This window comes from Streptomyces sp. NPDC031274 (assembly GCF_055570235.1).
Genome location: NZ_JBVIHP010000027.1, coordinates 1 through 56629, shown reverse-complemented (window position 1 = coordinate 56629; position 56629 = coordinate 1). Strand labels below are relative to the sequence as shown.

General features: G+C 68.8%; 56 protein-coding genes and 1 pseudogene (1 of these 57 cut by a window edge). 41 read left to right on the top strand and 16 right to left on the bottom strand.

All coding sequences use genetic code 11. The features are described 5' to 3' along the window. The 3 genes in view from ACZ5CR_RS34225 to ACZ5CR_RS34215 are tightly spaced (at most 8 nt apart) and all read right to left on the bottom strand, a layout consistent with a single transcriptional unit that may run on beyond the window. Positions 1-784: the 5' portion of a hypothetical protein gene (locus ACZ5CR_RS34225; protein WP_468864792.1), read on the bottom strand. 467 nt of this gene lie to the left of the window's left edge; the window shows 784 of its 1251 coding nt (coding positions 1-784); the start codon lies at positions 782-784; its stop codon lies off the left edge, out of view. Between the two features lie 8 nt (positions 785-792). Continuing rightward, a complete protein-coding gene (locus tag ACZ5CR_RS34220; protein WP_383276195.1) occupies positions 793-1047 on the bottom strand; it encodes a MoaD/ThiS family protein in 255 nt (84 codons plus the stop codon). After that, on the bottom strand, positions 1041-1958 hold the full coding sequence (locus ACZ5CR_RS34215; RefSeq protein WP_468864790.1) for an alpha/beta hydrolase: 918 nt from the start codon (positions 1956-1958) through the stop codon (positions 1041-1043). The genes ACZ5CR_RS34220 and ACZ5CR_RS34215 overlap by 7 nt, the downstream gene beginning before the upstream one ends. A gap of 242 nt (positions 1959-2200) precedes the next feature. On the opposite strand from ACZ5CR_RS34215, the gene ACZ5CR_RS34210 reads away from it, so the two are divergent. The 6 genes from ACZ5CR_RS34210 (at position 2201) to ACZ5CR_RS34185 (ending at position 7760) form a co-directional block, all read left to right on the top strand. Beyond that, positions 2201-3037 carry a response regulator transcription factor gene (locus tag ACZ5CR_RS34210; protein WP_468864788.1) on the top strand — a complete coding sequence of 279 codons (837 nt, stop codon included), beginning with the start codon at positions 2201-2203 and terminating at the stop codon, positions 3035-3037. Between the two features lie 23 nt (positions 3038-3060). Continuing rightward, positions 3061-4083, top strand: coding sequence for a LacI family DNA-binding transcriptional regulator (locus ACZ5CR_RS34205; RefSeq protein WP_468864786.1), 1023 nt, complete (start codon positions 3061-3063; stop codon positions 4081-4083). A 140-nt stretch (positions 4084-4223) separates the two neighbouring features. Next, on the top strand, positions 4224-5276 hold the full coding sequence (locus tag ACZ5CR_RS34200; RefSeq protein ID WP_468864784.1) for a S1C family serine protease: 1053 nt from the start codon (positions 4224-4226) through the stop codon (positions 5274-5276). A 25-nt stretch (positions 5277-5301) separates the two neighbouring features. Then, complete coding sequence (locus tag ACZ5CR_RS34195; protein WP_468864781.1) at positions 5302-5547, top strand: hypothetical protein; 246 nt, start codon at positions 5302-5304, stop codon at positions 5545-5547. Positions 5548-5619: 72 nt separating this feature from the next. After that, complete coding sequence (locus tag ACZ5CR_RS34190) at positions 5620-6357, top strand: response regulator transcription factor (RefSeq protein ID WP_468864779.1); 738 nt, start codon at positions 5620-5622, stop codon at positions 6355-6357. After that, complete coding sequence (locus ACZ5CR_RS34185) at positions 6354-7760, top strand: sensor histidine kinase (protein ID WP_468864777.1); 1407 nt, start codon at positions 6354-6356, stop codon at positions 7758-7760. The genes ACZ5CR_RS34190 and ACZ5CR_RS34185 overlap by 4 nt, the downstream gene beginning before the upstream one ends. Positions 7761-7796: 36 nt before the next feature. On the opposite strand, the gene ACZ5CR_RS34180 is transcribed toward ACZ5CR_RS34185, so the two are convergent. Together ACZ5CR_RS34180 and ACZ5CR_RS34175 are read right to left on the bottom strand one after the other, a co-directional pair. Further along, positions 7797-9125 (bottom strand): LmeA family phospholipid-binding protein, encoded by a 1329-nt coding sequence (locus ACZ5CR_RS34180; RefSeq protein WP_468864775.1) that lies wholly within the window; start codon positions 9123-9125, stop codon positions 7797-7799. Positions 9126-9222: 97 nt separating this feature from the next. Beyond that, the gene (locus tag ACZ5CR_RS34175; protein WP_468864773.1) at positions 9223-11052 is read right to left on the bottom strand and encodes a bifunctional metallophosphatase/5'-nucleotidase; all 1830 of its coding nucleotides are present in this window, start codon (positions 11050-11052) and stop codon (positions 9223-9225) included. 392 nt (positions 11053-11444) lie between these two features. Between ACZ5CR_RS34175 and mshD the strand changes: the two genes are divergently transcribed. Continuing rightward, positions 11445-12368 carry a mycothiol synthase gene (gene mshD / locus ACZ5CR_RS34170; protein WP_468864771.1) on the top strand — a complete coding sequence of 308 codons (924 nt, stop codon included), beginning with the start codon at positions 11445-11447 and terminating at the stop codon, positions 12366-12368. A 142-nt stretch (positions 12369-12510) separates the two neighbouring features. On the opposite strand, the gene ACZ5CR_RS34165 is transcribed toward mshD, so the two are convergent. Beyond that, complete coding sequence (locus tag ACZ5CR_RS34165) at positions 12511-13083, bottom strand: LppU/SCO3897 family protein (protein ID WP_468864769.1); 573 nt, start codon at positions 13081-13083, stop codon at positions 12511-12513. 144 nt (positions 13084-13227) lie between these two features. Here ACZ5CR_RS34165 and ACZ5CR_RS34160 point away from each other — a divergent pair, with 144 nt between their 5' ends. From ACZ5CR_RS34160 to pstB, 10 genes are all read left to right on the top strand, one after another. Next, positions 13228-13653: a GntR family transcriptional regulator gene (locus tag ACZ5CR_RS34160; RefSeq protein WP_468864767.1), complete on the top strand. Its 426-nt coding sequence runs from the start codon at positions 13228-13230 to the stop codon at positions 13651-13653. Continuing rightward, entirely contained in the window at positions 13650-14549 is a 900-nt protein-coding gene (locus ACZ5CR_RS34155; RefSeq protein WP_468864765.1) for an ABC transporter ATP-binding protein, read from the top strand. Before ACZ5CR_RS34160 ends, ACZ5CR_RS34155 begins: the two co-directional genes overlap by 4 nt. Then, on the top strand, positions 14546-15565 hold the full coding sequence (locus ACZ5CR_RS34150) for a hypothetical protein (RefSeq protein WP_468864763.1): 1020 nt from the start codon (positions 14546-14548) through the stop codon (positions 15563-15565). The genes ACZ5CR_RS34155 and ACZ5CR_RS34150 overlap by 4 nt, the downstream gene beginning before the upstream one ends. A 108-nt stretch (positions 15566-15673) precedes the next feature. Next, positions 15674-18079: an RNA degradosome polyphosphate kinase gene (locus tag ACZ5CR_RS34145; RefSeq protein ID WP_468864761.1), complete on the top strand. Its 2406-nt coding sequence runs from the start codon at positions 15674-15676 to the stop codon at positions 18077-18079. After that, entirely contained in the window at positions 18060-19145 is a 1086-nt protein-coding gene (locus ACZ5CR_RS34140) for a CHAD domain-containing protein (RefSeq protein WP_468864759.1), read from the top strand. Before ACZ5CR_RS34145 ends, ACZ5CR_RS34140 begins: the two co-directional genes overlap by 20 nt. Further along, positions 19142-19570 carry an NUDIX hydrolase gene (locus ACZ5CR_RS34135; RefSeq protein WP_468864757.1) on the top strand — a complete coding sequence of 143 codons (429 nt, stop codon included), beginning with the start codon at positions 19142-19144 and terminating at the stop codon, positions 19568-19570. Before ACZ5CR_RS34140 ends, ACZ5CR_RS34135 begins: the two co-directional genes overlap by 4 nt. Before the next feature lie 237 nt (positions 19571-19807). After that, entirely contained in the window at positions 19808-20938 is a 1131-nt protein-coding gene (pstS, locus tag ACZ5CR_RS34130; RefSeq protein WP_468864755.1) for a phosphate ABC transporter substrate-binding protein PstS, read from the top strand. Positions 20939-21055: 117 nt separating this feature from the next. Continuing rightward, positions 21056-22084 carry a phosphate ABC transporter permease subunit PstC gene (pstC, locus tag ACZ5CR_RS34125; protein ID WP_468864753.1) on the top strand — a complete coding sequence of 343 codons (1029 nt, stop codon included), beginning with the start codon at positions 21056-21058 and terminating at the stop codon, positions 22082-22084. After that, positions 22081-23130 carry a phosphate ABC transporter permease PstA gene (gene pstA / locus ACZ5CR_RS34120; RefSeq protein WP_468864751.1) on the top strand — a complete coding sequence of 350 codons (1050 nt, stop codon included), beginning with the start codon at positions 22081-22083 and terminating at the stop codon, positions 23128-23130. Before pstC ends, pstA begins: the two co-directional genes overlap by 4 nt. Before the next feature lie 49 nt (positions 23131-23179). Then, positions 23180-23956, top strand: coding sequence for a phosphate ABC transporter ATP-binding protein PstB (gene pstB / locus ACZ5CR_RS34115; protein ID WP_389915774.1), 777 nt, complete (start codon positions 23180-23182; stop codon positions 23954-23956). 153 nt (positions 23957-24109) lie between these two features. On the opposite strand, the gene ACZ5CR_RS34110 is transcribed toward pstB, so the two are convergent. Together ACZ5CR_RS34110 and ACZ5CR_RS34105 are read right to left on the bottom strand one after the other, a co-directional pair. Further along, the gene (locus ACZ5CR_RS34110; RefSeq protein ID WP_468864748.1) at positions 24110-25108 is read right to left on the bottom strand and encodes an inorganic phosphate transporter; all 999 of its coding nucleotides are present in this window, start codon (positions 25106-25108) and stop codon (positions 24110-24112) included. Between the two features lie 9 nt (positions 25109-25117). Further along, positions 25118-25738: a DUF47 domain-containing protein gene (locus ACZ5CR_RS34105; RefSeq protein WP_389915768.1), complete on the bottom strand. Its 621-nt coding sequence runs from the start codon at positions 25736-25738 to the stop codon at positions 25118-25120. A gap of 232 nt (positions 25739-25970) precedes the next feature. On the opposite strand from ACZ5CR_RS34105, the gene ACZ5CR_RS34100 reads away from it, so the two are divergent. Further along, entirely contained in the window at positions 25971-26342 is a 372-nt protein-coding gene (locus ACZ5CR_RS34100; protein WP_468864746.1) for a metal-sensitive transcriptional regulator, read from the top strand. Between the two features lie 158 nt (positions 26343-26500). Here ACZ5CR_RS34100 and ACZ5CR_RS34095 read toward each other — a convergent pair whose 3' ends face one another. Continuing rightward, positions 26501-26686 (bottom strand): hypothetical protein, encoded by a 186-nt coding sequence (locus ACZ5CR_RS34095; protein WP_468864743.1) that lies wholly within the window; start codon positions 26684-26686, stop codon positions 26501-26503. 152 nt (positions 26687-26838) lie between these two features. Then, positions 26839-27657, bottom strand: coding sequence for an SCO4651 family lipoprotein (locus tag ACZ5CR_RS34090; RefSeq protein ID WP_468864741.1), 819 nt, complete (start codon positions 27655-27657; stop codon positions 26839-26841). A gap of 120 nt (positions 27658-27777) precedes the next feature. On the opposite strand from ACZ5CR_RS34090, the gene ACZ5CR_RS34085 reads away from it, so the two are divergent. Then, positions 27778-27933 carry a hypothetical protein gene (locus ACZ5CR_RS34085; protein ID WP_468864738.1) on the top strand — a complete coding sequence of 52 codons (156 nt, stop codon included), beginning with the start codon at positions 27778-27780 and terminating at the stop codon, positions 27931-27933. A 122-nt stretch (positions 27934-28055) separates the two neighbouring features. Next, positions 28056-29642, top strand: coding sequence for an FAD-binding oxidoreductase (locus ACZ5CR_RS34080; RefSeq protein WP_468864736.1), 1587 nt, complete (start codon positions 28056-28058; stop codon positions 29640-29642). Between the two features lie 477 nt (positions 29643-30119). Here the strand turns inward: ACZ5CR_RS34080 and ACZ5CR_RS34075 are convergent, their stop codons facing one another. The 3 genes from ACZ5CR_RS34075 to ACZ5CR_RS34065 all read right to left on the bottom strand — a co-directional run bounded on the left by ACZ5CR_RS34075 (position 30120) and on the right by ACZ5CR_RS34065 (position 32694). Further along, the gene (locus ACZ5CR_RS34075) at positions 30120-30824 is read right to left on the bottom strand and encodes a phosphatase PAP2 family protein (protein ID WP_468864734.1); all 705 of its coding nucleotides are present in this window, start codon (positions 30822-30824) and stop codon (positions 30120-30122) included. Positions 30825-31183: 359 nt separating this feature from the next. Continuing rightward, positions 31184-32194 (bottom strand): bifunctional lytic transglycosylase/C40 family peptidase, encoded by a 1011-nt coding sequence (locus ACZ5CR_RS34070; RefSeq protein ID WP_468864731.1) that lies wholly within the window; start codon positions 32192-32194, stop codon positions 31184-31186. Positions 32195-32232: 38 nt separating this feature from the next. After that, positions 32233-32694 (bottom strand): ATP-binding protein, encoded by a 462-nt coding sequence (locus tag ACZ5CR_RS34065; protein ID WP_468864729.1) that lies wholly within the window; start codon positions 32692-32694, stop codon positions 32233-32235. A gap of 210 nt (positions 32695-32904) precedes the next feature. Between ACZ5CR_RS34065 and ACZ5CR_RS34060 the strand changes: the two genes are divergently transcribed. The 4 genes from ACZ5CR_RS34060 (at position 32905) to ACZ5CR_RS34045 (ending at position 34628) form a co-directional block, all read left to right on the top strand. Then, positions 32905-33756 (top strand): helix-turn-helix domain-containing protein, encoded by an 852-nt coding sequence (locus ACZ5CR_RS34060; RefSeq protein WP_468864727.1) that lies wholly within the window; start codon positions 32905-32907, stop codon positions 33754-33756. Between the two features lie 11 nt (positions 33757-33767). After that, positions 33768-33959 (top strand): DUF397 domain-containing protein, encoded by a 192-nt coding sequence (locus tag ACZ5CR_RS34055; RefSeq protein WP_468864724.1) that lies wholly within the window; start codon positions 33768-33770, stop codon positions 33957-33959. Then, the gene (locus ACZ5CR_RS34050; protein WP_468864722.1) at positions 33952-34149 is read left to right on the top strand and encodes a DUF397 domain-containing protein; all 198 of its coding nucleotides are present in this window, start codon (positions 33952-33954) and stop codon (positions 34147-34149) included. Before ACZ5CR_RS34055 ends, ACZ5CR_RS34050 begins: the two co-directional genes overlap by 8 nt. A 227-nt stretch (positions 34150-34376) precedes the next feature. Further along, positions 34377-34628, top strand: coding sequence for a DUF397 domain-containing protein (locus tag ACZ5CR_RS34045; RefSeq protein WP_468864719.1), 252 nt, complete (start codon positions 34377-34379; stop codon positions 34626-34628). Between the two features lie 18 nt (positions 34629-34646). Here ACZ5CR_RS34045 and ACZ5CR_RS34040 read toward each other — a convergent pair whose 3' ends face one another. Then, positions 34647-35933 (bottom strand): MFS transporter, encoded by a 1287-nt coding sequence (locus tag ACZ5CR_RS34040; RefSeq protein ID WP_468864717.1) that lies wholly within the window; start codon positions 35931-35933, stop codon positions 34647-34649. Between the two features lie 612 nt (positions 35934-36545). On the opposite strand from ACZ5CR_RS34040, the gene ACZ5CR_RS34035 reads away from it, so the two are divergent. Continuing rightward, positions 36546-37817 (top strand): glucarate dehydratase family protein, encoded by a 1272-nt coding sequence (locus ACZ5CR_RS34035; RefSeq protein WP_468864714.1) that lies wholly within the window; start codon positions 36546-36548, stop codon positions 37815-37817. 124 nt (positions 37818-37941) lie between these two features. Here ACZ5CR_RS34035 and ACZ5CR_RS34030 read toward each other — a convergent pair. Beyond that, positions 37942-38582: pseudogene (locus ACZ5CR_RS34030) on the bottom strand (NADPH-dependent F420 reductase). 327 nt (positions 38583-38909) lie between these two features. On the opposite strand from ACZ5CR_RS34030, the gene ACZ5CR_RS34025 reads away from it, so the two are divergent. The 4 genes from ACZ5CR_RS34025 to ACZ5CR_RS34010 all read left to right on the top strand — a co-directional run bounded on the left by ACZ5CR_RS34025 (position 38910) and on the right by ACZ5CR_RS34010 (position 41903). Then, complete coding sequence (locus tag ACZ5CR_RS34025) at positions 38910-39236, top strand: hypothetical protein (protein WP_468864712.1); 327 nt, start codon at positions 38910-38912, stop codon at positions 39234-39236. Continuing rightward, positions 39233-40462 carry a PspA/IM30 family protein gene (locus ACZ5CR_RS34020; RefSeq protein WP_468864710.1) on the top strand — a complete coding sequence of 410 codons (1230 nt, stop codon included), beginning with the start codon at positions 39233-39235 and terminating at the stop codon, positions 40460-40462. The genes ACZ5CR_RS34025 and ACZ5CR_RS34020 overlap by 4 nt, the downstream gene beginning before the upstream one ends. A 95-nt stretch (positions 40463-40557) precedes the next feature. After that, entirely contained in the window at positions 40558-41178 is a 621-nt protein-coding gene (locus tag ACZ5CR_RS34015; protein ID WP_468864707.1) for a hypothetical protein, read from the top strand. After that, positions 41175-41903 (top strand): hypothetical protein, encoded by a 729-nt coding sequence (locus tag ACZ5CR_RS34010; RefSeq protein WP_468864705.1) that lies wholly within the window; start codon positions 41175-41177, stop codon positions 41901-41903. Before ACZ5CR_RS34015 ends, ACZ5CR_RS34010 begins: the two co-directional genes overlap by 4 nt. Here ACZ5CR_RS34010 and ACZ5CR_RS34005 read toward each other — a convergent pair. Continuing rightward, on the bottom strand, positions 41875-42642 hold the full coding sequence (locus ACZ5CR_RS34005) for a TetR/AcrR family transcriptional regulator (RefSeq protein WP_468864703.1): 768 nt from the start codon (positions 42640-42642) through the stop codon (positions 41875-41877). The two genes, ACZ5CR_RS34010 and ACZ5CR_RS34005, sit on opposite strands and share 29 nt — an antisense overlap. A gap of 105 nt (positions 42643-42747) precedes the next feature. On the opposite strand from ACZ5CR_RS34005, the gene ACZ5CR_RS34000 reads away from it, so the two are divergent. The 12 genes from ACZ5CR_RS34000 (at position 42748) to ACZ5CR_RS33945 (ending at position 56441) form a co-directional block, all read left to right on the top strand. Beyond that, entirely contained in the window at positions 42748-42969 is a 222-nt protein-coding gene (locus ACZ5CR_RS34000; RefSeq protein WP_468864700.1) for a hypothetical protein, read from the top strand. 571 nt (positions 42970-43540) lie between these two features. Next, on the top strand, positions 43541-44860 hold the full coding sequence (locus ACZ5CR_RS33995; protein WP_468864698.1) for a tetratricopeptide repeat protein: 1320 nt from the start codon (positions 43541-43543) through the stop codon (positions 44858-44860). Between the two features lie 323 nt (positions 44861-45183). After that, on the top strand, positions 45184-45492 hold the full coding sequence (locus ACZ5CR_RS33990; RefSeq protein ID WP_190083671.1) for a hypothetical protein: 309 nt from the start codon (positions 45184-45186) through the stop codon (positions 45490-45492). 170 nt (positions 45493-45662) lie between these two features. After that, positions 45663-46505, top strand: a complete 843-nt coding sequence (locus ACZ5CR_RS33985) for a DUF8175 domain-containg protein (protein ID WP_468864696.1) — start codon at positions 45663-45665, stop codon at positions 46503-46505. Further along, the gene (locus tag ACZ5CR_RS33980; RefSeq protein WP_468864693.1) at positions 46495-47853 is read left to right on the top strand and encodes a hypothetical protein; all 1359 of its coding nucleotides are present in this window, start codon (positions 46495-46497) and stop codon (positions 47851-47853) included. Before ACZ5CR_RS33985 ends, ACZ5CR_RS33980 begins: the two co-directional genes overlap by 11 nt. Then, entirely contained in the window at positions 47850-49409 is a 1560-nt protein-coding gene (locus tag ACZ5CR_RS33975; protein WP_468864690.1) for an SCO6880 family protein, read from the top strand. The genes ACZ5CR_RS33980 and ACZ5CR_RS33975 overlap by 4 nt, the downstream gene beginning before the upstream one ends. Positions 49410-49426: 17 nt before the next feature. Then, a complete protein-coding gene (locus ACZ5CR_RS33970) occupies positions 49427-50866 on the top strand; it encodes an ATP-binding protein (protein WP_468864688.1) in 1440 nt (479 codons plus the stop codon). A gap of 3 nt (positions 50867-50869) precedes the next feature. Continuing rightward, the gene (locus ACZ5CR_RS33965) at positions 50870-52447 is read left to right on the top strand and encodes a type IV secretory system conjugative DNA transfer family protein (RefSeq protein WP_468864686.1); all 1578 of its coding nucleotides are present in this window, start codon (positions 50870-50872) and stop codon (positions 52445-52447) included. A 120-nt stretch (positions 52448-52567) separates the two neighbouring features. Then, entirely contained in the window at positions 52568-53539 is a 972-nt protein-coding gene (locus tag ACZ5CR_RS33960) for an ATP-binding cassette domain-containing protein (RefSeq protein ID WP_468864684.1), read from the top strand. Further along, on the top strand, positions 53536-54327 hold the full coding sequence (locus ACZ5CR_RS33955; protein WP_468864681.1) for an ABC transporter permease: 792 nt from the start codon (positions 53536-53538) through the stop codon (positions 54325-54327). Before ACZ5CR_RS33960 ends, ACZ5CR_RS33955 begins: the two co-directional genes overlap by 4 nt. 178 nt (positions 54328-54505) lie before the next feature. Beyond that, a complete protein-coding gene (locus ACZ5CR_RS33950; RefSeq protein ID WP_468864971.1) occupies positions 54506-55744 on the top strand; it encodes a sensor histidine kinase in 1239 nt (412 codons plus the stop codon). Positions 55745-55769: 25 nt separating this feature from the next. Continuing rightward, positions 55770-56441, top strand: coding sequence for a response regulator (locus ACZ5CR_RS33945; protein WP_468864679.1), 672 nt, complete (start codon positions 55770-55772; stop codon positions 56439-56441). Positions 56442-56629: the final 188 nt, after the last annotated feature.

Sequence of the window (56629 nt, the reverse complement as noted above, 5' to 3'; positions counted from 1 at the left end):
CGGCGGGCGCGTTCTCCTTGCCGGTGACGAGCAGCGCGATGTCGGCGACGACACCGCCCATGAAGGCGAGCGCGATGCCCTGGCGGGCGGGCCACATCCCGTTGAGCCGGAACCATCCGGCGGCGGTGACGGCTTGCAGCAGGATGAGCGGTACGAGGAGTGCGTACTGCCCGATGGCGGCCGTACCGGCGAGCAGCAGCCCGAGGACGGCGGTCAGCGCGGCGGGCTGGATCCCCGGCTCTATGATCGGCGACCGCCCCTCGGCACGGGCGCGCTGGGCGTCGGTGACACGGGGGTTGCCGGTGGTGGTGGCGGGGCCGTAGGTGTCGGGGCCATCCGCCTCCGCCGTGCTCGGACGAGGTGGAGAGCCCGGGGAAGGGCGGGCATGGCCACCTGCGGCGCCGGGTTCCGCATGAGCGGCGGAGGACGCGCCGTACGCCGGGGCGGCGGAGGACGCGCCGTACGCCGAAGCCGGGTCCGAAGGCATCGGCTGCGCGAACCCCTGCGGGGGCAGATAAGCCGTCTCCGTCACGTCCACCACGGGTGAGGGCTGGACCTGCGTGTCCCAGGTCTGCCCCTCCCACTGCTGGGTGTAGGCGTCCTGGGCGTAAGGCTGCTGCTGCGGGTACGCCTGCTGGGCGTACGGCTGCTGCTGCTGCTCAGGGGCGTACGGCTGCTGGTGCTCAGGGGCGTACGGCTGCTGGGGGTACTGCTCCGGGGGATATTCCTGGCGGTAGGGGTCATAGTCCCCGTACCCCGAGCCCTCGTACCGTGGATCGCTCATAGCGCTGCTCACCCTCCTGCGAACGGCGGGAGCACCTCGACCGTGCCGCCCTCGGCCAGCCGTACCGTCTCATGCCCGCGGGTACCCACGGGGTCGCCGTCGATGAGGAACGAGCATCGCCGCAGTACACGGACCAGCTCACCGGGGTGTCGCTCGCGTGCCGCGTCCAGCGCCTCGGCGAGCGTCGCCGCAGCGTACGGCTCCTCCGCGACGCCTGCGGCCGCTTTGGCCGCGGCCCAGTAACGAATGGTGCCGTTCACCACGGCAGCTCCTCTCCTTCGGCGGTTGCCGACGTTCCATCGGCGGTCGCCGACACGCCATCGGCGATGGCCGACGTCCATGATGCCGTGGCCCACTCGGCGATCCGACCGAGCAGCGCGTCGTCCGCCGCGTTCTCCGCGTGGCCCATCCCCGCCTCCATCCACAGCTCCGCCCCGCCCTCCGCGGCGGCGGCCAGCATCCGGGGGTGGTCCACCGGGAAGTACGGGTCCTGGTCCCCGTGCACGATGAGGAGCGGTGTCGGCGCGATCAGCGGGACCGATTCCACCGGGGACAGCGGGACGGGGTCCCACTCGTGCGGGTGGATCCGCGTGCGCAGGCCGACGCGGCCCACGACACGCCCCATGGGCCGCGTCACCAGCCAGTGCAGCCGCCGCATCGGCGCCGTTCCCCGGTAGAACCAACGGGCCGGGGCGCTCACCGCGACCACCGCGTCAACCCGCGCTTCGGTGCGCCCCCCATGCGCGGCACCGGCGAGCGCTGCGTGCCGGAGCACCACGGAACCGCCCATCGAGAAACCCACGGTCACCACCCGCGTATGGCCGAAGGACCGGGCCCACTCCACCGCGGCCGTCAGATCGAGCACCTCGCGGTCGCCGACCGTGGAGAGACCGCCGGACGCCCCGTGCCCCCGGAAGGAGAACGTGATCACGGCCGCACGCTGGGCGAGAACGCCCGCCGCGCGGCGCACGTGCGGCCGGTCGACGCCGCCCGTGAAGCCGTGCGCGAGCACGATCGCGAGCTCCCCCGCCGGGTCGGGTCCGGGCTCGTGGACGGCCTCGATGGCGACTCCGTCCTGTGTACGGAGCGTTGCGCGCCGTTGAACGCGGGGCGCAGTGCGAGTGATCGGAGGCACAGAAGATCCCGCCGCTTGGCCTGCCGAACCGGAAGTCATGTGGGTTATTCTCCTTGGCAGAGGATCCGGGCAGCGAAGCCCCCGGGTCCTTTCGTGCTTTCTGAGGGTTCGTATACGAAACCGAAGGATCCGCACGTGGAGAGCCCGGGGCGCGGGCCCTCCGCCGCAGTGAGCAGTACGAAGCAGTGCCGTAAACGTCCTCGCAGGGACCGAGGAGGAACCGACGTTATGGGCGAGCGAACCGTGCACAACCGTAGGACGACCCAGGCGGGTGAGCAGCGATGAGTTCTCTGCTGCTCCTTACCAATGCCCTTCAGCCGTCGACGGAGGTGCTTCCCGCTCTCGGCCTGCTGCTGCACAACGTGCGGGTGGCCCCCGCCGAAGGCCCGGCCCTCGTCGACACCCCAGGTGCCGACGTCATTCTGATCGACGGCCGCCGTGACCTCCCGCAGGTCCGCAGCCTCTGCCAGCTGCTCCGCTCCACGGGACCCGGCTGTCCGCTGGTCCTCGTCGTCACGGAGGGCGGCCTCGCGGCCGTCACCGCCGACTGGGGCATCGACGACGTACTCCTCGACACGGCAGGGCCTGCCGAGGTCGAGGCGCGTCTGCGGCTCGCGATGGGCCGCCAGCAGATCACCTCCGACGACTCCCCCATGGAGATCCGCAACGGCGATCTCTCCGTGGACGAGGCGACGTACAGCGCGAAGCTGAAGGGCCGGGTCCTCGACCTGACGTTCAAGGAGTTCGAGCTGATCAAGTACCTGGCGCAGCACCCCGGGCGCGTGTTCACGCGGGCCCAGCTGCTCCAGGAGGTCTGGGGCTACGACTACTTCGGCGGCACGCGGACGGTCGACGTCCACGTACGGCGCCTGCGCGCGAAGCTCGGCGTCGAGCACGAGTCGCTCATCGGCACCGTCCGGAATGTCGGCTACCGCTTCGTGACGCCGGAAAAGGTCGAACGTGCGGCCGACGGCGCCAAGGCGAAGGCGGCGACTCCGCGGCCCGAGGGCGAGCGCGACGGCGACCCCGCCGGCTCCCCCGTCGCGCCTCCCGTCGAGAAGGCGGACCCCGCCGAAACAGCGCCGAAGGAAGCTGCCGTACGCCCTGCCCAGCGGTAGTTCCATCCGCGTAGACTCCGCGCGTGGCCAAGGTGACTCGGGATGACGTTGCGCGACTTGCGGGTACTTCCACCGCCGTCGTCAGCTACGTCATCAACAACGGACCTAGGCCGGTTGCCCCGGCCACGCGCGAGCGTGTACTCGCCGCGATCAAAGAGCTGGGGTACCGGCCCGACCGGGTCGCCCAGGCCATGGCGTCGCGGCGGACCGACCTCATAGGCATGATCGTGCCCGACGCGCGCCAGCCGTTCTTCGCGGAGATGACGCACGCGGTGGAGCAGGCTGCCTCCGAGCGCGGAAAAATGGTGCTCGTCGGCAACACGGACTACGTGGACGAGCGCGAGGCCCACTATCTGCGGGCCTTCCTCGGCATGCGGGTCTCCGGGCTCATCCTCGTCAGCCACGGCCTGACGGATTCGGCAGCCGCCGAGATCGACGCGTGGGACGCGCGGGTCGTGCTCCTGCACGAGCGGCCCGAGGCGATCGACGACGTCGCCGTGGTCACGGACGACGTCGGCGGCGCGCAGCTGGCCACCCGGCACCTCCTCGAACACGGCCATGAGTACGTGGCCTGCGTCGGCGGCACCGCCGAGACCCCGACCGTCGGCGACCCCGTCTCCGACCACGTCGAGGGCTGGCGGCGGGCCATGCAGGAGGCCGGGCGCCCGGTCGAGGGGCGGCTCTTCGAGGCGCCGTACAACCGCTATGACGCGTATCAGATGGCGCTTGAGCTCCTTGCCCGGCCGGATCGGCCGACGGCGGTCTTCTGCTCCACCGACGACCAGGCGATCGGCATCCTCCGTGCCGCGCGGGAGCTCCGGATCGACGTGCCGGAGCAGCTGGCCGTCGCCGGGTTCGACGACGTCAAGGAAGCGGGTCTGACGGACCCGCCGCTGACGACGGTGGCATCGGACAGGCCGGCCATGGCGCGGGCCGCGGTCGATCTCGTCCTGGACGACGGCCTTCGGGTCGCCGGGTCGCGCCGGGAGCGGCTGAAGGTGTTCCCGTCACGTCTGGTCGTCCGGCAGTCGTGCGGGTGCGCCTGAAGCTCAGGGGTTCGGCGCCGATGCCTTGCTGAGCCGATGTCTTGATGAGCCGACGCCTTTATAAGGGGCATACGCACTTCTATGGGCGTTCTCAGGGCGTACTCAGCCGCCTCTCATGAAGGCGGACCAGCCTAGAACCCATGACCGACAACTTCCGCCAGAGCGGCGAGTACCCCCAGCAGCACCAGTCGTCAGCGCCTGTGCACCATGGCGGTACGGAGGGCGCCTACCCGCCCCCGCCCGCTTTCGCACCGGAAGCGCCGACACAGCAGCACGGGCAGGCACCGGAAGCGCCCCCGAAGCCCCCGCGCAAGCGGGCCCGGGGCCCCCTGGCCCTCCTCGCCGCCGTCGCCATCGCGGCAGCGGCGGTAGGCGGCGGCACCGCCTACGCCTTCCAGGAGCTGACCGGCAACGACACCGCGTCGAGCAGCGCCACCAACACGAACGTCGTGCCCACGAGCCAGAAGGGCACCGTCTCCGGCGTCGCCGAAGCGGTCAGCCCCAGCATCGTGGAGATCAGCGCGAAGTCGAACGCGGGTGAGGCCACCGGATCCGGCGTGATCGTCACGGCCGGCGGCGAGATCATCACCAACAACCACGTGATCTCCGGTGCCTCGTCGGTCAAGGTGAAGACGGACGACGGCAAGTCGTACGACGCCAAGGTCGTCGGCACCGACAGCAAGAAGGACCTGGCGCTGATCAAGGTCGAGGGCGCGTCCGACCTGAAGCCCGCGAGCCTCGGCGACTCCGACAACGTGAAGATCGGCGACAACGTCGTGGCGATCGGCTCCCCCGAGGGCCTGACCGGCACCGTCACCAGCGGAATCGTCTCCGCCCTCGACCGGGACGTCACCGTCTCGACGGACGAGGACCAGGGACAGCAGCAGCAACAGCAGGGCGGCGGCAACTGGCCGTTCGAGTACGGCGGTGAGCAGTTCAACGGCGACACCGGGTCGTCGAAGACCACGTACAAAGCCCTGCAGACCGACGCCTCGCTCAACCCGGGCAACTCCGGCGGCGCCCTCATAGACATGAACGGCAACATCATCGGGATCAACTCCGCGATGTACTCGCCCAGTTCGTCGCAGAGCGGCACCGAGTCGAGCTCGGGCAGCGTCGGCCTCGGCTTCGCCATCCCGATCAACACGGTCAAGGCCGACCTCGACACCCTGCGGGCCGGCTCCACCGACTGACCCCGAACGCTCCCTGGAGGCCGCCATGCCCGCCATGCCCGGAACCACCCTGATCACCGTCAACCGCGCCCGGCACGCGCTCGCCACCACCATCGGCTGGGGACAGCCCGACACCGACCCGGCGGGGCTCGGCCTCCCCCTCGCCGTGGCCGGGGAACTGCACGGCTCCGCCGCGGCCCGCGCCCCGGAAGTGGCCACGGCAGCCAAGGCGGTCACGGCGCAGTCCCGGCCCGCCGCACGCCGCAAGCCCCGCGCACGCGTGCGAGGCTGATACCGGCCCCGTCCGACCCGCACTCCGACGCGCACACGGACCCGTACCCGTACCCGAGGAAGTCACCAGCCGATGAGCCCCGCCGAAGGCGAGCAGCAGCAGCGCATCCTGATCGTCGACGACGAGCCCGCCGTACGGGAGGCGCTACAGCGCAGCCTCGCCTTCGAGGGGTACGGCACGGAGGTCGCCGTCGACGGCGCCGACGCCCTGGAGAAGGCGGCGGCCTACCGCCCCGACCTCGTCGTGCTCGACATCCAGATGCCCCGCATGGACGGCCTCACCGCCGCGCGCCGACTCCGCTCGACCGGCTCCCTGACGCCCATCCTGATGCTCACCGCGCGGGACACGGTCGGCGACCGCGTCACGGGGCTCGACGCGGGCGCCGACGACTACCTGGTCAAGCCGTTCGAACTCGACGAGCTCTTCGCCCGGATCCGGGCACTCCTTCGGCGCAGTTCGTACGCCGCCGGGGCGGGGCAGGTCGAGGAGGGCGACACGCTCGCCTTCGGTGACCTGCGGATGGACCTCGCGACCCGTGAGGTCACGCGCGGAGCGCGCACGGTGGAGCTGACCCGCACGGAGTTCACCCTCCTTGAGATGTTCCTCGCGCATCCGCGTCAGGTGCTCACGCGGGAGCAGATCCTGAAGGCGGTCTGGGGCTTCGACTTCGAGCCGTCCTCCAACTCCCTGGACGTGTACGTCATGTACCTGCGCCGCAAGACGGAGGCGGGGGGCGAGCCCCGGCTTGTTCATACGGTGCGGGGTGTGGGGTATGTGCTGCGGCCGGGGTCCGGCGGGGGCGGCGAGTGAGCGGGTTCTTCCACCGGTACCGCACGATGCCATTGCGCTCGCGGCTCGCGTTGCTGGTGGCGTGTGTGGTGGCACTGGCGGTGGCCGCCGTCGCGGTGTCGTGCTGGCTCCTCACCCGCTCGCAACTGCGGGACCAGATGGACGACTCGCTGCGCAGCCTCAATGTCGGCACCCCCTACCTCGCGGACACGGTCGCCCCCTGTCGCGACACGCACAGCTCCCCCAACGACGAGACGGCGCCCGGCACCACGACGGTCTTCGTGCAGGTCGTCCAGCCGGACGGCACGCGCTGCGTGGGACGCGGCTCCACACCCGTCGTGGTGGAGGGGGACGATCTGCAGGTGGCCCAGGGCATTCGGGAGCAGACCCTGCACGACGGCAAAACCGACGACGGCGAGTCGGTGCGCGTCCTGACGCAGGTACAGGGCAACCTCACGGTGTCCCTGTCCCGCCCGCTCTCCGAGATCGACACCCCCCTGAACAAGCTCGCCCTGCTGCTCACCGCGGCAGCAGGCATCGGCGTACTCGGCGCAGGCGCCGCAGGCCTCTGGGTAGCCCGCACCGGCCTCCGCCCCGTCGACGAGCTCACCGCGGCCGTGGAGCATGTGGCCCGTACCGAGGATCTGAACCTGCGGATCCCCGCCGAGGGCGACGACGAGATCGCGCGCCTCTCGCGCTCCTTCAACTCCATGACCGCCTCCCTCGCCTCCTCACGCGACCTGCAACAGCAGCTCATCGCCGACGCGGGTCACGAGCTCCGCACCCCCCTCACCTCGCTCCGTACGAACATCGAGCTGCTCGCCCGCAGCGAGGACACCGGGCGTGCCATCCCGCCCGACGACCGCAAGGCCCTGCTCGCCTCGGTCACGGCGCAGATGACGGAACTGGCGGCGCTGATCGGCGACTTGCAGGAGCTGTCGCGTACGGACAGCGGACAGGGTGGCAAGGTGCAGGTCATCGCCCTGCACGAGGTCGTGGAGGCCGCCCTGGAGCGGGCGCGTCTGCGCGGGCCCGAGCTGACGTTCGCCGCGGACCTCGCCCCCTGGTACGTACGCGCGGAGTCGGCGGCCCTGGAGCGGGCCATCGTGAACATCCTGGACAACGCGGTGAAGTTCGGGCCCCCGGGGTCCACCGTGGAGGTGGCTCTCAAGGGCGGCTCGCTGACCGTCCGCGATCACGGCCCCGGCATCCCCGCCGACGAACTCCCGCACGTCTTCGACCGGTTCTGGCGTTCCCCGTCGGCCCGCAGCCTCCCCGGCTCCGGCCTCGGCCTGTCCATCGTGGCCCGCACCGTGCACCAGTCGGGCGGCGAGGTGGCGCTGCGGCCCGCCGCTGACGAGGGCGGCGGGACGGTGGCGACGGTCCGCCTGCCGGGCGCGCCCACCCCGCCCCCGACCGGCTAGGCCCGGTCCCCTACTTGCCGATGCTCAGCCCGGCCCCTACTTGCCGATGCTCAGCCCGGTCCCCGTGAGCCGCACCCTGATTCCGTCCTTCTCCACGTTCACGTCCTTCAGCCACACGTGGCCGTCCCCGGGCAGCTTCGGCAGCTGGAAGGCGAGCGTCAGGCGGTCGGCGAGCGCGGGCCGGGTGAGCTGGGCGAGGCCCTTCAGGAGCGCCGGGTCCAGGCCCAGCTTCTTCAGGAGCTCGGGGTGGCCCATCGCGACGTCGATGAGGTTGAGGCCCATCACGTCGTTGATGAAGCGCGGTGAGCCGACGAGGTCGTGCAGCTTGGTGTCGCTCTTGAGGGCGCCGCTGACCACCGAATCCGATACGCCGAGCCGCTGGACGATCGACGGCACGGAGAGCAGCGCCTTCGCCTTGGCGGTCTCATCGGCGAGGCGGTCCGCGGACTTCTTGCTGAGGTGCAGGCCCTCGGAGTCGCGGGTGCCGGGCCGGTAGGTCGCCAGGTCGCCGAGCTGCAGGCTCATCCTGCCGATGTCGGTGGAGATGCCGCGGTCGCCGTTGCGCTCGATGCGGGCGTCGGCGCGCAGCTTCAGGTCGTGGCCCGCGACGGGCAGCGTGCCGCGCGCGAGCACCTGGTCGCGGCCGTGGCCGCTGAAGGTGACCTGCGACGCGCCCAGTTCGCGGTTCAGGTCGTCGAAGGAGAGCATCACCTCGCCGTTCATCTCCTGGATGAGGGCGCCCTTGATGTCGGTGGGGCCGTCGCCGGTGATCTTCACGTTCGTCCCGGTGGCGGAGACCTGGGCGAGCGAGATCCGGTCGGCCGCGACGTCAGGGACGGTGACCTTGACCTTGTCCACGCGCTTGTCGAGCACCTGGGTCAGGAAGGGGAAGCCCTCGATCTCGACCTCGGGCGCCGCGCTCAGGTGCATCGAGTCCTTGAGCTTGTCCGCGGCCTCGTGCTCGGCGTAGAGCAGGGCCCAGCGGTCGCCGAGCGCGAGGAAGGCGGCGAGCACGACGAGGGCGACGACGGCCTTCGCCGCGAGCGGGAGCCCGGCGAACCGGGTGCGGCGGCGGCCGCGACCGCGGCCCCGACCCCGGCCGCCTCGGCGGTGGTTCGGAGGCTGCCACGGGGCGTCCGACTTGCCGGCCTCGTCCTCGTCGTCCGCCTCGTGGAGGAATCGCTCCAGCGGGTTCGGGTTCGGGGTCGCGAGGGCGCCGAGCTCGTCGTACGGATTGAGCGGAGCGGTGGTCTCTACCGCCTCGGGGGCTGCTTCGGGGCGAACCGATTCGGCATGCCAACCATCAGGCGGATAAGCCTGGTCGTGATCGGGCGGAAGCGTGGCTATGCGGTGGGGGGAACGCATCAGCTGAGTTCACCATACGTTCACACCCCACCCCAAGCCTCACGCCCAGTAACGACCGATTTCGGCCACTTACTGAGTGCGACTGTTAACGCCTCATTCACTTCACGACGGTGATCCTGTCCGCCTCGGGCGGGGCGATCGGCTTGTCCGCCGAGGAGTTGGCGGTCAGGTAGTCGTTGAACGCCTTCAGGTCATCGCTGCCGACCAGCGGCTTCACGCCCTTGCCCAGCTCGGCGAAGCCGTCGCCGCCGCCCGCGAGGAACGAGTTCATCGCCACACGGTAGGTGGTGGCCGGATCTATCGCCTTGCCGCCCAGCTTGATCGAGTCCGTCACGACGCGGTCGGCGCCGGACTTCGTCATGTCCAGCGTGTACGTCAGACCGTCCGAGACCTGAAGGATCTTCGGGGATGCCTCGTTCGACCCGCTCACCTGCTGCTTGAGGCCGGTGATCAGCTGCGCGCCGGTCAGGTCGACGAGATTGACCGTGTTGCTGAACGGCTGCACGGTGAAGCCCTCGCCGTACGTCACGACGCCGTCGCCCTCACTCCCGCTCGCCTTGTGGACGAGGTCGGAGCGGATGCCGCCCGGATTCATGAGCGCCAGATCCGTCTCCGGGTCGAGCGACTTGCCGTGCGCGAGCTGCGCGTCCGCGATCAGGTCGCCGAGCGGTGCCTCCTTCGTGGTGGCGCCGCGGCCCGGGATGTCGCCGGAGATGAAGCCGACGGACTGGTTGGCCACCGGGGCCGCCAGCTTGTCCCAGCGGGAGATCAGCGAGGTCATGTCGGGGGCCTTCGCCTGCTCCCGACTGACGACGTGGTTCGCGGACTTCACGCTCGTACGGACGATGTCCTTCGTCCTGCGGTCGTACGTGAGCGTCGTGTCCGTGTAGAGCTTCCCGAAGGAGGAGGCGGACGTGACCATGCGGGGCTTGCCCGACGGGTCGGGGATCGTGCAGACGTACGCGTTGTGCGTGTGCCCGGTGACCAGGGCGTCGACCTTGGGTGTGATGCCCTTGGCGATGGTGGTGATGGGGCCCGAGATGCCGTCGCCCGCGCCCGGGGAGTCACAGTTGTAGTTGTAGGTCTGCGACGCGGGGACGCCGCCCTCGTGGAGGAGCGTGACGATCGACTTCACGCCCTGCTTGTCGAGGATCTTGGCGTACTTGTTGACCGTCTCGATCTCGTCGTGGAACTTGAGCCCCTTGACGCCGTCGGCGGAGACGATGTCCGGCGTGCCCTCCAGCGTCACGCCGATGAAGCCGACCTTGACGCCCTTGTGCTTCCAGACCCAGTACGGCTTGAGGATGGGCTTGCCGGACTTCTCGTCGGTCACGTTGGCCGCGAGGTAGGGGTAGTCGGCCCCCTTGAACTTCTTGCCCTTCTCGAAGCAGCCGTCCTTGGGGTGACAGCCGCCCTTCTGCATGCGGGCCAGCTCCTTGGCCCCCTCGTCGAACTCGTGGTTGCCGACGCTGGTGACGTCGAGGTCGAGCTTGTTCATCGCCTCGACGGTCGGCTCGTCGTGGAAGAGACCCGACAGGAGCGGGCTCGCGCCGATGAGGTCGCCCGCCGCCGCCGTGACGCTGTAGGGGTTGCCCTTGCGGGCCGTACGAAGAGACGTGGCGAGGTACTCGGCACCGCCCGCGTCGATCTTCTTCTCGGTCCCGTCCGCCTGCTTCTCCGTCACCTGGCCCGACGACCCCGCGGGCGGCTGGAGATTGCCGTGGAAGTCGTTGAAGGACAGCAGCTGCACGTCGACGGTGCGCTTCTTGCCCGCCGCTTCCGCCCCGCCCGACGCTCCCGCGTGGTCCTGTCCGGCGCTCGCGGGCAGTGCGGCGGCCAGCGCGCCGAGCGTGGCGAGACTGGCCGCGGCGGCGAGCACGCGGGCGGCTCGGCGTCTGGGCCGACGTGGCTGAGGAGTGGCTGGCACGTGTCCCCCTGGAGGGTATAGAGCGGCTGAGGGTGTGAAACTCCCGCGCAGCCTAAAGTCAACGCGCGTAGCGCGACAGGGGGTTACGGGTTACGAGGTGGTTGCCGTCGCGGGCACTTCGGATATTTGGGGCGCTCGGGAGGCTCGGGACGCTCGGGATGGTGCGCAGGACAGGAGTGACGGCGTACGGGGGGGGAGAGGGCGGCCGGGGGCGGGGGCGGCCGAGGGCGACCGGGGGCGAGGACGGCCGGGGTGGGGGCGGCCGAGGACAACCGGGAGCGAGGGCGGCCGGGGCGGTGACAGACGCGCGTACGCCGTCGTGCACTCCCCCGCAAGCCGTGAGTACGTCCGTGATCTGCTCCCCGACCGGCCGCCGCCGTACCCTCGACTCCATGACTGACGAGCAGCAGCCTCCCGCCACCCTGCGGCAGATCGACACGGTCGCCGCCCTCACCTCCGACCAGGCCGACGCCGTGCTCGGCCTCATCGCGGAAGCGGCCCGCACGGACGGCCAGCAGGCCGTGTCCGAGCAGGGGCGGCTGCAGCTGCGGGGAGGCGCGCGGGCGGGGGTGCGGCACCTGCTGCTCGGCGTCGGCGACGACCTCGTCGGGTACGCGCAGCTGGAGGACACCGACCCCATCGAGGCCCCCGCCGCCGAGCTCGTCGTGCACCCCTCGTACCGCGGGCGCGGGCACGGCCGGGCCCTAGGCACCGCTCTGCTCGCCGAGTCCGGCCGGCGGCTGCGGATCTGGGCGCACGGCGGCCACTCGGCGGCGCGGCACCTCGCGCAGGTGCTCGGGCTCACCCTCTTCCGCGAACTGCGGCAGATGCGGCGGCCGTTGGCGGGCCTCGACCTGCCCGAGCCGGTGCTTCCCGCAGGCGTCTCCGTACGCGCCTTCGTGCCCGGCCAGGACGACGCGGCCTGGCTCGCGGTGAACGCCGACGCCTTCGCCCACCACCCCGAGCAGGGCTCTCTCACCCAGCGCGACCTGGACGACCGCAAGGCCGAGCCGTGGTTCGACCCGGCGGGCTTCTTCCTGGCCGAGAAGGACGGCGAACTCGTCGGCTTCCACTGGACCAAGGTGCACGCGGACGAGGGCCTCGGCGAGGTGTACGTCCTCGGGGTGCGGTCCGGCGCGCAGGGCGGCGGCCTCGGCAAGGCGCTGACGACCATCGGCCTGAACCACCTGGCGGGGGCGGGGCTGCCGACGGCGATGCTGTACGTGGACGCGGACAACAAGGCGGCGGTGAGCGTCTACGAACGGCTCGGGTTCGTCACGCACGAGACGGATCTGATGTACCGGACCGAGTCCTGAGCGATGCGGGAGTAGCAGGCAGCAGGAAGGGGGGGGGGGGGGGGGGGGGGGGCGCCCCCCCCCCCCCCCCCCCGCCGCCCCCCCCCCCCCCCCCCCCCCCCCCCCCCCCCCCCTTCCTGCGTCTTCGGCCTCTCGCCCACTTCTACTTCGGCTCGACCGGCTTCAGGCACATGCTGTACTGCACCCGGCCGCGCCGGGTCTGCTCATAGCGGGACTCCCCCGGCTCGCACTCGGTCTCGTGCTTGCTCGTCACCTTGTACTCGGCCGTCGTGCCGGAGCAGTCGACGACCTCCATGTCCGGGCTGCCGCCTGATCCCTTGTTCTGTACGCAGTCGCCGACCTCCGCGGCCGTGGGCGCCTTGGCGGCCTCGCTGCCGGGACCCGTGGTGTTGCCGCGGCTCGAATACCACCAGACGCCCGCGATGACTCCGGCGATGAGCAGGACCACCACCTTCATCAGGGGTGACTGCCGGTTGAAGGAGCTGCCGCCACCGCCGCGCGGGCGCTGGGGCTGCTGGGGTGGGTGGGGTTGTTGGGGCTGCTGCGGTGCGAACTGCTGCTGGCCATACTGGGGCGGCGGCCCCTGGTACGGCGGCTGCCCCTGGTACTGCGGCGGCTGGCCCTGATACGGCTGCTGCCCCTGATACGGCTGCTGAGGCTGCTGGCCGTACGGCTGCTGAGGCTGCTGATAGCCGCCCTGAGGCGGCGGTGGCATGGACAAGATAAGTCCCCCGACTTTCCATACATGTTCACGTCAATGCTGAGCGGCAGACAGTACAAGGCCGCCTCCCCCTTGACGGAACGCACCCCCTTGCACCACCCTTTCACTACTCAATTAGTGAAAGGGTGGTGCAAGGGCATGGTCGAGTTCCGTATCGACCGGCGCAGCGGCGTCGCCACCTACCTCCAGATCGTCCAGCAGACCCGACAGGCCCTGCGCCTGGGCCTGCTGGAGCCGGGCGACAAGCTGCCCACGGCCCGTGAGGTCGTCGAGGCGACGGCCATCAACCCGAACACGGTCCTGAAGGCCTACCGCGAGCTGGAACGCGAAGGCCTGGTCGAGGCCCGCCGGGGGCTCGGCACCTTCGTGCGGAAGTCGCTGGGCTCCACGCCCACCGACTCCCCCCTGCGCGGCGAGCTGAGCCAGTGGGCCGCCCGCGCCCGCGCCTCCGGTCTGGAGAGGGACGACGTCGCGGCGCTGTTCAGCGCCGTACTAGAAGAGCAGTTCACGCAGTCAGAGCAGACGCAGCCAGCGCAGCACGTGACCAAGGGGGACCACGCATGACCGACACCGCCATCGAGGCGGCCGCGCTTGCCAAGAGTTACGGGCGGCGGGGCCATGCCCTGCGCGACTGTTCCTTCCGGCTGCCCGCCGGAAGGATCTGCGCGGTCGTCGGACCCAACGGCGCGGGCAAGTCGACGCTCCTCGCCCTAGCGGCCGGACTGATGCGGCCCACCGGGGGCGCGCTCACCGTGCTCGGCACCGACCCGGCCACCGCGCGTCCGCGCCTCGCGTACGTCGCCCAGGACAAGCCGCTCTACCCGCAGCTCAGCATCGACGGCACCCTGCGGCTCGGCGCCGAGCTGAACCCCGGGCGCTGGGATGCCGCCATCGCCGAACGGGTCGTACAGGAAGGGGAGTTGGACCCGAAGTCCCGCATCCGCAGCCTCTCCGGCGGTCAGCGCACCCGCGTCGCGCTCGCCCTCGCTCTCGGCAAGCGGGCCGAACTCCTTCTCCTGGACGAACCGATGGCCGATCTCGACCCGCTCGCCCGGCATCAGCTGATGGGGACGCTGATGGCCGAGGCCGCCGAGCACGGCACCACCGTGGTGATGTCCTCGCACATCGTCAGCGAACTGGCCGACGCCTGCGACCACTTGCTCCTTGTCTCCGGTGGCCGAGTCCGGCTCGGCGGCGGCATCGACGACCTCGTCGGCGCGCACGCCTTGGTCACCGGGCGCCGCCCCGTGGAGGACCTCGCCCTGCACACCGTCGTCGAATCCCGCGCCACGGGGCGCGGGCTGACCGCTCTGATCCGCCCGGAGGGCCCGGTCGGCGAAGGCTGGGACGTCGAAGAGCCGTCCCTGGAGGAACTGTTGCTGGCCCACCTGCGCTCCCCCGAAGCACCCGCGATGCTGACGCCGAGCACGACCGTGACCGAGCCGGCGGTGACCACGTGACCGCGACTACGACCGCACCCACCCGGGCCCAGGGCCGCCGGACCGCCCTCACCCTGCCCGGCCCGTACCGCGCCATGCTGCGTCAGCACCGCAACGCCCTGTGGATCACGCTCGGGCTGCTCGTGCTCGGCATCGCGGCGCTGATCGTCGCCCGTCTGGTGGCCGGGCAGGCGGCAGACACCTTCACGGCGACCGGCTGCACCATCGCGAACACCACACCCGACTGCTACGACACGGTCCGCGAGTACGTCGACACCGAGATGCAGTTCCACCGCAACATCGACTACGCGGGCATCGCCGTACTCGCGCTGCCCTGCCTGATCGGCCTGTTCGTGGCGGGCCCGCTGATCGCACGGGACATGGAGACCGGCACCTACAAGCTGGCCTGGACGCAGTCCGTCTCGCCCGTGCGCTGGCTCGCCGTACGGCTCTCCTCGTACGCCGCCCTGGTGGTCGTCGGCGTGACGCTGCTCGCCGTCGTCCAGCGCTGGGCCTGGAGCACCGGGCCGAAGATCAATTACTCCCAGGCCGGCTGGTACGAGCGGGCGATCTACGGATCCGTGGGCCCGGTCGCTCTCGCGTACGCCCTGCTCGGCCTCGCCGTGGGCGCGCTCGCGGGGGTGGTGCTGCGGCGCACGCTGCTCGCGATGGGCGCCACGCTGGCCGTCACACTGGGCGCGGTCCTCGCGCTGCCGCTGCTCCGGTCCCACCTGTGGGCAACGGAGACGGTCACCTTGCCGGGCATGTACGGGGCGGGTCCGGCCACATCCAGCTATCTGGTGGAGCAGGGCATGCTCACCGCCGACGGGAGCAGAGTCGACACGTCCGTGTGCTTGAACGGGGTGGGTGACTTCAAGCAGTGCCTCGAAAGGCACCACATCACCGCCTGGTACAACGACTTCCACCCCTCGTCCCACTTCTGGCCTCTCCAGCTCGTGGAGACGGGCATCGTCCTCGCCCTCACCGCAGCAGCCGCCTACGCCGCGTTCCGCGTGCTCAAGCGCCACGCCGCCTGACATCACGCACGGCCCCCGGACATGTAGACGTCCGGGGGCCTCCCGCACATGTCCCGCACGTCATGTCGCCGTAACCAGCGATTCAGACTGGCTTGCGACCCTCACTCAATGCAGCCCGCCGTGCCCGACCCTCCGCCCATGAACGGGAAGCTCTTCCTCACCCCGGCGCTTTCCGACGCGCCTATCGGAGTCCCCGCGCGGAAGAATGGGGCCATGAGCCAGCCCAGCACGCAAGGTCAGTCCCACCCGTCGCCCACCACCGGCCATGACGGAGACCCTTCGAGCCACGGCACCATCACACACGCCCAGCCCTCCGTGGGCTCCATCGCCGCTCACCGCCCGCACACGCTGTCGGCCGCCGTGTCCGACCTCGACCCCGACATCGACGCGGATCTCGACGCGTACGACGAGGACGGCCAGATAGGACACGACGGCCAGGAGCTTCCGCAGGGCCGGTTCCTGGACCGGGAGCGCAGTTGGCTGGCCTTCAACGAGCGCGTTCTGGAGCTCGCCGAGGACCCGAACACCCCGCTACTCGAACGGGCTAATTTCCTGGCGATCTTCGCCTCGAACCTGGACGAGTTCTTCATGGTCCGGGTGGCAGGCCTCAAGCGGCGCATCGCGACCGGCGTCGCCACCCGTTCGGCCTCGGGCCTGCAGCCCCGTGAGGTCCTCGATCTGATCTGGAACCGCTCCCGCGAGCTCATGGCCCGGCACGCCGCCTGCTACCAGGAAGACGTCGCCCCCGGCCTCGCCGACGAGGGCATCCACCTGGTCCGCTGGAACGAGCTGACCGAGAGGGAGCAGTCCCGCCTCTTCACGCTCTTCCGGCAGCAGATCTTCCCCGTCCTGACCCCTCTCGCGGTCGACCCCGCGCACCCCTTCCCGTACATCTCGGGCCTCTCGCTCAACCTCGCCGTGGTCGTGCGCAACCCGGTGTCAGGACACACCCACTTCGCCCGCGTGAAGGTCCCGCCCCTCCTCTCCCGCTTCCTTGAGGCCTCCCCCCAGCGGTACGTCCCCATCGAGGACGTCATAGCGGCTCCCGCGCACCTCGCGGAGCTGTTCCCTGGCATGGAGATCCAGGAGCACCACATGTTCCGGCTCACCCGGAACGAGGACCTAGAGGTCGAGGAGGACGACGCCGAGAACCTCCTCAAGGCCCTGGAGAAGGAGCTCATGCGGCGCCGCTTCGGGCCTCCGGTGCGCCTTGAGGTCGAGGAGTCCATCGACCGGAACGTCCTCGACCTGCTCGTGCGCGAGCTGAAGATCAGCGAGGCCGAGATCTATCCGCTGCCGGGCCCGCTCGACCTGACCGGGCTCTTCGGCATCGCGGCCCTCGACCGGCCCGAGCTGAAGTACCCGAAGTTCATCGCGGGCACGCACCGCGACCTCGCCGAGGTGGAGTCGGCTTCCGCGCCCGACATCTTCGCCGCCCTGCGCGAGCGCGACGTACTCCTGCATCACCCGTACGACTCGTTCTCCACGTCCGTGCAGGCCTTCCTGGAGCAGGCGGCGGCCGACCCGAACGTCCTGGCGATCAAGCAGACGCTGTACCGGACGTCGGGCGACTCCCCGATAGTGGACGCGCTGATCGACGCCGCCGAGTCGGGCAAGCAGGTGCTCGTCCTTGTCGAGATCAAGGCGCGCTTCGACGAGCAGGCGAACATCAAGTGGGCGCGCAAGCTGGAGGAGGCGGGCTGCCATGTCGTCTACGGCCTCGTCGGCCTGAAGACGCACTGCAAGCTGTCGCTCGTCGTCCGCCAGGAGGGCGACACCCTGGTCCGCTACTCGCACGTGGGTACGGGCAACTACCACCCCAAGACGGCCAGGCTCTACGAGGACCTGGGGCTGCTCACCGCCAAGCAGGAGGTGGGCGCCGACCTGTCCGACCTCTTCAACCGGCTCTCCGGCTACTCGCGCCGCGAGACCTACCGCCGTCTCCTGGTCGCCCCCAAGTCCCTTCGTGACGGGCTCATTTCACGCATCGACAAGGAAATCCAGCACCACCGCGCGGGCCGCCCCTCCTACGTGCGCATCAAGTGCAACTCGATGGTCGACGAGGCCGTCGTGGACGCGCTCTACCGCGCCTCGCAGGCGGGTGTGCCGGTGGACGTGTGGGTGCGCGGGATCTGCGCGGTGCGGCCGGGTGTCGCGGGGCTCTCGGAGACGATCCGGGTCCGTTCCGTGCTCGGCCGCTTCCTGGAGCACTCCCGCGTCTTCGCCTTCGGCAACGCGGGCGAGCCCGAGGTGTGGATCGGCAGCGCCGACATGATGCACCGCAACCTCGACCGACGTATCGAAGCACTGGTGAGGGTCACCGACCCGGCACACCGGTCGACGCTGAACCGGCTCCTGGAGACCGGCATGTCGGACACCACCGCCTCCTGGCACCTGGGCGCGGACGGCAACTGGACCCGGCACGCGCTGGATCCGGAGGGCCAGCCCCTGCGGAACGTACAGGAGACGCTCATTGACGCCCGGAGGCGCCGGCGTGGCACAGCTAAACCGTGAGACGACGACAGGCGACGTCCTGTCGGCCTATCTGCAGGGCCAGGCCACGGAGTTCCTGCGCTCGCTGCGGCTGCACCGCGAGTCGACGACGGACGCGCAGGGCGCGGAGGGGTCCCTGGAGGCGGCCAGGGCCCTGCGCCGCGCGGCCCGCCGCATCGGCGGCACCCTGCACACGTTCCGCCCGCTCCTCGACCAGGAGTGGGCGTCCGGGCTGCGGCCCGAACTGGGCTGGCTCTCCGGCACATTGGCCCACGAACACGCGTACGCGGCCCGCCTGGAGCGGCTGCTTGACGCGCTGCACCGCTTGTCGGGCACGCCGACGGTTCCGGCGCCCACGGATCGCGTCGAGGTGGCTCCCGCCGTGGGCAGGCGTTCGGCGAGGCGGAACGGGTGGGCACAGCCCACAACGCAGGGTGCGGGGGAACAGGGCGGCGCTCCAAGAGGCCTGACGGTGGGCGCGGCCAAAGCAGCGGCGCTGCTGGAGCGCCAGCTGACCCTGGCCCGCACGCGGGCCCACTCCGCCGCCCTCCAGGCCTTCGGCTCCTCCCGCTTCCACGCGGTCGCGGACAACGTGGCCGTACTGGCAAGCGAGGTCCCGCTCGTCCGGGCGAAGGAGGACCTGAAGCCACTGGCGGCAAGGGCCGAGGGCGACCTCGCGGAGGCGATCGCCGCGCTCCCCCTGGGCCAGGCGGGCCACCCGTACAACGCGGAAGCCCTGACGCACGGCCTCGCCGCCGAGGCCGACGCCGCACCCGAGGCCCAGGACGCTCCCTGGCTGAAGACCCGCGCCCTCCTGCGCCTGCACAGATACGCCCAGGAGGTCCTCACCGGCAGCCCCGGCGACGACCTCCGCCTCGTGGAAGCGGGCCACGCCCTCGACCGCCACCGCGAGGCGGCGGACGCCGCGTCGGCAGCGGCGTCGGCCGCCCGCACCCCGCGCATCGCCCCGGCGACGGCGTACGCACTCGGCGTCCTGCACGCCGACCAGCGTCATGAGGTGGAAGCGGCCCGTTTCGCGTTCCACCAGGCCTGGCTCCGCGAGACGGAAACGGTGAGTACTCCATGACGAACGGCGACGGAGACGGAGATGTCGTACGGGCCGCGGGCTGCGTCCTGTGGCGCCGCTCCCCGCACGACGGCGAGCTGGAGATCTGCCTGGTCCACAGGCCGAAGTACGACGACTGGTCGCACCCCAAAGGCAAGCTGAAGCGAGCCGAGACGCCGCTCGACGGCGCCCTGCGCGAGGTCGAGGAGGAGACAGGCCACCGCTGCACCCCCGGCACCCGCCTCCCCACGGTCCGCTATATCGCCCAAGGTCGCCCCAAAGAGGTCAGTTACTGGGCGGCGGAGGTGGCCGACGGTCACTTCTCACCCAACAACGAGGTCGACCGCATCCTCTGGCTCTCGCCGACAGCGGCCCGCAACCGCCTCACCCAACGCCGTGACCAGCAGCTTGTCGACGCCCTTCTCGGCGTCCTCAACCCGGCGTAAATGATCCGCTACGTTCCGTAGCACATTGCCTAACCAGGCCGACCGCCGAGGTTCACCCTCCGTTCACTCATGCCCATCGGCCGCTTCACCTGCCCTGCCTAATTTCAGCCTTACAACACAACGTAAGACCGCAGAACCTCAGCACGACCTCAGCACGGCAGGACCGCAGCACCGCACGACGAAGACCTCGCACGCCGCCAGCAAAGGGCCGGCGGCTCCCGGAAGGAAGACCCGAAAGTGAAGCTTCAGCGCAAGAACCGGCTCCGCGCCCTCTCCCTCGGCGCCATCGCCGTCTCCGGCGCCCTGGCCCTCACGGCGTGCGGCTCCGACGACACGAGCGGCGGCAGCGGCGGCACCGGCGAGAAGACGACCGCCAACGCCAACATCAAGTGTGATGACGCCAAGGGCCAGCTCGCGGCCTCCGGTTCGTCCGCGCAGAAGAACGCGATCGACGCCTGGCGGAAGGTCTACTCGACCACCTGCAAGGACGTTCAGCTGAACTACAACCCGACGGGTTCCGGCGCCGGCATCACCGCGTTCATGCAGGGCCAGACCGCCTTCGCGGGCTCCGACTCGGCGCTGAAGCCCGAGGAGATCGCGGCGTCGAAGAAGGTCTGCAAGGACAGCCAGGCCATCGACCTGCCGATGGTCGGCGGCCCGATCGCCGTCGGCTACAACGTGCCCGGTGTGGACAACCTCGTCCTGGACGCCGAAACCCTCGCGAAGATCTTCGACGACAAGATCAAGACCTGGGACGACAAGGCGATCGAGAAGCTGAACCCCGACGCCAAGCTGCCCAGCACCAAGATCCAGGCGTTCCACCGCTCGGACGAGTCCGGCACCACGGACAACTTCACCAAGTACCTCAAGGGCGCGGCCCCGTCCGCCTGGTCGCACGAGCCCGGCAAGTCCTGGGAGGCCAAGGGCGGCCAGTCCGCCAACGGCTCCTCCGGTGTCGCGGGCCAGGTCAAGCAGACCGAGGGCGCCATCTCCTACTTCGAGCTCTCCTACGCCGCCGACGGCATCAACACGGTCGACCTGAAGACCGAAGCCAAGCAGCCGGTGAAGGCCACCGTCGACAACGCCTCCAAGGCGATCTCCGAGGCCAAGGTCGTCGGCAAGGGCAACGACCTCGCCCTCGAACTGAACTACAAGCCCACCGCCGAGGGCGCCTACCCGATCACCCTGGTGACGTACGAGGTCCTCTGCGAGAAGGGCAACAAGGCCGAGTCCCTGGCCGCGACCAAGTCCTTCCTGACCTACATCGCCAGCGAGGACGGCCAGAACGTCCTCAAGGAGAACGACTACGCGCCGATCCCGGCCGAGATCATCTCCAAGGTCCGCAAGACCGTCGCGGGCCTGAGCTAGCTGAACCGCGTGCGGCCGGCCCCGTGAGTCAGGGCCGGCCGCACCGTCCGGTGCACCGCCGCCAGGAGCAACACCCGCTGAAGAAGCGGTGATCGGCTCCGCAGACCGGAGAATCCTATGGATATACCAAGCAGTACGACCGCACCCCCACCCCCCCGACGCGACGACGTACAGCCGTCGGGCATCACACCCAAGCGTCCGCGCCGCAGCGCCACCCGCCCCGGCGACCGGATCTTCCTCGGTCTCTCGCGCGGCTCCGGTATCGCGCTGCTCGTGATCATGGCCGCCATCGCGGCCTTCCTGACCTACCGCGCGAGCCTCGCCCTCTCGGACAACACGGGCAACTTCCTCACCACCTTCGAGTGGGACCCGGCCGGTGGCACCACCGGCGGCAAGCCGTACTTCGGCATCGCGGTCCTGGTCTTCGGCACCGTGGTGAGCTCGGTGATCGCCCTCGTGATCGCCGTCCCCGTGGCCATCGGCATCGCGCTGTTCATCTCGCACTACGCGCCGCGCAAGCTGGCGACCCCCATCGCCTTCGTGATCGACCTCCTGGCCGCCGTGCCGTCGATCGTCTACGGCCTCTGGGGCGCCCTCGTGGTCGCACCCAATCTGACCGGCCTCTACAGCTGGCTCGACGACTACTTCGGCTGGACCGGCGTCTTCGAGTACCAGGGCGGCGCCCCGCGCTCCCTGATGACGGTGGGCATCCTGCTCGCCATCATGATCCTGCCGATCATCACGAACGTCAGCCGCGAGGTCTTCCTCCAGGTCCCGAAGATGCACGAGGAGGCCGCGCTCGCGCTCGGCGCCACGCGCTGGGAGACCATCCGCATGTCGGTGCTCCCCTTCGCCCGCTCCGGCGTCATCTCCGCCTCGATGCTGGGCCTGGGCCGCGCGCTCGGCGAGACCATCGCCGTCGCCACCGTGCTCTCCCCGACCTTCCTCATCAGCGCGTCCGTGCTCGACCCCGGCGGCGGCACCTTCGCGCAGAACATCGCGAGCAAGTTCAACGAGGCCACCGAGTACGGCCGTGACGCGCTCATCGCATCCGGCCTGGTCCTCTTCATCATCACGCTGCTGGTCAACGGCGCGGCCCGCATGATCATCGCGCGCCGCAAGGAGTACTCGGGGGCCAACGCATGAGCGCCACCATCGTCAAGCCCACGAGCCTTCAGGGCGCACGGCTCCCGCGCTGGACACCGGCCGTCGTCGCACTCGGCTCCGCCGCCGTCGGCATCGGCATCGGAGTGGGCGCGGGCCTGAACAGCCACATCCAGTGGGGCCTCATCGCGGCCATCCTCTTCGTCGTCGTCTCGTACGCCGCCGCGGTCGCCGTCGAAGGCGGACGCCAGGCCAAGGACCGCCTCGCCACCTCGATGGTGTGGGTCACGTTCCTGCTGGCCGTCGTCCCGCTGGCCTCGCTGATCTACGAGACCGTCGAGCGCGGCTCGACCGTCTTCAACGGCTACTTCCTGACGCACTCCATGGGCGTGGTCGCGGACGACGAGCCCGGCGGCGGCATCTACCACGCGATCATCGGCAGCCTGGAGCAGGTGCTCCTGGCCTCCGTCATCGCCGTGCCGATCGGCCTGCTCACCGCGATCTACCTCGTCGAGTACGGGCGCGGGAAGCTCTCCAAGGTCGTCACGTTCTTCGTGGACGTCATGACCGGCATCCCGTCGATCGTCGCGGGCCTGTTCGTCCTCAGCTTCTGGATCCTGATCCTGGGCTTCGACTTCTCCGGCTGGGCCGGCGCCATGGCGCTCGCCATCCTGATGATGCCGGTGATCGTGCGCTCCACCGAGGAGATGCTCAAGCTCGTCCCGAACGAGCTGCGGGAGGCGTCACTCGCCCTCGGCATCCCGAAGTGGCGGACCATCCTCAAGGTGGTCCTGCCCACCGCGATCGGCGGCATCACGACCGGCGTCATGCTCGCGGTCGCCCGTATCGCGGGCGAGACCGCACCGGTCCTGCTCCTGGTCTGGGTCAACCCCATGATCAACACGAACCCGTTCGAAGGCTCGCAGGCCTCGCTGCCGCTGTACATCTACCAGCAGTACGCGGCGGGCAACCAGGCCGGTTACGACCGCGCCTGGGCGGCTGCCCTCGCCCTCATCGGCTTCATCATGATCCTCAACCTGGCGGCCCGCGGCGTAGCCCGCTGGAAGGCCCCCAAGACGGGCCGCTGACCGCGGCCATCAGCGACCCTCTCGTACCCCTTCGAAAGCAGTGATCCCCATGGCCAAGCGAATCGACGTATCGGGCCTGACCGCGTACTACAGCTCCCACAAGGCCATCGAGGACATCTCGATGACCGTGGAGCCCCGCTCCGTGACGGCCTTCATCGGCCCCTCCGGCTGCGGCAAGTCCACCTTCCTGCGCACCCTCAACCGCATGCACGAGGTCACCACGGGTGGCCGCGTCGAGGGCAAGGTGCTCCTGGACGACGAGGACCTCTACGGTCCCGGCGTCGACCCGGTCGCCGTGCGCCGCACGATCGGCATGGTGTTCCAGCGCCCCAACCCGTTCCCGACGATGTCGATCTTCGACAACGTGGCGGCGGGCCTGCGGCTCAACGGCTCGTACAAGAAGAGCGAGCTGAACGCGATCGTCGAGAAGTCCCTCAAGGGCGCCAACCTCTGGAACGAGGTCAAGGACCGCCTGAACAAGCCCGGCTCCGGCCTCTCCGGCGGCCAGCAGCAGCGTCTGTGCATCGCGCGGGCCATCGCGGTCGAGCCCCAGGTGCTCCTGATGGACGAGCCCTGCTCGGCCCTGGACCCGATCTCGACGCTCGCCATCGAGGACCTGATAGGCGAGCTGAAGGAGCGCTTCACGATCGTCATCGTGACGCACAACATGCAGCAGGCGGCGCGCGTCTCGGACCGTACGGCGTTCTTCAACCTCTCGGCGGTCGGCCAGCCCGGCAAGCTCGTCGAGATCGACGACACGGAGCGGATCTTCTCCAACCCGTCCGTGCAGGCGACCGAGGACTACATCTCGGGCCGCTTCGGCTAGGCCGTACCCCCTGCCCCGGCTCTCCGGACTCCTTGCGGTGCTGCATGGCGGTGCCACCGCGAGGGCAACAAAGAAAGGCCCGCCCCCTGGCTCCCGGGGGGCGGGCCTTTCCGTGTGCTTTTACCGCCGACTGCTTTTACCGTCGGCTACTCGCTAGAGGAACGCGAAGTTCACGATCCAGAAACTCACCGCGGCCACGATGGCAGCCGCGGGCATCGTGATGAACCACCCGAGGATGATGTTCTTGGCGACACCCCAGCGCACGGCGTTCACACGCTTGGTGGCGCCCACACCCATGATCGCGGAAGTGATCACGTGGGTGGTGGAGATCGGCGCGTGGAACATGAACGCGGTGGTGAACATGATGCCCGCGCCGGTGGTCTCGGCGGCGAACCCCTGCGGCGGGTCCAGCTCGATGATCTTGCGGCCGAGCGTACGCATGATGCGCCAGCCACCCGCGTAGGTGCCGAGCGAGAGCATCAGCGCACAGGAGATCTTGACCCAGATCGGAATCGGCGCGTCGGCACTCTGCACATCGGAGATGACCAGGGCCATCACCACGATGCCCATGGTCTTCTGCGCGTCCTGCAGACCGTGCCCGAGCGCCATACCGGCCGCGGACACCGTCTGCGCGATACGGAAGCCACGCTTGGCCTTGTGCGGGTTGGACTTCCGGAACATCCACATGATCGCGCACATCACCAGATAACCGGCGACAAGGCCGACCACGGGCGAAAGGAACATCGGAATGACGACCTTGTCGAGGACTCCGGACCAGATCACCCCGATTCCACCGGCGAGCGCGGCTCCGACCATTCCACCGAAAAGCGCGTGGGAGGAGGAGGAAGGAAGCCCGAAGTACCAGGTGACGAGGTTCCAGACAATGGCGCCCACCAGGGCGGCAAAGAGGATCCACATTCCCTTGTTGCCTTCGGGCGTCTCGATCAGACCCTTACTGACCGTCTTGGCGACCCCGCTGCCCATGAAGGCGCCCGCGAGGTTCATGACGGCGGCCATCGCGAGTGCCGCACGGGGCGTCAGCGCACGGGTGGAGACGGAAGTGGCGATGGCGTTCGCAGAGTCGTGAAAGCCATTCGTGTACGTAAATCCGAGCGCGACGCCAATGGTCACGATCAAAGCAAAGGTGTCCATGGAGAGGCCTCAGGACTCCTTGACCGCGATGGTCTCCACCGTGTTGGCGACGTGCTCGAACGCGTCGGCCGCCTCTTCAAGCACGTCGACGATCTGCTTGAGCTTCAGCACCTCTATGGCGTCGTACTTGCCGTTGAAGAGCTGGGCGAGGAGCTTGCGGTGAATCTGGTCGGCCTGGTTCTCCAGACGGTTGACCTCGATCCAGAACTCGGTGAGGTTGTCCATCGTCCGCAGATTCGGCATGGCCTCCGCCGTGAGCTCGGCGGCTCGCGACAGGACCTCGATCTGCTGCTCGACTCCCTTGGGGAGTTCCTCGACCTGGTAAAGAACGACCAGGTCGACGGCCTCCTCCATGAAGTCCATGATGTCGTCCAGGCACGACGCGAGCTTGTAGATGTCCTCGCGGTCGAACGGCGTGATGAAGGAGGAGTTCAGCTGGTGGAAGATCGCGTGTGTCGCGTCGTCTCCAGCGTGCTCCGCGGCCCGCATACGCTCTGCGATCTCGGCTCGGGCGGAGGCGTCAGCCCCGAGCAGTTCCATCAGGAGCTTCGAGCCCGTGACAATGTTGTCCGCAGAAGCGGCGAACATGTCGTAGAAGCTCGTCTCCCTGGGGGTCAGACGAAAGCGCACGTGGGGTCCTCGGGGTGCTTTGGATTCGGTCAGGCTGATGCTAGGCGCATCATCCGGCCACGGCTAACCGGCCAGACCCCAGTGTCGCCCATCAGGCACAGTGATCAGCACGCCCCCCGAGCAATCGAGTATCCTATACCCACTAGGGGTATAGGAAGCCAGTTCATGCCAGTTCAGCCAGTGGCTTCTCTATGACTGCCCAGCAGAGTGACTGTCCAAGCAGGAGGACTCGATGACGACCACCGATGCGGCCGGTGTGGCCATGAACACCGACGCGCCCTCCGTGCCCGGCGGCCACGAGCAGGGCGGCCACGACCAGGGTGTCCACGGCTACCACAAGCAGAAGGACGAGCACCTCAAACGGCTGCGGCGCATCGAGGGGCAGGTCCGTGGCCTGCAGCGGATGGTCGAGGAAGACGTCTACTGCATCGACATACTCACCCAGGTCTCGGCGGGCACCAAGGCCCTCCAGTCCTTCGCCCTCCAACTCCTGGAGGAGCACCTGCGCCACTGCGTGGCGGACGCTGCGGTCAAGGGCGGCGACGAGATCGACGCGAAGGTCGAGGAAGCGACGAAGGCGATCGCGCGCATGATGCGCACCTGAGCCCGCGCCGCGCGCCTGGTCTTGAACTGCGTACCTGAGCCTGCGCCGCACACCTGGCCTTGAAGCGAAATAAAGCCAAATGAAGTGAAGTGAAGCGAAGGGACGCGGCAGGGCCCGGGCCACTCCCCCACCCCGGCGGACCGAGGCTCGCTCCGGGACTAGTCCCGGTTATCGCCCAGCTGCCCCACATCGGTGGAGACTTTCAGGACCTCGTCAATGCGGTCGGCACTCAGCCGATCCTCACCGGCGGCGGACGCCGCGATGATGAGTTCACCGCACAGCTCGATCTCGGCAAGGGCAACGTGGTCCTGAACGGTCGCACCGCGCACCAGAGCCACGTTCATCACCTCTTCCTGACCTTGCTTCCTGCCGGTACCGACTTCCTAGAGTAGGGAGCGGCCTACGCACCGCGCATGGCACGGACGGACCATTTCCGCCACCGGAGCGACTAGCCGGGTCGACTACGGGCCGACTACGGACCGACGGGCCGGGTCCCCTACTTCTCCGCGATCTTCCCCGCGAAGATGTCCTCGCTCGCGGGCAGCCGCACGTCCACCCGCACCCCGAAGTCGAAGAGCAGCGTGGTCGACGCCACCGCGGCGTTCGCGACACTGAACTGCTGCCGCAGCTTCCGCAGCCGCCCCTCCTCGTCGACGTACGCGTCGAACGGCACATGGCCCTTGCTGAACCCTTTCGCCGCGGCCCTCAGAGCCGGCCGCTGCCCCTCGGAAGCGGACTTCGCGGCGCTCGGCAGGTCCGCGACCCCGCGGTAGTGCCGCACCTTCACGCCCGCCACCGTCGTCTCCCCGACATACGACGCCTTATGCACGCCCCGCAGCAGCTCCGCGGCGGCGAGCGGATCGGTGGCCCCGCCCGTGACCAGGTTGCCGTCCGAGAGCGTCGCCGTGTCGATCCGCACCCACTTGTCCGCGGGCACCCCGGCGCCGCGGTTCTTCATGTAGAGCGCGCCGCTCGCCATCAACTCGGTGATGGGGCGGTGCTCGACCTCCCCGGCGGGATCTTTCGGCAGAACGACCACGAACCGCCCCACCTGCCGCCTGAAGTCGTACGATCCCTGCCCACGGATGGTCACACGGGTACCCCCGCTGGCCATCTCCATGGACGTACGCGCCTTGGAAGTCCCCGAGCGGACAAGGGCGTCGGCGGATTCCCGCACCACGTCGAGGGCGTCGGCGGAGGCACGCCCGTCGTCAGCGGCGGCGCCACCTCCCGAGCATCCCGTGGCGACGGCCATGAGACTCACCGCCGCGGCCGTGAGGACCGCTCCGCCCGTGCGCCTGCGCTGCTGACCCATCGCCCGAACTACCCCCAAGCCTTCCCGCGAGGTCTGTAGCCCCCTGTCGTTCCGTGTAACGACCGGTACGTTGACCCGTCACGCGCGAGGGCGTTCACCCGGCGTGGGTACGGTGGAGACGTGGCCGAGGAGCAACAGGACGAACCGCACCGCACGACGACGGTCGAGCAAGGCCGCTTCTGCGCGGCCAGGTGCAGCTGCGGCTGGCGTGGCCCGGCCCGCAGAGCACGCAGCAAGGCCCGGACGGACGCGGACTCCCACCTGTCGGGCGCGTAGCCTCCCCGGCCGCTTCCCGGCCTCTCCCCGGCCGCTTCCCGCCAACTCCCCTCCCTGCTCACCGGAACCCATGGGCCCCGTACGCCGTCTCGTACTCCGTGGGAAGCAACGGGAGGCGAGTCATGGAACGACGTACGTTCATCAGCACCACGGCGGCGGCGACGGCGGCTACGGCCTTCGCGGCAGCGGGTTGCAGCAGCTCCGGCGGGGGCAGCGGCGGCGGTGACGCCACCTCCCGCAGCGCGGGCGGCTCGCGCTCCGGCACTCCCCTGCGCACGTCGAGCGCCGCCGCGTCCGCCGCGTCGAACCTCACCGCCCTCGCCAAGGACCTGGACGGCTCCCTGGTCAAGCCGGGCGAGTCACAGTGGGCGGCGGCCCGGCAGCTCTACAACACCCGCTACGACAACCTGAAGCCGACGGCGGTCGCTTACGTCGCGAACCCCGACGACATCCGTACGACCCTGGCCTACGCCCGCGCGCACGACGTCCCGGTCTCCATACGCAACGGCGGCCACTCCTACGGGGGTTGGTCGTCCGGCACGGGCCGCCTGATAGTCGACGTGTCGAAGCTGAACAAGACACGCGCCAGTGGTTCGACGGCCACGGTCGGCGCGGGCGCGAAGCTGATCGACGTGTACCGCGCGCTCGCCGCGAAGGGCGTGACGATCCCGGCGGGCTCCTGCCCGACGGTCGGCATCTCGGGCCTGACGCTGGGCGGCGGCCACGGGGTGGTGTCCCGGGCGTACGGCCTGACCTGCGACAGCCTGACGTCGGCGACGCTCATCACGGCGGACGGCAAGCAGCTGACGGCGAGCAAGAGCGAGAACAAGGACCTCTTCTGGGCGCTGCGCGGCGCGGGGAACGGGAACTTCGGCGTGGTGACGGAGCTGGGCTTCCGCACGCACGCGGCCCCGCAGGGCGTCTCGGCGTACATGACCTGGCCCTGGTCGAAGGCGGCGGCGGTCATCAAGGCGTGGCAGGCGTGGGGCCCCGACCAGCCGGACGAGATCTGGTCGTCCGCGCACCTGGCGAACACGCCGGGCGGTACGCCCACGGTGTCCATCGCGTGCTTCTCCCTCGGCACGTACGGCGAACTCCAGAACGCGGTGGACCGCCTGGCCGACAAGATCGGCGCCCCGGCGCGCAGCGTCTCCCTCAAACGGCGCTCGTACGAGGAGTCGATGGAGGTCTACGCGGGCTGCTCGTCCTTCGCGTCGGACGCCCAGTGCCACCTGCCGGGCGCGACGCCGGGACGGAGCACGCAGGGTGCGCTGAACCGCGAGACGTACGCGGCGAGTTCGGACTTCTTCGACCGCTCCCTCTCGGCGGCGGGCATCCGCGCGCTCCTCTCCCAGGTGGAGAACGTGACGGGCGCGAGCGGGGGCAGCATCGCGCTGACCGCGCTCGGCGGCGCGATCAACCGGGTCGACCCGACGGCCACGGCCTTCGTCCACCGCCGCTCGCGGATGCTGGCACAGTACATCGCCTCCTGGCGCCCGGGCACCTCCGGCAAGCCGGCCCAGGCCTGGCTCAAAACCGCCCACGGGGCAATGGCCCGATACGCGTCGGGCGCGGCGTACCAGAACTACGCGGACCCGACCCTGAGCAACTGGCGCAAGGCCTATTACGGTTCGGCGGCGGCCCGCCTGAAGACCCTGAAGAAGCAGTACGACCCGAACCGCTTCTTCGACTTCCCCCAGGCGCTGTGACTGACTGCCGGAGCCTTGAACGCCGGACGGGCTGGATTTCCAGCCCGTCCGGCGTTTGAGGACCTCTTGTTCGGGGTCTGGGGCGGAGCCCCAGGTAGGCCCGGGGCGCAGGCACGGTTTTCGGGAAGGGGCGGGGTGGGGGAAAGAGAAGGCCTGTACCCCGTACGGCCGTCCCCGCAACCCGAACAGCGCACCCGACACGCCCTCAGGTGGCCCACTCCCCGGGACCCCGCTGCTCTGGATGCATGACCCCGCGAATAGCCAAGGCCGCAGCAGCCACAGCCGCCCTCCTGGCCCTGGCAGCCCCCGCAGCCCAAGCCGCCACCACGGACCCCGCCCACCCGGCCGCAGGCCCCCTCACAGCCGCCTCCGCAGGAGTGACCGCGGCAGCGGCCGGCACGGGCTGGTGGCTACTGAAGCGCCGCCGAGCGGAGGCGGAGGGGGAAGCGGAGGCGGACGCAGCCACGGGGAGGGCCGCTACGCCGCAAGATCCCGCTCATCCGGGCCGGAGGCCGACGCGGAGGGCTGCGGAAACTCCGCCACAGCCTCGCCCCGAGGCTTCGACCACACCAGCCAGCCACCCCGCCCAGTCCGCCCAACGGCCTTCGCCACAGGCGTGAGCAGAGCCATGGCCAGCGGCGAGAGGAGCAACACGACAGCCGTTCCGAGCGCGAATCCACCGACGACGTCCGTCGGATAGTGCACGCCCATAAAGACCCGGCAGAAGCCTTCGAGCAGGGCGAGAGCTATGCCGACAAGGCCGAACTTCCGGTTGGCGACGAAAAGCCCGACGCCAAGAGCCATCGCGAGCGTCGCGTGATCGCTCACGAAGGAGAAGTCGGTCTTTCCGTGCACAAGGAGATCGAGGCCGTCATGGTCCTTGAAAGGACGACGACGCTCGACAAATCCGCGGATCGGCACATTCACCAGGACGGCGATCCCGGCCGCCAACGGCGCCCAGACAACAGCGGCGACAGAGGAGGCGGCGTCATCGAGCGCCCCGCGCTTTCTCTGCCCCCACCAACACCAGACGACGAGCAGGACAAGCGCGAGCAACAGCCCGTACTCACCGACGAATGCCACGGACTTTGCCAGCCAGTCCGGCGAATCCTCAGCCAGGCCGTTGATGTCGTAGAGCAGGCTGACGTCGGGGTTCGACCCGGTTGTGTCGAGTCCAGCCATGGTGCTGCGGCCCCTTGTCTCCTCGCGTCGGACGCACCTTGCCGTGCGCCCTTCCATCAACCCCCGTGGTCAGTGCTGCTTGCCGCGTGATCAATGCCGCTCGCTACTACTGGGTGGTCGCGCCCCTACACAGTCAAGGGAACGCGTGGTCCCCCGCACTACGTTCCACTCTCTACCGAATGATCACGCAGACGTTATCGAAGAGAGACACATCGTCGCAGCTCAGAGAAGTGTACTGACAGAGAGTTCAAGCCACATCACGCCCTGCACACACCCACACGAGGCCCCCATTTCGGAACCTTTCAGGGACCGTCAGCCCCTCAGCCCGCCGCCCCTCAGCTCCTCCGCCCCTCTATCCCTCAGGCGGCTGACGGCTTGTCGGGCACGGCATTCGCGCCGTCCTCGGTGACGCGGGTCGCGCCGAAGTAATCCGGCGTGTCGATCGGGTCGAACCGGATCACCGCACCGGCCCGCGGGGCGTTAATCATGTAGCCCCCGCCGACGTAGATCCCGACGTGCCGGATGGCGCGGGAATTGGTGAGGTCGTCCGAGAAGAACACCAGGTCGCCCGGGAGCAGTTCGTCCCGTTTCGGATGTGGTCCGACGTTGTACTGGTCGTTCGCGACGCGCGGCAGATCGATATCCACGCTGCGATAGGCGGCGAGCGTAAGGCCGGAACAGTCGAACCGTCCGCCTTGCTCGGCGGTTCCATTGCCGCCCCACAGATACAGGGTGCCGAGCTTCTTCTGCGCGTAGTAGATGGCTCCCGCCGCCTGCTGCGAGGGCTGAACCCTGCTGGTGGGCCGGGCGAAGCTCTTCTCCAGGTCCGTGATGGTCTTCACGTAATTCTGGGTCTCGCTGTAAGGCGGTACACCGCCGTACTTGATGACGGCGTACGCCCCCGCGTTGTACGCGGCGAGCATGTTCTTCGTCGGGCTTCCCGGGGCGTCCTTCACATAGCTGGCGAGTTTGCAGTCGTACGAAGCGGCGGACGGGATGGCGTCCTCCGGATCCCAGACGTCTCGATCACCGTCGCCGTTGCCGTCGACCCCGTGCGTGGCCCAGGTCCCCGGGATGAATTGCGCTATCCCCTGAGCCTTGGCCGGGCTCTTGGCGTTCGGGTTGAACCCGCTCTCCTGGTACAGCTGCGCGGCGAGCAGGGCGGGATTGATGGCCTTGCAGAGGTTGCCCCACTTCTGCACGAGGGGCTGATAGCTACTGGGGACAGCGCCCTTGGCGAGCGACACGCTCCCGCCCCCGCCGCCGCCTTCCATGCTCCCGGCGGCCATGTACGTCCCCACGACGAGCAGGGCGATGAAGCTCATCGCCCCACTGGCGCCGACGGCCGCGACCAGCCACGTCTTACGCACCGTCAACCACCCCTCACCCCACGGGAGTCCACCGCGCATCAGTGTAGAGGGGGGACCTGCCCCTTAGGGGGATCACCGCCGACCTCGGCCCAGAGCAGCTTCCCGTCCCGGGCGGCACGGAGGGAGTAGGCACCCCAGGAGTCGGCGCAGGCCCGCACAAGATGCAACCCACGCCCACTCTCGGCATCCGTCGGCGGCGGGACGGATGGACTGCCGGGTTGCCCGAATCCGGGCGGGATCTGCGGATCGGAGTCCCATACGGCGACGCGGATCCCCTTCGGGGAGGAGTGACGCAGGCGCAGGGCGTAGGGGCCTTGGGTATGACAGTGGGCGTTGTTGAGCATCTCCGCGGCGAGCAGCTCCGCGGTGGGAGCGAGCTCGGCGAGCCCGTAGGTGGCGAGCACCGCGCGGAGGGTGGCACGGGCGATGCCGGGGGCGCGGGGGTCGTGCGGGAGTTGGAGGGTGTAGGCCCAGGGCGGGGATACGGTTGTGGGCAGCATGGAAGTCTCCGTTCGGGATGGGGAGTTGCCGGGTTCGCGCATGTGTCCGGTGACGGTGCCGCTCCGTCGAGCGGGGTGCTTCCGGGCGGGTGGCCTGAGTCACACACTAGGGTGACGCAAGGAATACTTTCGACACTCGACCGGATTCCTTTGCATGTCCACTCGTGTGAGTGACATCCCAACCTGGGACATTTCAGGGAGAGTTCAGACATGGCAGGCAGGCCAGCGCCCACCGCCCGTCGCATGCGGCTCGGAGCCGAACTGCGCAAGCTGCGCGAGCGCGCCGGGATGACCACCACGCAGGCGGCCGACCTCCTGGGGACGAGCCCAGGACAGCTGAGCAACATTGAGGTGGCCCGGTTCGGGGTGAGCGCCGACCGCGTACGCGTCATGGCCCACACCTACTCCTGCACGGAGTCAGCTCTGGTCGAGGCGCTCGTCGCCATGACCGGCGAGCGCAAGCGCGGATGGTGGGAGGAGTATCGAGAGATCTTGCCTCCCAAGCTCATTGACCTCGCCGAGATCGAGCACCACGGGACCCGCCTCTACGCGGCGTACAGCATTCACATTCCCGGACTGCTTCAGACCGTCGACCACGCGCGCCAGGTCTACCGCCAGGCCGTGCCCGAGCTCTCGCCACCCGAGATCGAGCACCGAGTCTCGTACCGCATCAAGCGCCAAGCCGTGCTTTACCGCGACGACGCGGTCCCGTACCGCGCGGTGATCCATGAGGCCGCCCTCCGCATGAGGTTCGGAGGCCCGGACGTGGCGCGAGCCCAGCTTCAGCACCTACTGAACGTCGGCGAACGCGAGCACGTGACCATTCGCGTGATGCCGTTCGACGCCGGGTCGTACCCCGGCTCCGGACAATCCGTGTACTACGTGAACGGGGCAGTACCCACACTGGACACCGCACAACTGGACCAGTCGCACGGCCCCGTGTTCATCGACTCCGAAGCGCAACTGGCGCAGTACCGGCTATTGCTCGACCGGCTGGAGGCCACCGCTCTCAGCACCTCCGAGTCGCGGGACCTCATCCACAATCTCGCCCAGCACCTGTGAAGGGAACCCACATGCTCACGCACTCCTGGCAGAAGTCGTCCTACTGCGCACAGGGAGAAGCCTGCGTACATGTCGCCGCAAGCCCCACCGGAACGGCAGTCCATCTAACCGAAAGCGCCGACTCCACCGGAGCGATACTCACCGCACGACCCGCAGCCTTCGCGGCCCTCATCCGCACCGCGAAGGAGACCCGCCATGGCTGACGACCGATGGCAGAAGTCGTCCTACTGCCAGGAAGGCGACGCTTGCGTACACGTCGCCGCATCCCCAACCGGACCGTCTGTCCAGCTAACCGAAAGCGCCGACCCCACCGGAGCGATACTCACCGCACGACCCGCAGCCTTCGCGGCCCTCATCCGCACCCTCGCCCCTGTCAGCCCGTCCGGCGTTTGAGGACCGGGGTCTGGGGCGGAGCCCCAGTTTCGGGAAGGGGCGGGGTTGGGGAAAGCCCCGCAGGGTCCCCAACCCGCACCAGCCCACGCACCCACCCACCCACGGATAGCCACGGGACTTTTCTGCAATCCGCGCCCCCAACCCCCACCCTAAATACGGACAAACCCCCACGAGGCACCCACCACCATCCCACCCATCCCAAAAAAATCCCACGAAGGACCCTCCCCGTGACCGACACCCCCGCCTCCGCCCCCACCCCCGGCATCCCCCCGAACCTGGACTGGATCCGCGCCGCCCCCGAAGGGGAGGAAGGACCGGGCCCCTGGATCGAGATCGCGCACGGCCCGGGGGACGCCGTGTACCTACGGGAGACCAGCGACCCCGAGAACGTCGTGACCACGACCGAGAAGAAGTGGGACGCCTTCGTACTCGGCGTCCAGGCGGGCGAGTTCGACCACTTCGTGGAGGGCGTCGAGTGACAACGTGACAACGCCCTTTCAGGCGGTCCGGGGCGCCACACCCTCGCTGGAGGCGGGGGCGTCCGCGTCGGCGGGCTGGACCGGCCCATTGGTCGGGCGGCGGATGAAGAAGACGCCGACGGCGGCGATCAACGAGGCGGCGGACAGGGTGAGCAGGCCACCGGTCGTACTGCCGGTGTGCTCCTTGAGGTAGCCGAAGAGCGTGGGGGAGACGAAGCCGCCCAGGTTGCCCAGGGAGTTCACCAGAGCCAGCCCCGCCGCGGCGACCCTGAGGTCGAGCCCGGACTGGGCCATCGGCCAGAACAGTGTGGCAGCGCATTTGCCGCCGACCGCGGCAAGCGTGATGGCCAGCAGCCCGAACCAGGGGGAGCCGAGCGTGGCGAGGTACGTGCCGAGGGCCGACAGGACCAGCGCGGACGCCAGATAGGGGCGGCGGTCCTGCGCCCGGTCGGTGACGCTGCCCATCGAGTACATCGCCACGACCGCGCAGATCCAGGGGATGGCGGACAGCAGGCCTATCTGGAAGGGAGAGAGCCCGCCGATGTCGGCGACCAGACTCGGCAGCCAGAAGGTGATCGCGTAGCCGGTCAGCGCCATGGCGAAGAAGACGACCGTCAGCAGTGCCACCTGCGGGTGGACCAGCAACTTGAGCCTGGACACCTTCGGTTCGCGGTTCCGGGACGCCTGGTCACGTTCGACGGCCGCGCTCAGCGCGTCCTTCTCCTCGTCGGTCAGCCAGCGGGCCTCGCGGATGCGGGAGACCAGGAAGAAACCGGCGACGATGCCGACGACGATGGAGAAGATGCCCTCCAGCGCGAACATCCAGCGCCAGCCGGCGATGCCGCCGATGCCGTGCATCTCAAGGAGCGCACCGCTGATCGGGCCGGTCACGATGTACGCGGTGGCGGAGCCGCCCAGGAAGATGGCACTGGCCCGGCCCCGGCTGGAGTTCGGCAGCCATTGGGTGAAGTAGTAGAGGACGCCGGGGAAGAACCCGGCCTCGGCCGCGCCGAGGAGGAAGCGCAGGATGTAGAAGCTGGTGGTGCCGTTGATGAAGCACATCGCCAGGATCACGGTGCCCCAGCTGACCATGATGCGGGTCAGCCAGGTCCGGGCACCGAAGCGTTCCATCAGCATGTTGCTGGGGATCTCGAAGATCGCGTAGCCGATGAAGAACAGACCGGCTCCGAGGCCGTACGCCGCGGCGCTCGTGCCGACGTCGGCACGCAGGTCGTCCTGCACGAACCCGACGTTCGTCCGGTCCATCTGGTTGACGAGGAGCATCAGGACCAGCAGAGGCAGCATGCGGCGCAGGAACTTGCTGACGGCACGGCTTTCCGGATCTGCCTCGCTGTGCGGACTCTTCGTTTTCCTCGAGAAAAGCTGCGGGACCATCTTCGTCTCCCACGGTGGTTGGAAGGGCGTCGTCCGTCGCCGGGCTCAAGCCGTCGCCGAGCTCAAGCCGTCGCCGGGCTCACGCCGTCGGCCGTGCGGCGGGCGCGCCTTCACGGAATGCGCGCAGGCGCAGGTGCGATCCCGGTGCCGGGAACGGGGGGGGCACCAAGAGATGTTCATGTTTATGTTCATGTATGCGAACTGACTTCACGTCCGCGATCACGTTACGAAAGCACGTCCGGCCGGTCAACGATTTCTCGCGACATGATCGCGACGTGACCGCGGCGTGACCGCGAGAGGAGGCCTCGGGCGCAGTTGGTCTGGTCTTTTGGTGGCCAGGTGAGGGTCGGGCGAACTGGGCGAGCTGGGCGAACGGGCGGACGGTTGACGGGAGTTCCGGCCGGTCCTAACTTGATCAATACTCAGCAACATGAACAGTGATCAGAATTGTGAACAGACCTTGATGCTGGACGGAGTGCTGTTCCTTCAACGCGGTCCCGAACCGGCCGGGAGGCCCTGACCATGAACACCGAGCGCCTGCGCGTCTCCTCGATAGTCGTCACCCCTGTCGCCTTCCGCGACCCGCCGCTGCTCAACTCGGTCGGGGTCCACGAGCCGTACGCCCTGCGCGCCGTCGTGCAGGTGCACACCGACGGCGGTCTGACGGGACTCGGCGAGACCTACGCCGACGCGAAGCACCTGGACCGGCTGAACGCCGCCGCGAAGGAACTCATCGGGCTCGACGTCTACGCCACCGAGGAGATGCACCGGCGCATCACCGGGCTCATCAACCGGTCCGGCGGCGACGGCGGGTCGGGCCTCACCGGGATGATCACCACGAGCAGCACCGCCGACCGGGTCTTCTCCCCGTTCGAGGTGGCCCTGCTGGACATCCAGGGGCAGGCCGCCGGACGCCCGGTCTCCGACCTGCTCGGTGGTGCCGTGCGGGACGCGGTGCCGTTCAGCGCCTACCTGTTCTACAAGTGGGCCGCCCACCCCGGCGCCGAACCGGACGAATGGGGCGCCGCCCTGGACCCGGAGGGCCTGGTACGCCAGGCCCGGAAGATGATCGACGAGTACGGATTCACCGCGATCAAGCTCAAGGGCGGAGTACTGCCGCCCGAGGAGGAGGTCGAGGCGATCAGGGCGTTGCGGGCGGAGTTCCCCACGCACCCGTTGCGCCTCGACCCCAACGCGGTGTGGTCGGTCCCGACCTCCGTCAAGGTGGGCCAGGCGCTGGACGGGGTGCTGGAGTACCTGGAGGACCCGACCCCGGGAATCGAGGGCATGGCCGCAGTGGCCCGCCAGGTCGGCATGCCGCTGGCGACGAACATGTGCGTCGTCGCCTTCGACGAGCTGAAGCCCTCGGTCGCGGTCGACGCCGTTCAGGTCGTGCTCTCGGACCACCACTACTGGGGTGGCCTGCGTCGCTCCAAGTTGCTCTCCGGGATCTGCGACACGTTCGGCATGGGCCTGTCCATGCACTCCAACTCGCACCTGGGCATCAGCCTCGCGGCCATGACCCACCTCGCTGCCGCCACCCCCAACCTCACGTACGCCTGCGACACCCACTGGCCCTGGAAGACCGAGGACGTCATCGAGCCCGGCGTCCTGGAGTTCAAGGACGGCGCGGTCGTCCCGCCCAGCACCCCCGGCCTCGGCGTCACGCTCGACCACGACGCCCTACAGACTCTCCACGAGCAGTACCTGAAGTGCGGACTGCGCAACCGCGACGACACCGGTTACATGCGCACGGTCAACCCGACGTACCGAACGGCCATGCCTCGCTGGTGACGTCCTGGCTGCTGACGTCCTGGCCGGTGACGTCCTGGCCGGTCATGTCCTGGCCGGTCATGCCCACCCTCGATCGACTGGCCCGCGGGCACGCTCCCGGTCACCGACGGCCCCCGTCACCTGCTCAAACGGTACGGGTACGCGGACGCACCACCTTGATGCCGAACCCGTACGTCCCGATCGCCTCCGCCAACCCCATGAACAGCAGCGCGAAATGCTCCTGACCGCGCGCGGTCCCGATGCCTCCCAGGTCGAGCTGGGAGGCATCCGGCCATCCCAGGTCGCCGAGCAGCTGCCGCACCGTCCGCTTGGCGGCGGCGTCGTCACCGGAGAGGAAGATCGTGCCCATCTCCTCCAGGCTCCCCGGGTCCTTCATCACGACCGAGTCGACAGTGGCGAGCGTCTTGACCACCGGCGTCTGGGGAAACGCCGCCTGAATCTCCTCACTGAGGCTGTAGTTGGGATGGGAGAGCTCCATCCCCTCCGTGAAGCCGACACCGATGTCGACCAGCACCTTCCCCGCCAGGGCGCCCGCGCCGATCTCGTTCAGCACGTCCATCGAAGCCGTACGGGCGTGGCGTTGACCAGTACCTCGCCACGCGCGGCAACCTCGGCGAGACCGACGACGGTGAATCCCGTCAACTCCTCCGCACCTCCCCGCCCTTTCGGGGAACGCGACCCCAGCACGACGTCATGCCCCGCGGCCTGCCAACCGGCCGCCAGCGCGCGAGCAACATTTCCAGTTCCGATCAATCCGATTCGCATGGCCAGGACGCTAACTAGCCCTGCCACAAAGGAGATCGGGCCGGAGCCCTATGCCGCGTCGGCCTGTCGACGTACCCCGGAAGGCCGAGGAGCTGGAGCTGGAGCCGCAAGCGATGACTGTCCCTTTCTCCTATTCCTCTTACGAGAATCGATCAACGCCCCGCTATGCCCGGAACATGCATATTCCCGCACCTATGACGCAAACTTCGCACTAGCGAAACTACGCACCCCATAGATAGCGTCAGTCACCTCACGGCAACGGTCGTCCCATCGAACAACCGTTTCCATCAGTGATCACATCGCGCGACTAGACCCCGGGGGGTAGGGATGGCCGAGAGGCTGAGGCTCGACGCAGTCGAGCTCGAAGGATTCATGAAGCTGCTCGATGGATCGGTCACCTCCCTGAAGGGCCTTCGGAGCGCTCTGGCCAGTGCGACCGTTGGCGGCCTCGGGACGGAGGAACTCGACAAGGCGTGCGAGGAGTTCCAGGAGGACTGGAAGTACGGGGCGGAGCAGATCGGTGAGCAGGCCGAGGATCTCAGCAAGATCATCGAGCAGAGCAAAGACGCCTTCATGGAAGTCGAGAATGCACTTCTGAAGGCGTTGGAGAAACCCGGGAAGACTAATGACGACATCGTAGAGGTGCCGAAGTGACGGACGCCTCCACCTATCCGGATCTCGGTTTTGATCCGGCCCCCGGGAACTGCGACACCGTAAAAGAGCTGCGTAAGAAGCTGGACAACTGCGTCACTGTCCTCCGCGACACCCGCAAGGTCGTCACCAAGCTGATGGACGGCAGCTACTGGGAAGGCGATGCGGCAGTAGCCTTTCGCGAGGCCGTCAAAGACGGGCCGCTGGCTCTCAACCTGAAGAACGCCGCACGCTCCATCGAAAAGGCCGCGACGCAGTTGGAGCGCTGGGAAGGCGACCTGGACGACTACCAGCGTCGGGCAAAAGCTCTGAACGGGAAGGCCAAGGAGGCCCGGGAGGCGTTGAAGGCGGCGCAGGGGCACGCTGACACCGCTGGTGCTGATCCCGACCTGGACAAGAAGGGTGAAAAGCAGGGGGACGCGAAGAAGTCCTTGAAGCTGGCCAACGGAAAGGTCGAGGACGCGCAGGCGGAACTCGACCGGATCCTGGGCAGGGCGCGGAGCCTGGAACACGAGCACAATGTGCGGTCCAATTATCGCGCGGGAAAGATTCGTGACGCGACAGACAAACTGGCGCCGCACGAGCCTGGTTGGCTCGAGGACACCTGGAGCTGGATCAAGGATAATCTTCCGGATATCCTCAGCGCCATTGCTGGGGTTCTTGCGCTGGCAGCGATCGTCCTTACCGGGCCTTTGGGCCTTGGAGTAGCAGCCGCGCTGATGTTGGCGGCATCAGCTACAAGCGCTGCGGCGTTTGGGATCCGAGTCTCGGATCCGATTGTGTGGGAATCGCTGAAAGACGGCTTTACGAAGGGCGAGTTCGACGCTGACTTTTTCGGCAATCTGGTTTCGGTCGGAGCTGACGCCGTAGGGATGGTGCCTGGGATCGGAGCCGTCGTAAAGGGCGGCCGCGCTGCCACTCAGGCGGTGCGGGCAGGGTCTGGGGCCATGAGCCTCGGACAGAAGATGGCCGTCTACGGTACTCAGACCTGGGATGCAAGCAAGGGCGCCACGCAACTGGCAAATCCGTTGGTCAACGCCATGGTTACTAGCGACGCAGCAGCTGACAACGTGGCTGTCACTTCAGGTGCCTTGGGGCTCGCGACTTCTGGCTACGGGTTGTTCGACGACGACGAAGGCAGGGCCAAGGCAACGACCAAGGTTGATGGCGGACGTCTCCTGCTCGACCTACCAGGAATCCCGGCCATCGCACGTTTCGCCTTCACTTAACCATTCCGCTGCAGAAAGAAGTGCCTCCGATGAATCCCGCTGACTACCCCACTGCATGGCAGCATCCGCCAACGCGACGTGCATGGATCCTGCTCATGGTCAAGAACGTGGCCGGGGTCATCGGATGGATCGGCGTCTGGATCGCGCTCATCGCGGCTCCCATCGATAGGCACTGGATGCTATGGATCTTTATTCCTTACTCCATCTATGGCAGTTGGCGCCTGTTCGTCCAGGTATTTGGATACTTCCCTATCGCTATGCGTAAGCTCCGCATCCTGCGCACATACCCATGGCAGGTACTTCGCGGCGTTCCGAACGGCCTGGGGATCTATCCCGACGTTCTCGGTGATCAGTACGGATGGTTCGAGTTTCCCAACCCCGCCAACCGACAGCAGCAACTCCCACTCGTCGTCTCCAATCACCTCCGCGTGAACTGGTGGCACCGCAGGATGGCACCCCGCGCCAAGCCGCAGTTGAAAGCCCGGATCGAGACGATCTGGTTCGCCGGCGACCCCCGCATGATCGGCATCCTCGCGGTACCTTCACCGAGCGGCCGAACACCTGGCCACTTCAAGATCCTCAGGCAGCGTCTGGCCACGGCCGATCACGCGCTCACCACAGAATGGGGTGCCACAGCTGAGGATGTGGAACGAGGCCGACGCGCCGGTTTTGCCCCATATGTTGACTCGCGCAAGTCGAAAGCGAAGTCCCTGTGACCGAGCCCAGGTTCCTTCTCGACGAATCGGCTCACAACACTGAAGCCGACATCTGGTTCGTCGAACCCGCAGGTTTCACCACAATTCCCATCCGTGCGCTGTTGAACCCGCCCGGCTCCCCCGGAGCCGAAGCGTTGCGCGACGCCATCGCACCGATCCTGGACTCCGTCGAGGACGACCTCGCCCGCCAGCAGTTCCTGGTCCAGCTCGCACAAGGACAGCAGCTGTTGGCCGTTCTCGCCGAGGCCGGTACCACCCGATGCTCAATCGGCCTCCACCGCGACGACGTATCCGACAGCCAAAGCGACGAGAGCATCGCCACGCACCTGTTCTCCCTCTTCACCCTGTCCTGGCGAGACATCGCCACCGCAGCGCCCGCCATCACCGCCGCCCGGGCCGTCGCAGGGGCCGAGGGGCACACGAACATCGAGTACCTCGAACTGCCCTGCGGACCGGCGTCATTCAGCGAGCTCGTAAGCACCCCGAATGCCGAGTCCGGCCTCCCGCAGGAGCCGATCCTCCAGATCTTCGCCCACCTCCCGCACCCGGACGGCAAACGCCTGGTGGTGCTTACGCTGGGCACCACCGCCGTGAGCCGGCGTGCGGAGTACCGAAGCCTGCTGCACCAGATCGCCGAGAACGTCAGCTTCGAGAACCCGCTGCTCGAGGCCGAAGCGATCAACAGGGCCGACAGGGCTACGGCCGGGCCGGACCGTTCGGGCTGAAGAGCTTGGTCAGGTGGTAGTCGAGCGTGGCCCGTACGTCGTCCAGGGTGCGGCGCTCGTGCAGTACATCCCCGCCGAGCCCGACCGCCGCGGCCACCAGCAGGTCCGCCTCGCGCCGGGCGTCCAGGCCGGGGGCCGTCTGCCCGTTCGCCTGGGCCGTGGCGATGAAACCGGCGACGAGTTCCTCCAGGGGGTGCTCGTCGCTCAGGAAGGCCGCCGCGATCGCGGGGTCGGTGAGGCTGCGGGCGTAGTACGCGGAGAACACCCGCAGGGCCATGGCCCGTTGGGCGTCCAGCGGCAGGAACTCGTCAAGGAGCGCACTCAGTACGCCGCGCAGGTTCGCGGGGTCGAAGCGGACGCGCGTTCTGGCGAGGCGTTCGTTCTCGCGGTGGAGCAGGTGCAGGGCGGCGACGAGGAGCTCGTGCTTGCCTGCGAAGTGGTACTGGACCACCCGTAGCGACACCCCCGCCTCGGCCGCGATCTCCCGCATGCTCGCCGCGTCCAGGCCGCGCTCGGCTGCGATGCGCCACACCGCCTCGGCGATCTGCCGTCGCCTGCGCGACCGGGCGTCGGACGATGACGTCGGGCGCTCGGGCGCCGGGACGGGGGGCCGTTTCCGCTGTCGGTAGGCCCTCGCCTGGCAGCTGCGGGAGCAGTAGAGAGCGGGGCGGCCACGCTTGCCCGCGGTGCTCATTCCGGCACGGCAGACCGTGCAGCGGGTTCTCTTTTCGTCACGCACATCTCTCACTATAGGACCTGGATTGTGTGACGTATTCAGAGCATATTCAGAGGTCTATCCCCTGCGTAGACGCATGACTAGAAATTCTGCCGATACGTTCGTAACGTGGAATACGACATCCTGCAGGTCCTCGGCGCAGTCCTGATGTGTTTCTCCGCGCAAGGCCTCATCCGAGTGCTCATCGACCACGACTACACCGGCTTCCTCGGCTGGCTCCCCGGCGGCTTCGCCGTCCTTCTGGTCGCCTACACCGCGGCGCTCGCCGGCGGAGTACTCCTGACCGGCCGGTCCTACACCCGCGCGAAGGCGCTCGGACGTCGTGACTGAGGGGTGCCCGGACTGTTGACGGGTGTCCAACTTTCCCTGATCGTAGGGGAATTCGGCGCAAATAAACGCGCCGCGTTTTAACGGCTGGGGGGAGCCGAACATGCAACCTGGGGACGAGAACACCACGCCTGGCGACGGGCCCAGAGACGCGATTCCTGGCGGGGACAGGGGCGGGGATGGGGATAGGGGCAGGGCTAGGGATAGGGGCGGGGACGGGGACGGCGAAAGCCAGAGACCCACGCCCGAGGCACCCCAATCCGCCCAATCCGCCCAAGCCCCTCAAACCCCTCAAGCCCCCCACACAGTCCAGTTCGGGCCGCCTCCCCCGATCGCACCGCCACCACCCCCAGCAGCCCCACCCCCTTACGCCCCACCCGCACCCCAACCCGCCCCCGACGCCCTCCGCGCCCTCTCCGCCGGGGTCCTCAATCTCACCGGCCTCGGACTCGGCTACGTACTCCTGAAGCAGTGGTTCCTTGCCGCCCTCTGCTGGGCCGCGACGGCCGCGCTCCTCTTCCTCGCGCTGCCCGCCGAGGTCGACGGCGTCCCCGGCGGCGTACTCATCGGGTTCGTGGCCTTCCTGCTCCTCGCTGCGGCCGACGGGGCCCGCCGTGCCCTCCGTACCTCCCAGAGCTGGCCGCTGCGCACGCCGCTCGTCTTCGGGATCGGACTCGTCCTGCTCGCCGTTCCCGCCGGTGGCGTCATCGCGTACGACGCCGCACGTGACGAAGCCGTCGAGGAGATGCTCCTCGACCGGCTCGACAAGGCCGACAAGATCGTCACGGCAGCCGACGGCACCGACTTCGACGCGGCCGAGGACGACTACCGCGCCGCCCTCGCCATCTACCGCGACCTCGGCGACGATCACCCCGGATCAAAGGCCGCCAAGCGCGTGCCGGACAGCCTCACCGCGTACTACAAGTCCGTCGCCGCCCCCTATGACGAGCGCGAGTACTGCGACGCGCTAGCGCCCCTTCAGTACCTCCGCACCCTCCCCGGCTCCCTCGGCAAGGGCCGCCTCGGCACGCTCGCCACCTGGCCCGACGACCGCCTGGCCACCTCCCTCTACGAGTGCGGAAACCAAGGACTCGGCGCCGGTTCCACCGCCGGCGGAGACGAATTCGGCCAGCTCCTGCGTACGTTCCCCGACTCCGACCAGGCCGGGAAGGTCGAGCCCGCCATCCGCGAGGCCATCACCTCTCGCTCGTCGGACCTGAAGGGCTCCGACCCCTGCAAGGCCACCGAGGAGCTGCGCAGCATCGGCACCACCGCCAAGGCCCTCCCCGACAGCGCAGGCGACGGACTTTCCGGAGACGCCGCCGGCGCGGTGGAGTCGGGGGCGTACGCGTGCGGCGTGGACGAGTTCAAGGACGGGAAGTTCAAGGAAGCGGCCAAGACGCTCAACGACTTCGCCGGGACCTACAAGAGCAACGGCAAGCGCGACCGCGCCAAGGACATCGCCATCGCCGCCGAGATCGCCGAATCCCGCCCGGCGGCGGGCCGCAGTCTGCCGCCCGCCAAGTCGCCCGGCGGCGCGAAGCTCGCGTACGTCGTCGAGAACGGCGGCCCAGGACCGCTCGAAGTCCTCTACACCGGCCCGACCACCGGCACCCTCAAGCTCTCGGCATGCGGCGGCTGCAAGACGTACACGAACCGGGCCCAGGGCAAGAAGGCCTGCCTGGCGGGCAAGGGGTATCCGAACAAGACGCTCCACCTGCCCCCGGGCGACTACCACTTCCTCTACAAGCGCGACGCGAGCGCCGTGGGAGGCGTCCGCAACAACACCGAGGGCAGCAAGGTACAGCCCGGCTACCGCTACACGGACTGCTCGTACGTCGTGACGGGCGGCGGCCTCGGTGGCCTGGACGGGCTGGACGGCCTGGACGGCTAGTGCGGCTAGGGCGGCTAGGGCGGCTAGGGCGGCTAGGGCGGTCTCGGTGGCTTGGACGGTCCGGATGGCCTCGACGGGCCTCCATGACCCATGATGTGAGGGTCCATCATGGGGTCAGGTCAGAATGAGACCTGGTCAGAGGGCTCGCCGGGCCGTCATTGCCCGGCGTCACTCACCGTGATACACAGAGTAACCATACGTTTCAGCCAACGAATGACGCCAAGTCGACATGCTCTGGCCCATTTGTCGGCGAGAATGAGCTGTCCTCTGCGCTGCGGTAGACAGAGGTGACGGAACAACCCACTAGGGGCGGTGAGTTACACATGCTTTTGGCAGCCGAAAAAGGCGACATCACCACCATCATCGGCGGGATCGCCCCCGACTGGGGCCCATTCGGGAGTCTGGGCAACGAAGCACGGGTGATGATCGAGGTCGTGATGGCGATCGCCATCCTCCTCTGTCTCGGCATTGCGATCTGGGGCGCGGCGAAGCAACGCATCGGCGCGACGGCGCTGCGCGACACCTTCAGCGCGGAGCAGGGCAAGGGCCTGATCATCGCGGGCCTGACCGGCGTCTTCATCATCGGATCGCTCGGCACGGTCTTCACCATCGTGTACGGCATGGCGGTCTAGCCCCTCACCGCTTCCTCACTCTGTCCCCCTCCGACCCACCCACCCGTCGCGCCCACCGGCTGAGGTTGCAACTCCCTGATGTCGAGTCACCACACCGCGCCCGCGCGGGGACCAGCACGGCTACCGTCGTACGTGGCGGTTCACCGAGAGGTTGAGGGGGCGTACGCGGCATGAGTCTCGACGACGAGCGGAACGACAGCCTCTACGGCGGCTCGGGCGAGACCCGGACGCGGCTCCCCGAGGGCGAGGGGGGCGGTCAGGACGGCTACGGGGGAGGGCGCAGATCCAGCCGTTCTTCGTCACGGAGTCTCGTGACGGTGGTCGGTGTGGTGGTCGTGCTCATCGCGGCTATCGCGTTCGCGAATCGTGGCGGCGGCGGTGAGGAGTCTGCCGGGGGCCGCGGGGACGGCAAGAAGGCGGGGGCGGACCCGACGGCCGCGTCCGGGGCGCGGCCTGTCGACGGGAAGACGTCGGGGATTCCGTCCGGGTACGCGAAGAGTGAGCAGGGTGCGCAGTCCGCTGCCGCGAACTATGCGGTAGCGCTCGGCTCAGCGGACATGTTCAACAAGCCAAAGCGCGACACCGTCCTGCAGGCCGTCATGGCACCGTCAAGCGTGAACCAGTTCAAGGCAGAGCTCGACAAGGCGTACAGCGCCGGCTTCTTCAAGAACGTGGGTCTGAACCAGGACGGTTCGACGCCGAAGGGCTACCAGTTCGTCTCGCGCACGAGCCCGATCGGCACCAAGGTAACCAACTACGCCGTCGGGAAGGCAACGGTGGAGGTCTGGTGCAGTGGTCTGCTCGGCCTTGCCGGGGAGAAGTCCACCAAGCCGGTGACCAGCAGCTGGTTCACCATCACCATGAAGCTGGTGTGGGTCGGCGGCGACTGGAAGGCCGCCACTCACTCCCAGAAGGACGGCCCCGCCCCTGTCCCGGGCGACGAACGCGCGTCCGGCTCCGATGAGATCTCGAAGGCCGCAGAAGGGTACGGAGGGTTTACGTATGCCCGCTAACCGTCACGTACTCAAGCTCGCAGTCGCTGTCACTGCTGTGCAGACCACGGCGGTCCTCTTCGCGACGCGAGCCTTCGCCGCACCAGATGACGACCCCTGCGATCTCATCCACGGCCCCGCCAAGAAGTACTGCGAAAAAGGAAACGACGGCGGCAGCGGAGGGGGCGGCAGCAAATACCCCACAGACGCCCCCCTCGACCCCACCGCCGACCCCCTCTCCTCCCTGGCAAAGGGCTGCGCGGAAGCCGCGTCCTGGACCGTCGACAAGCTGTCCGAAGCCGTGAAGAAGACCGCCACCGTCGACTTCACGAACCCCAGCTTCCTGAAGCAGTACGCGGTCGTCTTCGCCGCGTCCACCATCCTGACCCTGCTCCTCTGGCTCCTCGCCGTCGCCAAACGCGCAGTGCGAGGCGTCCCCCTCACCACCGCGCTCTCCGAAGCCATCGGGTTCCTGTGGCTGACGGTCCTCGCCTCCGCCTTCACGCCGCTGATCCTCTACACGGTCGTCTCGGCGGCCGACGGCGTGAGTGACGTCATCGCGAAAGCGACCGGCGGTCAGACGGACACGTTCTTCGGGACGTTCTCCGAAGCGCTCAAGAAGGGCGACGACATCGGCGGCGGGCCGATCATGCTGATCGTCGTCTCGCTCGTGTCGATCCTCGCGGCCGGCGTCCTCTGGCTCGAACTCGTCATCCGGGCCGCGCTGCTCTACGTGGGCGCGCTGCTCGGCACCGTCGTGTACGCGGGTCTCGTCGACAAGAACCTGTGGACGCACGTCCGCCGCTGGGCCGGGATCATGATCGCGGTGATCCTGGTGAAACCCATCATCGTCATCGTGCTCGGCCTGGCCGGAGCGCTCTCCGCCGGTGACGGACCCGACTCCTTCTCGGCGGTCGTCTCCGGGCTCTCGATCATCCTGCTCGCCATCTTCGCGAGCGCCATGATCTACCGCTTCGTCCCCGGCTTCGGCGACGAGATCGCCAACTCCCGCAACAACCGCATCTCCCAGGGTGCGGAGAACCGCGCCGCGGCCGTCATCTCGTCCCCCGCGTCCCTCGTCTCCCAGGGCATCAAGACCCACAGCTCCCGTGGCGGTGGCGGAGACGGAGGCGGCAACAGCCAGCCGCGGCCCGCCAACCCCGTGAGCGGCGGCGTCGCAGCCCACAGCAGCCGTGGCGGCGGGGGCGGCGGAGGCGGCTCATCGAGCGGCGGCGGATCTGTCCCCTCCGCCGCGCCCCCGCCCCGGGGCAGCGCGACCAGCACACCGCACGCGCGCAACCGCGGCTCGGGCGGCTCAGGAAACGGTTCCACTGGCAGTACCAAACGCACGGGAGGTGAAGGGCGTTGACGACTCAGTCCCACGTGTCGCAACCGATCGCGCCCCGCCGCACATATCTGATCGGCCGCGCGCGGCCGAACGCGATCGTCGGCAAGAACCGGGAGACCGGCGAGATCGCGATGATCATCGCGGGAGCCTTCCTGGGGATGATGTGCGGACTCCTCGTCCCTGTCCTCTCCCTGCGCATCGTGCTGCTCATGGGCTTCCCCATGCTGGCGATCGCCGCGGTCTACGTCCCCTACAAGGGCCGCACGTTCTACAAGTGGTTCGAGATCAACCGCAGCTTCAAGCGCTCCCTCAAGCGCGGCACCGCCTACCGCTCCGCCACCCCCGAGGCGGGCATCCGCTTCGACGGCAGAGAGGTCGAGGTCGGCCCGCCGCCCGGGATCGGCCGTATCAACTGGCTGGCCGCGCCCTTCGGTCCCGATGAGATCGCCGTGCTGCTGCACGCCGACCGGCGTACGGTCACCGCCGCCATCGAGATCGAGGGCCCCGGCGTCGGTCTGCGCGACTCCGAGGACCAGGAGGCGCTCGTCGACCGGTTCGGGACGCTGCTCAAGCACGTCGCGAACGGAGACGGCTTCGTGACGCGGCTCCAGATGCTCGCGCGCACGCTCCCCGCCGACCCCGACGCCCACGCCAAGGACGTCAGCATCAGGGGCGACGACCGGGCACTGCCCTGGCTGCAGCAGTCGTACGAACAGCTCCAGTCGATGGTCTCCACCAGCAGCGAGCAGCACCGCGCGTATCTCGTGGCCTGCATGCACTACTCGCGCGACCTGGCCGCCGAGGCCCAGGCGATGGCCCGCGCCAGCCGTCCGCACGGCGGCCGGAAGCTCGACAAGGACGCAGGGCTCGCGGTCGTCATGGCGCGCGAGCTGACCGACATCTGCTCGCGTCTCCAGGAAGCGGACATCCGCGTACGGCAGCCGCTGGGGCAGGGGCGGCTCTCGTCGCTCGTGCACTCGATGTACGACCCGGACCACCCCATCGACCACATCCAGGCGATGACGAAGCGCAACGCCTGGCCCGCCGAGCTCGACGCCATGGAGCCCACCTACCTCCAGGCCAAGACCCGCGAGTCCTCCACCCGCGCCCCCTGGTGCCACGCCACGGCCTGGGTGAAGGAGTGGCCGATGACGCCCGTCGGCGTCAACTTCCTCGCCCCGCTGCTCGTCCACACCCCGGACGTGATCCGCACGGTCGCGGTGACCATGGACCTCGAACCCACCGAGGTCGCCATCGAGCGCATGCTGACGGAGAAGACGAACGACGAGGCCGAGGCGAGCCGCCAGGCCAAGCTGAACCGCACGGTCGACCCCCGTGACATCGCATCGAACTCACGTCTGGACCAGCGCGGCGAGGACCTGGCGAGCGGCGCGGCCGGAGTCAATCTCGTCGGCTACATCACCGTCTCGTCCCGTTCCCCCGAAGCCCTCGCCCGCGACAAGCGCACCATCCGGGCCTCGGCAGGAAAGTCGTACCTGAAGCTGGAGTGGTGCGACCGCGAGCACCACAGGTCCTTCGTCAACACGCTGCCGTTCGCGACCGGCATCCGACGCTAGAGGCGAGGGCTGTCACCATGCGGGATCCGCTGACCATCCTCACGGACGCCTTCACGTCCTTCCTGTTCGGGAAGGTGGAGACGACCAGACTTCCGGTCCGTACGTCGACGGGGCAGGCCCAGGCGGTCTATCTGCCGACGGCCGCACCCGGCCTCGGCGACTCGGGCGTGATCATCGGGCGCGAGGTGTACTCCGGCAAGGGGTACATCTACGACCCCTTCCAGCTGTACGGGCAGCAGCTCCCGGCCCCGCACTGGCTGGTGCTCGGAGAGTCGGGCAACGGCAAGTCGGCGCTAGAGAAGACGTACGTCCTGCGACAGCTGAGGTTCAAGGACCGGCAGGTCGTCGTCCTTGACGCGCAGGGCGAGGACGGCGTGGGCGAGTGGAACCTCATCGCCCAGGAGCTGGGCCTGACCCCCATCCGGCTCGACCCGACGGCCGCCCTGGACATGGGCATCCGCCTCAATCCGCTGGACCCCGCGATCACCACGACCGGTCAGCTGGCGCTCCTGCGGACCATCATCGAGGTCGCGATGGGGCACGGGCTCGACGAGCGCTCGGGCTTCGCGCTCAAGGTCGCCCACGCGTACGTGAACGAGACGATCGTGGAGCGCCAGCCGGTCCTCACGGACATCGTGGAGCAACTGCGCCACCCGGAGCCCGAGTCGGCGGAAGCGATGAACGTCGCCATAGACGACGTACGGGCGTGGGGTCTGGACGTCGCGCTCGTCCTCGACCGTCTGGTCGACGGTGACCTGCGGGGCATGTTCGACGGCCCGACGACGGTCGGCATCGACCTGGACTCCCCGCTCATCGTCTTCGACCTCTCGCACATCGACCGCAACTCCATCGCGATGCCGATCCTGATGGCGATCGTGGGCGTCTGGCTCGAACACACCTGGATCCGCCCGGACCGCAAGAAGCGCATCTTCCTGGTGGAGGAGGCGTGGCACATCATCAACTCCCCTTTCGTGGCGCAGCTCTTCCAGCGGCTCCTGAAGTTCGGGCGGCGGCTCGGGCTCTCGTTCGTGGCGGTGGTCCACCACCTGAGCGACGTGGTGGACGGGGCGGCGGCCAAGGAAGCCGCCGCGATCCTGAAGATGGCGTCGACAAGGACGATCTACGCCCAGAAGGCCGACGAGGCGAGAGCGACAGGACGGGTCCTCGGCCTGCCACGCTGGGCGGTGGAGATCATCCCGACCCTCACGCCCGGTATCGCCGTGTGGGACGTCAACGGCAACGTCCAGGTGGTCAAACACCTGATCACGGAGACCGAACGCCCCCTGGTCTTCACCGACCGCGCCATGACGGAGTCGTCGGCGGACCAGCTCCTCGCCGACGACGCGCTGCGGGCCGCCGAGTTGGAGGCGGAGGAGCGAGCGGCGTACATGGAACAGCAGATGAACGATCCGTCGGCTCCGTCATCATCGTCGTCGTCGCGTTACGGGGTGGCGTGAGGGATGGGCTACCGGGAGGCTGAGCCCGAGTACCGCGACCAGGGCGGGCGCCGCGCGTCACGGGAGCGGGGCATCCCCGACGGTGTGCTGGTCGGCGGCCTCGCCTTCGTGCTCGGCCTGACGGTCCTGGTCTGGTCGGCGACGGGCCTCGCGGGCACGTTCTCGCACGGCTCCTGGCCCAAGAACGTCACCTTCGGCAATACGCCGGTGGCGATGCGGCACCTGGTACAGCAGCCGCACGACATCGCGGGCGCGTGGCCGGCGACCCCGGCGGCCCAACTCACGGGCTACGGCCTGTTCTGGGGCCTGCTGATCGGCCAGCTGATGGTCCTCGTCGTCCTGACGATCTTCGTCATGGGGACGGTGACGAGATGGCGGTCGGTACGGAGGGCGAGACGCTTTCCGGTGGCGGGGGCGGCCCCGGCTACGGACAGACGTTCCACTCCGGCTCCGGCATCGGCTCCGGCGGGAGAGCCCGTCGAGTACGCAGTCCAGGAGCCCTCCCCCGCTCCCGCTTCCGCTGTGCCCACAGCGCCGGGTGCGGATGACATGGGCGCCAGCACCGACGAGGGGCGCAGCACCGGAACTCCGAGTGCCGAGACCCCGAGTGCCGAGACCCCGAGTACCGAGAAACTGACGGTCCCCACCCCCCGTACTCCCCTGGTACTTGGCCCCCAGGAAACCCGCAGGCCCCTCGCGGCGGAAGCAATCCGAGACGCAGAGGGCGCAGCCCTCGTCCTCACCTCGGATCCCACCCTGTGGGAGGAGACCAAGGACGCCCGAGCGAAACTCGGCCCCGTCCTGGTCTACGACCCCTCACACCTCTGCGACACCCCCGCGAGAATGCACTGGTCCCCGACCGCCAACTGCGAGGACAAGGCAGTGGCGGCCGAACGAGCCACCGCCCTGCTTGCCGCCATAAGGCCGAGCGCCAAACTGGACAGCACCGTCGCCGACACCGCGGAGACCCTCCTCCGCTGCTTCCTCCACGCGGCAGCGGTGGACGGCCGCCCCGTCAAGCACGTACACCGATGGGCCCAGGGAACGGGCGTACAGGACGCGGTCCGCATCCTTCGCACCCACCAGAAGGCGGCATCGGGATCAGCGGGAGAGCTGGAGGCCGCGCTCACCGCGTACCCCGAACGTCGTGACATCGCCCAGGAGTTGACGGCACGCGCTCTCTCCGCCCTTTTCACTCTGAACGTACGAGAATCCTGCACCCCCAACAGAACCGATGCCCTCACCCTGGATTCCTTCATCGATGAAGGGGGCACGCTTTTTGTGGTGGGTGAAGCCATCGAGGACCCCAAATCGCCCAAGGGGCCGGGCGCGATGCCCCTCCTCACGGCACTCGCCTCAAGCGTGGTCGAGCACGGCCGGCGCATGGCCGAACGGTCATCCTCCGGTCGGCTCGACCCACCAATGACGCTGGTCCTCGACGATGTGGCCGCCGTGGCCCCGCTCCCCCAGCTCCCGGAGCTCCTGTCCACAGGAGCCGACCGCGGCCTCCCCACCCTTGCTCTCCTCCGCTCCCGCGAACAGGCCCGCACCCGCTGGCCGCACGCCGAGCTCCCCGGCTAGGACCAGCCACACCCGGCCCGCCCCTCAGGGTCATCGTCCTACCGCGGTACTACCCGCCGCCGCCATCGTCCCGCCCCTGGTCCGACGCCACGCGCCCCCGCGCGCGCCAGCATCAGAAGCATGATTCGGGCATACGAACTCACCAAGCGCTACGGCGACAAGACCGTGGTCGAAGACCTGAGCTTCACCGTCCACCCCGGAACGGTCACCGGCTTCCTCGGCCCCAACGGCGCGGGCAAGTCCACCACCATGCGGATGCTGCTCGGCCTCGACGCCCCGACCCGCGGCCGATCCACGGTCGGCGGCCGCACGTACGCGGCGCACACCGCACCCCTGCACGAGGTGGGCGCACTCCTTGAGGCCCGGTCCATCCATCCCGGCCGCACCGCCTTCCACCACCTCATGGCGCTCGCCCACACCCACGGCATCCCACGCCACCGCGTCGAGGCGGTCCTGGACCTCGTGGGCATCCACGAGGTCGCCCGCAAGCGCGTGAAGGGCTTCTCGCTCGGCATGGGCCAGCGTCTGGGCATCGCGGCCGCGCTCCTCGGCGACCCGGCCACGATCATCCTCGACGAGCCGGTCAACGGCCTCGATCCCGAGGGCGTCCTGTGGATCCGCACCCTCCTCAAGTCCCTTGCCGCAGAAGGCCGTACGGTCTTCGTCTCCTCGCACCTCATGAGCGAGATGGCGCTGACCGCCGAGCACCTGATCATCATCGGCCGCGGCAAACTCCTCGCGGACACGACGGTCGAGACGTTCGTACGCGAGTCGGGCACGGGCTCCGTCAAGGTCGTCACCCCCGAGGCGGGCCTGCTCGGCGAGCTGCTCGCCGCACCCGGCGTACAGATCACGAGTGACGCACCGGGCGTCCTCGACGTACGCGGCACGGACGGCGAACACATCGGCCGCACGGCGGCGCTGCACGGCATCCCCGTCTTCGAACTCACCCCGCACACGGCCTCCTTGGAGCAGGCGTTCATGGACCTGACGCGCGACTCGGTCGAATACGCGGCATCGGTCTCCGCCACCCCCACCCCCACCTCCACCTCCACCTCCACTGCGACAACGCAGGAAGGAGCAGCGGCATGAGCACCGCGACCACCACGCCCACGTCCCCCTACCGCCTGACCTCCGGCGGAATCCTCCGCTCCGAGTGGCACAAGCTGTGGACGCTCCGCTCCACCTGGATCATGCTCGGCGTGGCGAGCGTCTTCACCGTCGCCCTCGGCGTGATCGTCGCCGCCACCTACACGCCAAGCCCCGACGACACTGTCGACCCGGTCACGTACGCCCTGCTCGGCACCCAGGTCGGTCAGGTCGCGATCGCGGTCCTTGGCATCCTCATCACCGCGGGCGAGTACTCGACGGGCATGGTGCGGGCCACGATGGCCGCGGTGCCGCGCCGCCTTCCGGTGCTCTGGGCGAAGACCGCCGTGTTCGGCACGGTCGCGCTCGGGACGCTTCTGATCACCGACTTCCTCACGTTCCCGCTGGCCCAGCTGTTCCTCGGCGGCACGGACCTGGAGGCGTCGCTCGGCGACCCCGGCATCGCACGCGCCGTGGCGGGCTCGGCCGCCGGAACCGTCCTCATCGGCGTCATCGTGCTCGGCCTCGGCTCGGCCCTGCGCAGCATTCCGGGTGCGATCGGCGCGTACGTCGGCGGCTTGATCCTCCTGCCGCAGCTCGCACTGATGATCCCGAACGACACCGTGCAGGACGCACTCGGCTACTTCCCGCTGCCTGCCTCCGAGTCCCTCGCCGCCGTACACACGGCATCCGGAGACCTCTCACCGGGCGTCGGCCTACTGACGCTGTGCGCGTGGGCGGTGGCATCCCTGGCAGCGGCGGCGTATCTCCTGAAGCGACAGGACGTATGAGCAACTCCCGTACGAGGATGAAGCCGTGACCAGCAGCGGAAACGGACACGGAAGCGGAAGCGGCGCCAGTGGTGGCCAGGGCGCCCCGCACCAGGAGTCGCATCGGGAGTCGCACCGGGAGTCGCATCGGGAAGCCCACCAGGGCTCGCACCAGGACTGGTCCGCGAGCGCCCAGCCGCTGACCCGGTACGTCGAGCGCGGCGTCCAGTGGGTGCGCTCCTTCGACCGGCGCCGCCCCCTGGTCTGGGACGCTCTCCTGACCGGCTTCTTCGTCTGCGCCGGGTTGATCGACCTGGTGGGCGACGGCTGGCGGAACATCGCCCACAACACGGACGTCTCCGCCTGGCTCCTGTACGCGATCACGGCGGCCGTCACAGTGCCGCTCCTGTGGCGCCGCAGCCATCCGCTCGCGGTGTACACGGTCATGTTCCTTGCGGGGCTCGCCAACAACTGGACGGGGGCCGTCCTACAGAGCTCGCTCACCCTGCTCATCGTGGTCTTCAACATCGCGGTACGGCTTCCGATGCGCACCCTGGCCTGGGCGTACGGCCTGACCGTCGTACCGCTCCTCGTCAGCCGCGTCCGCTATCCGCGGGGCAGTTGGGACCAGCAGATCGTCCCGACGCTGATGAGCTTCGCGATCGTCGCCCTCCTCGGCATCGCGGTCCGCACCCGCCAGGAGTACATGGCATCCCTCGTGCAGCGCGCCAAGCAGCTGGAAGTCGAACGCGACCAGCAGGCGCAGCTCGCCACCAACGCCGAACGCACGCGCATAGCCCGCGAGATGCACGACATCATCGGCCACAATCTCTCCGTCATCACGACCCTGGCGGACGGCGGTTCGTACGCCGCCGCCAAGTCCCCGGAACGCGCCGCCCAGGCCCTCACCGCCATCGGCACCACCAGCCGCCAGGCCCTGACGGAACTGCGCCGCCTCCTGGACGTACTCCGGGAGGAGGCACCGGAGGCCGCCGCTCTCGCTCCGCAGCCCGCCCTCACCGACCTGGACCAACTCATCGACGGGGTACGGTCCGCGGGCCTTCCGGTACGCAGCACGGTGCGGGGCGGGCCGGGCTCCCTCCCGGCGGGCCGCCAGCTCACGGTCTACCGCGTGGTCCAGGAGGCCCTCACGAACACCCTCAAACACGGGGGCCCGGAGGCGACGGCTTACGTGGAGGTCGTTTACGGGGATGACGGGGTGCGGGTGACGGTGACGGACACGGGTGTGGGGGCGGGGAGGTATGGGGCGGGGGCGGGGGCGGATGTAGGGGCCCTCTCCGAATCGTCCGGCCGCGGCCTGACAGGAATGCGCGAGCGAACGGCCCTCTACGACGGGACACTTGAGGCAGGCCCGCTGCGGCACCCGCCGGGCGGCTGGCAGGTAGAACTCCATCTCCCCAAGGAGTCCGCTCAGTGACCACCCTCCCCAAGGAATCCGCTCAGTGACCACCGTGCTCATCGTCGACGACCAGCCGATGCAACGCTTCGGATTCCGCATGCTCCTGGAGAGCCAGGACGACATGAGGGTGGTGGGCGAGGCCGGCAACGGCAGCGAGGCGGTCCGTATGACGGCCGAACTCCACCCCGACGTCGCCCTGATGGACATCCGCATGCCCGGCCTGGACGGCATCGCGGCCACACGCCGCATCGTGGCGGCGGGCGACCGCACACGGGTCCTGATCCTCACCACGTTCGACCTGGACGAGTACGCGTACGCGGGCCTGCGTGCGGGGGCCTCGGGTTTCCTCATCAAGGACGCCCTGCCGGAGGAGCTCCTCTCCGGCATCCGCGCGGTCGCCACGGGAGACGCGGTCGTGGCCCCGAGCCTGACCCGCCGCCTCCTGGACGCGTTCGCCGATCACTTGCCGACGCGCACCGGCGAGGACCCCGCCCCTTCCCGGGACCCGCGCCTTTCGTCGCTGACGGACCGGGAGCTCGAAATCCTGACGGTCATCGGGCAGGGCTGGACGAATGCGGAGATCGCGGGGCGGCTGCACGTAGCGGAGTCGACGGTGAAGACGCATGTGGGGCGCATTCTCGCGAAGACGGGGGCCAGGGACCGGGTGCAGGCGGTAATTCTGGCGTACGACACGAAATTGACGCGGCCGACGTGACAATAACGGGTGCGGCTACCGCCCCGGGTGTAATTGCCCCTGAACGCAGAAAAGCCCCCTTGCGGGGGCCTGGAACTTGCGGGGGCCTGGAAAGCAGAAAACCCCCGCACCACAAGGGTGCGGGGGTTTCCCGTCAATAATAGTTCGGCGGCGTCCTACTCTCCCACAGGGTCCCCCCTGCAGTACCA

Coding starts and splice junctions, on each gene's coding strand:
- ACZ5CR_RS34035 (WP_468864714.1), top strand. CDS start 36,546: ATGAACACCGAGCGCCTGCGCGTCTCCTCGATAGTCGTCACCCCTGTC.
- ACZ5CR_RS34060 (WP_468864727.1), top strand. CDS start 32,905: ATGGCAGGCAGGCCAGCGCCCACCGCCCGTCGCATGCGGCTCGGAGCC.
- ACZ5CR_RS34080 (WP_468864736.1), top strand. CDS start 28,056: ATGGAACGACGTACGTTCATCAGCACCACGGCGGCGGCGACGGCGGCT.
- ACZ5CR_RS34055 (WP_468864724.1), top strand. CDS start 33,768: ATGCTCACGCACTCCTGGCAGAAGTCGTCCTACTGCGCACAGGGAGAA.
- ACZ5CR_RS34160 (WP_468864767.1), top strand. CDS start 13,228: ATGGTCGAGTTCCGTATCGACCGGCGCAGCGGCGTCGCCACCTACCTC.
- pstC (WP_468864753.1), top strand. CDS start 21,056: ATGGATATACCAAGCAGTACGACCGCACCCCCACCCCCCCGACGCGAC.
- pstB (WP_389915774.1), top strand. CDS start 23,180: ATGGCCAAGCGAATCGACGTATCGGGCCTGACCGCGTACTACAGCTCC.
- pstA (WP_468864751.1), top strand. CDS start 22,081: ATGAGCGCCACCATCGTCAAGCCCACGAGCCTTCAGGGCGCACGGCTC.
- ACZ5CR_RS34145 (WP_468864761.1), top strand. CDS start 15,674: ATGCAGCCCGCCGTGCCCGACCCTCCGCCCATGAACGGGAAGCTCTTC.
- ACZ5CR_RS33985 (WP_468864696.1), top strand. CDS start 45,663: ATGAGTCTCGACGACGAGCGGAACGACAGCCTCTACGGCGGCTCGGGC.
- ACZ5CR_RS34095 (WP_468864743.1), bottom strand. CDS start 26,686: ATGAACGTGGCTCTGGTGCGCGGTGCGACCGTTCAGGACCACGTTGCC.
- ACZ5CR_RS34100 (WP_468864746.1), top strand. CDS start 25,971: ATGACGACCACCGATGCGGCCGGTGTGGCCATGAACACCGACGCGCCC.
- ACZ5CR_RS34190 (WP_468864779.1), top strand. CDS start 5,620: ATGAGCCCCGCCGAAGGCGAGCAGCAGCAGCGCATCCTGATCGTCGAC.
- ACZ5CR_RS34165 (WP_468864769.1), bottom strand. CDS start 13,083: ATGCCACCGCCGCCTCAGGGCGGCTATCAGCAGCCTCAGCAGCCGTAC.
- ACZ5CR_RS34025 (WP_468864712.1), top strand. CDS start 38,910: ATGGCCGAGAGGCTGAGGCTCGACGCAGTCGAGCTCGAAGGATTCATG.
- ACZ5CR_RS33980 (WP_468864693.1), top strand. CDS start 46,495: ATGCCCGCTAACCGTCACGTACTCAAGCTCGCAGTCGCTGTCACTGCT.
- ACZ5CR_RS34215 (WP_468864790.1), bottom strand. CDS start 1,958: ATGACTTCCGGTTCGGCAGGCCAAGCGGCGGGATCTTCTGTGCCTCCG.
- ACZ5CR_RS34180 (WP_468864775.1), bottom strand. CDS start 9,125: ATGCGTTCCCCCCACCGCATAGCCACGCTTCCGCCCGATCACGACCAG.
- ACZ5CR_RS33990 (WP_190083671.1), top strand. CDS start 45,184: ATGCTTTTGGCAGCCGAAAAAGGCGACATCACCACCATCATCGGCGGG.
- ACZ5CR_RS33970 (WP_468864688.1), top strand. CDS start 49,427: ATGCGGGATCCGCTGACCATCCTCACGGACGCCTTCACGTCCTTCCTG.
- ACZ5CR_RS34090 (WP_468864741.1), bottom strand. CDS start 27,657: ATGGGTCAGCAGCGCAGGCGCACGGGCGGAGCGGTCCTCACGGCCGCG.
- ACZ5CR_RS34195 (WP_468864781.1), top strand. CDS start 5,302: ATGCCCGCCATGCCCGGAACCACCCTGATCACCGTCAACCGCGCCCGG.
- ACZ5CR_RS33960 (WP_468864684.1), top strand. CDS start 52,568: ATGATTCGGGCATACGAACTCACCAAGCGCTACGGCGACAAGACCGTG.
- ACZ5CR_RS34040 (WP_468864717.1), bottom strand. CDS start 35,933: ATGCTGCCTCTGCTGGTCCTGATGCTCCTCGTCAACCAGATGGACCGG.
- ACZ5CR_RS34050 (WP_468864722.1), top strand. CDS start 33,952: ATGGCTGACGACCGATGGCAGAAGTCGTCCTACTGCCAGGAAGGCGAC.
- ACZ5CR_RS34015 (WP_468864707.1), top strand. CDS start 40,558: ATGGTCAAGAACGTGGCCGGGGTCATCGGATGGATCGGCGTCTGGATC.
- mshD (WP_468864771.1), top strand. CDS start 11,445: ATGACTGACGAGCAGCAGCCTCCCGCCACCCTGCGGCAGATCGACACG.
- ACZ5CR_RS33955 (WP_468864681.1), top strand. CDS start 53,536: ATGAGCACCGCGACCACCACGCCCACGTCCCCCTACCGCCTGACCTCC.
- ACZ5CR_RS34200 (WP_468864784.1), top strand. CDS start 4,224: ATGACCGACAACTTCCGCCAGAGCGGCGAGTACCCCCAGCAGCACCAG.
- ACZ5CR_RS33965 (WP_468864686.1), top strand. CDS start 50,870: ATGGGCTACCGGGAGGCTGAGCCCGAGTACCGCGACCAGGGCGGGCGC.
- ACZ5CR_RS34210 (WP_468864788.1), top strand. CDS start 2,201: ATGAGTTCTCTGCTGCTCCTTACCAATGCCCTTCAGCCGTCGACGGAG.
- ACZ5CR_RS34135 (WP_468864757.1), top strand. CDS start 19,142: ATGACGAACGGCGACGGAGACGGAGATGTCGTACGGGCCGCGGGCTGC.
- ACZ5CR_RS34155 (WP_468864765.1), top strand. CDS start 13,650: ATGACCGACACCGCCATCGAGGCGGCCGCGCTTGCCAAGAGTTACGGG.
- ACZ5CR_RS34065 (WP_468864729.1), bottom strand. CDS start 32,694: ATGCTGCCCACAACCGTATCCCCGCCCTGGGCCTACACCCTCCAACTC.
- ACZ5CR_RS34110 (WP_468864748.1), bottom strand. CDS start 25,108: ATGGACACCTTTGCTTTGATCGTGACCATTGGCGTCGCGCTCGGATTT.
- ACZ5CR_RS34075 (WP_468864734.1), bottom strand. CDS start 30,824: ATGGCTGGACTCGACACAACCGGGTCGAACCCCGACGTCAGCCTGCTC.